Raw genomic sequence first — 57671 nt, forward strand, 5'->3', positions numbered from 1 at the left:
CCACCAGGGCCACGCAGATCCAGCCCCGCCCGTTGATCATATTAAAGAAGAACGCATTAAAGGCGGACAGCGTCAGGAATGCACCCCCCACCGCCATCAACGCCGAACCGGCCATGATCGCACCGATGCGCATGGCGCCTACCCGAATCCCCTGCCCCTCCGCCGCAGCGGGATTCTCGCCGACCATGCGCACGGCCAGGCCGAGCGGCGTGCGATAAAGCACCCAGGCCACCACGGGCACCAGGCCCAGCGCCAGCAGCGTCAACGCGCTTTCCTGGCCGAAGACGGGGCCCAGCACGCGGCCGAGCAGCGGCACGTCCTCGATCCAGCGCATCGGCGCGAAGGGCGTGATGGTGGGTGGCGTGGACACCGAGGCGAAGCCGATCCGGTAGGCATAGTAGGACAGGCTGGTGGCCAGCATGGTGACGCCCAGGCCTGCCACGTGCTGCGACAGCGCCAGGCTCACCGTCAGCCAGCCATGCAGCAGGCCGAAGGCAAGTCCCACGGCGGCAGCCACAGCGACCCCGCCCCACAGCGGGGCGCCATGATAGACCGCCAGCCAGCCGCCGAACGCGCCGGCCACCATGATGCCTTCGATGCCGAGGTTGAGCACGCCGGCGCGCTCGCACAGCAACACGCCCAACGTGCCGAAGACCAGCGGCGTGGCCACGCGCAGCACCGCGATCCAGAATGGCGCCGAGGCCAGGATATCGAGCAATTCCATCAGGCCGCCTTGCCCCGCGCATCGAAACGGATACGGTAGCGTGTCAGCATGGTGGCCACCAGCATGGCGAGCAGCGCCACCGCCACGATCACGTCGGCAATGCTGTTGGGCACGCCCACCGCGCGGCTCATGCCGTCCGCCCCCACCAGCACCCCCGCCACGAATACCGACGCCGCCACCACGCCTAGCGGATGCAACCCCGCCAGCATGGCGATGACCACACCGGCGTAGCCGTAGCCCGGCGAAATATCGAGCGTGAGATAGCTGGTGCGCCCTGCCACCTCCACCACGCCTGCCAATCCCGCCAGCCCGCCCGACAACAGCGCGGCCCACATCGTCACGCGCCGCACCGGCATGCCGGCGAACGCCGCGGCGCGCGCATTGGCGCCCACCGCGCGCATCTGCAGGCCGAACACCGTGAAGCGGTTGACCGCCCACAGGATCACGGCAAGCGCGCCAGCCAGCAGCAGCCCGCTGTGCACGCGCGAGCGCGCCATCAGTTTCGACAATTCCAGTTCCGGCACCAGCGGCACCGATTGCGGCCACCCCATCGCCGTGGCGTCTTTCATCGGGCCGTCCAGCATCATTGACACAAACAGCAGCACGATAAAGTTGGCCAGCAAGGTCGTAACCACCTCATCCACGCCAAGCCGCGTCTTGAGCCATGCAGCCCCGAGCAGCAGCAAGGCACCGGCCAGCATGCCGGCCGCCACCATCAGCACGAACAGCAAGCCCGTCGGCAACTGCTGCGCCCAGGGCACCGCCGCGCCATCGACCTGCCCGCCAACGGCCACCGCCGCCAGCGCGCCGAGATAGAGCTGCCCTTCGGCGCCGATATTGAACAGGCGAGCGCGAAAGGCTACAGCAACCGACAAGCCGGTCAGGATCAGCGGCGTAGCGCGCGTGAGCGTTTCCGACCAGGCAAAACGCGATCCGAAGCCGCCTTCGAGCAGCAGCATGTAAGCACGTCCCACCGGCGCACCGGCCCAACGCACCAACAAGGCGCAGATCAGCAAGGTAGCAACGATCGCCATGACCGGCGCGGCCAGCATGGCCACGCGCGAGACGCCGCTTCGGGCTTCAAGCCGCATGCAGTACCTCCCCCGTTCCAGCAGCGCCATGCGCGCCTTCGCCGGCACCGGCCATCGCCAGTCCGAGTTCTCCGAGCGTCCATGCTGCCGTCGGACGCGCCTCGGTCAGCCGGCCTGCGTGCATCACGGCAATGCGGTCGGCCAGCGCATGGAGTTCATCGAGGTCTTCCGAGATCAGCAACACGGCCGCGCCCTCTTGCGCTGCATCGAGCAGGCGCGCGCGCACATAGGCCACCGCGCCGATGTCCAGCCCCCAGGTGGGCTGGCTGGCCACGACCAGCAGCGGCACCCTCCCTTCGCCCCGCACCGAGAGCGCCCGGCCCAGGATCAGCTTTTGCATATTGCCGCCCGACATGGTCCGGGCCGGCACGTCGATACCGGCGGTGCGCACGTCGAAACGCGCGACCAGTTCCCGCGCAAACCGCTGCGCCGCCGCGCGCCGGATCACCCCCCCACGAGAAAAACGCGGCTCGCCGAGTTGCTCGCTGGCGGCGTTCTCCCAAACGGTCAGGTCGCCGATCACGCCCACCGCGTGGCGGTCCTCCGGCACGCGCGCCACGCCTGCCTCGATCCATGCGCGCGGCCATGCCGGCATTGGCTTGCCAGCCAACGTGACATGGCCCTCGGCGGCCGCCAGCGTGCCGCTGGTCAGTTCCGCCAGCGCGGCCTGGCCGTTGCCGGACACGCCGGCGATGCCCACGATTTCGCCAGCCCGTACCTGCAGGCTGACTTCGCGCAACAGCGCGCGGCCGTCCGCGCCACACGCGCCAATCTTCTGCAACGCCAGCACGGCGGGCGCCTCACTGGCACCGTCCGCGTCCAGCCGCGCGGCGCGTTCCGGCATGGCCACCACCCGGCCCACCATCAGTTCCGCCAGTTCGGCCTTGCTGGTCTGCGCCGCCGTGCACTGCGCCACCAGCCGCCCGCCGCGTAATACGGCGATGCGATCGGACACCCGCAGCACTTCGTCGAGCTTATGGCTGATAAAGATCACCGACAGCCCCTCGGCAATCAACTGCGCCAGCGTGGCGAACAGCGTTTCGGACTCGTGCGGCGTCAGCACCGCGGTGGGCTCGTCAAGGATCAGCACGCGGGCGCCGCGGTACAGTGCTTTGACGATCTCCACGCGCTGGCGCTCGCCCACCGACAGCTCGCCCACCCTGGCTTGCGGCCGCACGGCCAGGCCAAAGCGCTCGGCCAGCGCCAGCACCCTGTCACGCGCCGCGCGCCGTTCCAGGCGCCAATGCCACAGCGGCTGGGTGCCGAGCATGATGTTGTCCAGTACCGAGAGATTGTCGGCCAGCGTGAAATGCTGGTGCACCATGCCAATGCCGGTGGCAAGCGCCGCGCGTGGCTGGCCGGGCGGCAAAAGCTGGCCGTCGACCTCCACCGTGCCGGCATCGGCCACGTAGTGCCCGAACAGGATACTGACCAGCGTGCTCTTGCCGGCGCCGTTCTCGCCCAGCAGGGCCAGCACTTCGCCGCGCCGCAGTTCCAGCGAGATATCGTCATTGGCGGTCAGCTGGCCGAAGCGCTTGGTGATGTTGCTCAGGCGCAGGATGGGGACTTGCATGGGTGGTTGATCGATGTGGCGGTCAGGTTGCGCTGGCTTGCTCTTCGCTCCCAGGCGGAGGAAAGGGGGCAAGCCAGCGGCGGGGAATAGCGAGGCGAAAGCCGCCCTCACTGCGTCGACTTCGGCTCCGTCTCCACCACCTTGACTGCGAACTTGCCGTCGAGGATGGCCTTCTCCCTGGCCCTCACCTTGGTCATCACATCGGCGGGAACCTTGCCTTCGAACGTGCCCAGCGGCGCCAGTTCGGCCCCCTTGAATTTCATCAGCGAGTAGGGACCGTAGTCCTCGCTCTTGAACTGGCCCGCCTTGACCTTGCCAAGCGCCGCGCCGACCGTGGGCTCCATATTCCACAGCGCCGAGGCCACTACCGTGGCGGGATATTGCGGCTGGGTGTTGATGACATTGCCGATTGCCAGCTTGCCCTTTTCCTTGGCGGCATCGGATACGCCGAAGCGTTCGGCGTAGAGCACGTCGGCACCCTTGTCGATCATGGCGAAAGCCGCCTCCTTGGCCTTGGGCGGATCGAACCAGGAACCGATGAAGCTGACGGTGAACCTGACCTTCGGATTCACCTCGCGCGCGCCTTCCATGAAGGCGTGCATCAGCCGGTTGACCTCGGGGATGGCATAGCCACCCACCATGCCGATGTGGTTGGTCTTGGTCATGCCGCCGGCAATCATGCCGGTGAGGTAGGAAGGCTCCTGGATGTAGTTGTCGAACACCGAGAAATTCGGCGCCTGCGGCTTGCCCGAGGAGCCCATCAGGAAGGCGGTCTTGGGATAGTCTTTGGCCACCTTGCGCGCCGCCGCCTCCACGGCGAAGGACTCACCCAGGATCAGCGCCGACCCCTGCTCGGCATACTGGCGCAGTACGCGCTCGTAGTCGGCATTGGACACGCTCTCCGAGAAYACATAGTCGATCTCGCCGCGYGCCTTGGCCTCGTTSAGCGCCTTGTGRATMCGCGASACCCAYTGCTGYTCSACCGGCACGGTATACACCGCCGCCACCTTCAGCTTGGCTTGCGCCTGCGCGGGCGCGGCGCCGCCAAGGGCGGCCACGCTGGCGGCGGCCGCCGCGAATTTCAACCAGGTCCTGCGCTTACCCTCAAACCTCATGACGTTCTCCCCTTGTTGACGATAACTCCGTGGCCAGGCCGGCCGACTCCAGCCCGCATCCGCGCAGCAAAAGCCGCACAAGATGGTCAGTGGCCTGTTCGTAGTCGCGCTGGCCCAGGTGGCTCACCCCAAGCACGGCGCATACCTGCGACTCGAAATCGGCATAGGTCTGGGTGGCGGCCCAGATGGTGAAAAACAGGTGCTGCGGATCCACGCTGGCCATCTCGCCACGCGCGATCCACTCACGGATCACGCCGGCCTTGCGCGCCACCAGCGCGCGCAGCGCGCCGTTGAGCACATCGCGGATTTCCGGCGCACCGTGCAGCAGTTCATTGGCGAATACGCGCGAGGCGTCGGGATGGCTCGCAGACAACCGCATCTTGGCGCGGATGTACTGTTCAAGAGCTATCTGCGGGCTTTGCCCCGCGTCGATGATGTCGGTCTCGGACAGCCACAGTGCGAGCGTATGGGCCAGCACCGCCCGGTACAGCGCCTGCTTGGTGCGAAAGTAGTAATGCAGGTTGGATTTCGGCACGCCGGCGCGCGTGGCGATCTCGTTCATGGTGGCACCGGCAAACCCGGCCCGCGCGAACACATGCTCGGCCGCGTGCAGGATCAGCGCCTCGTTCTCCTGGCGGATACGGCCGCCCGCCGCCTCCCGCGGCAGCGGAAAGCATGGCGGCGGCGCCGTGGCCGGCGCTTCCATTACTTGGTGCCGTAGAGCCTGTCGCCGGCATCGCCCAGGCCGGGCACGATGTAGCCGTGCTCGTTGAGCTCCTCGTCGATGGCGGCGGTGACGATGGCCACGTCGGGGTGCGCTGCCTGCAGGGCACGCAGCCCCTGCCGCGACGCGATCAGGCACACATATTTGAGCGTGCTCACGCCGGCTTCCTTCAGGCGATTGAGCGCGGCAATGGCGGAGTTGCCGGTGGCCAGCATGGGGTCCACCACGATCACCAGCCGCTCGTGGATATCCTCCGGGATCTTGAAGTAGTACTCGATCGGCTCCAGCGTTTCGGGGTCGCGGTACAAGCCGATGTGCCCTACCCGCGCGGCCGGCAGCAACTCCAGCATGCCATCCAGGAAACCGTTGCCGGCGCGCAGTATCGATACCAGGCACAGCTTCTTGCCCGACAGCACCGGCGACTGCATGGGCGCGATCGGGGTCTTGATGGAGATCGTTTCCATCGCCAGGTCGCGGGTCGCTTCATAGGTCAGCAACTGGCTGATCTCGCGCACCAGCCGGCGGAAGTTATCCGTGGTGGTGTCTTCGCTGCGTACCAGCGTGACCTTGTGCTGCACGAGCGGATGGTCCACCACCAGCACGGACGGAGTGACGGGCGGTACGGCGGAGAGGTCGGTCATGATGCGCTCCTGGAGGGCGGTCGCGAAGAGGTCTTGCTGCGGCTCGGCGCGTGGCTGCGATATCGGTCAGAACACCGTGCCATCGCTATTGATGACGAACGGCGGCGGACCGCCGGGCCTGCGCTTGGCGGCAATGCGCCGTCCCGCGGCCCAGGTGCCGCCTTCCAGCACGCGGGCAAGCGGGAACGCCGCGGCCGACAGGCCAAGCGCCTCGCGCACCGACGCGGCCACAAGGTCCAGCCCCGTCACCGTAAGGGCACGCCACTCCACGATAACCGGCTCGTCGACGGTATGCGCCAAGGCTGCAAATCCGGGATCGCGCGGCACCATCAGTTCGAAATCGAACAGCAGGCCACCATTGCGGTATTCCGGCAAGCCCGTCAGCGCCTCCAGCCCGGTCACGGCCAGGCCGGCATCTTCGAGCGGCTCCAGCAGCGAGTACGTCAGCCACTGCGTCAGCTTGTGGAAAGGCACCAGCCCGTCGGTGCAGGCCGGATGTGGCCAGCAGTCCCCCAACGATATGCCACCGAGGCTGACGCGCCCCGGCCACACGGGCCCGAGCGCTACCAGCAGCGTGGTCAGCACGAAGCCGGCCTCGATCTGGCCGTCGACGGCATGTGCCTTGAGGTAGTCATACAGGTTGCCCAGACGCGCAGGCGTGCCGAACACGGCCGGCGTGGCCTGCGCCACTTCGCCCAACCGGCGCAGCAGGCCGGCACGGCCGTCCAGGCCAACCAGCCGATTGTGCTGTGCCACCTGGAAGGCGGTCGCGATGGAAGGCGCGTCGATCCGCATCAGCCGCTCGGCATCGGAGCGCAGCGGCTGGCCCGGCTGGGCGGAAAAACCACCGCGCGCGAACAAGTCGAAGCTGGCTACGCCAAGCCCCTCGGAACGGGTCAGCAGCAGGTCGCTGGCCGGATCGCGGTAGCGCCAGTCGGGGCCTGCGCCGGCGTCCAGCAATACGCTGGGAATCACCAGATCGATGCCGATGCGGGCGCGCTCCTCGCGGTCAGCCTCGCCGGAAAGCCCGCCGCGTTCGCACAGGATCTGCCAGCGGTCCAGCCTCTCGCCGGGACCGCCGCTTTCAAAGTGGCGCCAGCGGCTGTGGTACGGCACGTTCAGGTCCGGATAACGTTCCCGGATGGTGGTCGCCACATAATCGGCCACCGCCGGAATCCGTTCCGGGTGCCACGTGAACAGCTCTGACGCGCCTGCCGCCACATGGTCCGTCACGGCGGCGCATCGGGTGCGTACCGCCAGGCCGGTCAGCAGCGCCGCGGCCGGATGGCCCGCCGGCACGGGACTGGCCCATCCGCCGCGGCCATCCGCGTCATTCGTGAACGCACTGGGGGAGCCCTGCGGGCCGCCCGCTTCGGGTATCTCGTTCATTCGTCCAGTCCTCTACCCTTGGCCAGCGCGAGTTCCTCGGCACCGGGCGGGGTATAGCTCGTGAAATAGCCAGCCGCCACCTTGGCGTCGATTTCCACTCGGGCATCGGCCGGGATCAGTGCATCGGGAATCGCTACCTGTTCGACCACCTCGATACCCTGAGCGGTCAGCGCCCCGTGCTTCATATTACTCATCGAAGCCCAGCGATCGATACGCTTGATGCCAAGCCAGTGAAATACATCGGGCATGAGTTCCTGGAAGCGCATGTCCTGCACGCCGGCCACGCACTCCGTACGCGCGAAATACGTCTCGGCCCGGTCGCCGCCGACCTGGCGCTTGCGGGCGTTGTAGACCAGGAACTTCGTCACTTCGCCCAGTGCCCGGCCCTCCTTGCGGTTGTAGACCACCAGGCCCACCCCGCCCTGCTGCGCCATCTCGATGCAAACCTCGATGCCATGCGCCAGGTAGGGCCGGYAGGTACAGATATCGGAGCCGAACACGTCCGAGCCGTTGCACTCGTCGTGCACGCGGCAGGCCACCTTGGTCTCGGGCTTGCCCAGCTTGGCCACATCGCCGAAAAAGTACAGGGTCATGCCACCGATCGGCGGCAGGAACACCTTCAGGTCGGGCCGCGTCACCAGTTCGGGGAACATGCCGCCGGTCTGCTCGAACAGGCTGCGGCGCAGCATGCTCTCCTTGATCTCGAAGCGGCGCGCGAGCGCCGGCAGGTACCAGACCGGGTCGATCGCTGCCTTGGTGACACGTACGTCGCCATTGGCGTGCAGGATCTGGCCGTCAGGCGTGAGGCGGCYGGCTGCAATGGCTCCCGTCAGTTCCGGCATATTGATGTGTGCCCGCGTAATGGCGATCGTCGGCCGGATATCGATACCCGCCGCGATGCGGTCTGCAAAGGCAGTCGAGACCAGATGGCCCCAAGGATCCAGGGAGACGATCTTGTCCGGGTCGCTCCATTGCGGATGGGGCCCGACGATTTCCGCCGGAGAGGTATCGGTGAGATCGGCGCGATGATCCCGCTGCAACTTGCCGGAGGCCACCGCCAGCGCCCGATACACCGCATAGGCGCCGGAGTGGGTGCCAATGACATTGCGTTGGGCCGGATTGGTCACGCTGGCGATCACGGGTCCGCGCTCCGCCGCCGTGGCGGCCCCCCAGTGGATGGGTTCGGCCGGCTTGTCGCGGCGCGCGTGCGAAGTCAGGACAATATGGTCGGACATGGCAGCCTCGGAACAGGAATCCTGACCAAACGGTCAGGTTTGCAATTCCATAGTAGGCAACCTTCGTGCCATATCCCAATGCTAGTTTCTACCCTGTGTTGCATGCCGCACGATGGCGTGCCGCACCATCCGCGTGCGCGCGCCGCCCCGCTGGCCAGTTCATGGTGCACAGGCACCATGCAAAAGAAAAGCGGCACCCAGCCGCTGGGGCGGGGTGCCGCTAGGCTGTGATCGCGAGGGGTCAGGTCGACCGATGCTGCCCGCCCTGCTGCCGCTGGGCCGGTTCCGCGCGCGCCGGCCACAAGGCCATGCGCAATGCGCGTAGCGGGTCGGTACTCTCCACGTAACGGTGGAACACGGTGCCGGCAACGTTGCTCAACAGCCATGCCAGTATCATGCCCAGCGCATTGAGCAGCGGCCGATTCGGTGCAACGTGGAATACCACCGCGTTCACGACCAGGCACACCGGGAAATGCACCAGGAAGACCGAGTAGGAAATGCGCCCGAAAAATGCCAGGCTCGGGGCCTGCGGCCAGCGATCCAGCCACCCTCCGCGCCGCGCAACGGCCAGCAGCAGGGCGATGGATAGCGCCACGGCAATGCGCAGGCGGAAGTCCACGATCAGTGCCGCCAGCACCACTGCGCCCAGCACCAGCAACGCAACCGGCGAACGCTCCGGTGCGGAGGCCCAGAACGCCAGCGTGCCCATGCCATAGGCGCCGAAGAAGTAAATCGCCCAGATATCCCAGGCCGCATCCCGGTTAAACCAGAACAGCGAAGCCACGACCAGCCCCGCCACCACCAGCGGCCCGAGCGGGCTGCCGCCGACATCGAACCATTGCGCGCAGCGGCGCGCCGCCCACAGCGCAACAATCAGCAAGACGAACAGTTGCAGATCGATGGCCACGTACCAGACGCCGGCCGACAACGCGTCGAAGTCGAGCACGTTGTGCAACAGCAGCACATGCGCCAGGAACTGATGCAGGCCGGGGGCCGACGGAATGGAATCGTGATGCATCCAGGTGCGCGCAATGGCGGCACCGGCAATCGCAATCAGGATGGCCACGCTATAGGGCACCACCAGCTTCTGGTAGCGGCGCCAGATCGCCTGCAAGGGATGCGGCACCACCAGATGCCCGCCCGGCGCCAGGCTACGCGCCGCCAGGAAGCCGCTGATGACGAGAAAAGCCTGAACGGCGATACGCGCGTACTGCGAAAACCAGTCAAGGAGGTCGGGAGCCAGCACGTGCGCCGCATCGGACATGGGGCCGTAGAAGGCAAGATGGTGCAGCACGATCAGTTGGGAACTGATCGCCTTGAGAGCGTCAATGCACGCCATGCGCGAAGGACGGGGGCTCATTTGTTATAAGAATGCTACAAAGTACACAAGGGCCGGATTTTACTCCCAAGAAACACGATCGGTACCGAAACGGGCCAGGATGGAGCGTGACGATTTGTTTCAATGAGGCACAATCACCACATCTTTTCAACAAATAGATATCTTAACGTCACATTAATATGGTTTCGGCTTAGAAACCGTGGCCGATGCCTGCCGTCGCTCGCTCCTGCCAGCCTGTCCCGGCCAGGGCGTTCGGTGGACACGCCGCCTTGGCGGAATTTACGCTGCAACGCGGAAGCGGCTTCGGCCTGATTCAATTCGCGCTGCGCCGGCTAGCGGCGCGCCACCCGGCACGACAGCCAGAAAAGCACCGCCGCCGCCGCTAGCGAAACCCAGTAATCCGTCGGCGCGCCGGCCCACCAGTGAATATGCCAGGGCACGAAATCCGGTGAGAAGCGCGCCAGCCCGAACGCCGGGTTCAGCACGAACCACAGGAAGTCCTCGGCGATCCAGAACAGCATGATGCAGGCGATCACGCGCGCTTCGGCTCGCCAGTTCCAGCGTCCACCGTAGACCAGCGGGAAATGGAAGAACAGTGCCACGCAAGGGAACACCCACGCGTGATAACCGGTCATCGGGCGGCCGCCCCAGAAGATCTCCAGCAGCCAGTGATGTTCGACGCGCCAGGTGGGCAGGTTTGCCGCCCAGCCCGCGGCGCCTTCGATCTGGATCTCCACATTGGCGAAGAAATACGCCAATAGCAGCGTCCAGGCAACGGTAAGCATCAGCACCAGTGGATGCCGCGACGGACAGGACTGCGCGCGCTGGTGCGAAGCCGAGAGATTTAGGGCGCGCATCTCAGCGTCCCGCCTGCGCCACACCCGCAGCCTGCCCGGTCAGTTGGCCGCACCGTTCCAGGTGCCCCAGCACGGTTCCCAGCACGCGGCGCGCCGCCGCCGGTTGCCCCAGCGCGCGGGCGCGCACGCGCATCTGATCGAGCCGCGCCGGCTCCGCCAGCAATAGCCGGACACGATATTCGAGCGACACGAGATCGACTGCCTTGAGCGCAGCGCCCTGCTCCAGCAGGTAATCGGCGTTGCGCTCCTCCTGGCCGGGGATGGGCGCATTGACCACCATCGGCACACCCATCGTCAGGCATTCGGATGTGGTCAGGCCACCGGGCTTGGTGATGACCAGGTCGGAGCACGCCATCAGGCGCTCCACTTCGTTGGTGAAGCCAAAGGGGAAGAGCCGGGAGGTATGCGCGCAAGCCAGTGTCTTGAGCCGCGCCAGCGCCGTCTCATTGCGCCCGGCGAGCACGATCAGCTGGAAATCGTGATCGAGCCGTATCAGTGCATCGGCCACTTCGTCAAGGCCTCCCAGCCCTGCCCCGCCCCCCATCAGCATGATCGTGCGCCGGGCCGCATCGAGCCCGAAGTGCCGCGCGCAAGCCTGGCGATCCTGCGGGTGGGAAAAAGCCGGCACCACCGGGATGCCGGTGGTATGGATGCGGCCGGCCTCGATGCGATTGGCCCGCATGCGAAAGGCGATTTCCTCGCTGGCGGCGAAATAGCCCGTCATATTGGGAATCACCCACATGCCGTGCAGATCGAAATCGGTCACCTGCACCCACACCGGCACCGCCAGCCGCAGCCGGCGTACCTCATGCATCAGGATCTCCGCGGGCAGGAAATGCGTGCAGACGATGGCATCCGGCGCAAATTCATCGATCGCGCGGCGAAGCGCGCGCGTGCTCAGTCGCTCGGCGGCGCGCCGCAGCTTCTGCATCGGCGCGGCCGGGTCGGCCTCGGAGGTTCTCTGGTACAGCATGCCCCACAAGGCCGGATAGCTATTGACCAGCTTGATGTAGAAATCGGTGTAGAGCTTGCGGAAGGTCGCCGGGACGTACTCCATGACATCGAGGTGCAACGTCTGCACGCCCGGAAATTYGGCTTCGGCGGTGAGGCGAAGCGCTTCGGCGGCGCGCATGTGGCCGGCGCCGGCGGAAACGCTGAGGAACAGGATCTTCTGCTGCGACATGGCGATTGGGGTTTCCAGGAAATATCCGGGCTGGCCGGGAATGCCAGGCTTGCGCCCGCAGTGGGATCACTTCATGACAAAGGACTTGATCAGGGTCAGTTCGCCGGCCTTGCGCATTGGCACGAGGAACACCTGCTGCTTTTCGTTGGGGGTGTTCTCATCGGTGATCAACGCGACTTGCGCCACGRTGATGGCCTCCGGGCCGGCGCCGCTGCCGTAGTAGTTGACGTAGACCAGATAGGTGCCGGGCGGCGGCGCGGCGATGGAATAGATCTCGGGCCCGTAACCTGTGGTGACATCGACGTCGAGCGCGCCGCCATTGGTGGCCACGCGATTTGCATAGAACGTGTGCTGGCCATCAGGCGCCACCACGTGCAGGTCCAGGTCGGTCTGATCGCTATCCCAGGACAGCACCACGCGCAGACGCGGGCGTGTCTTGCCCTGGTAGCCGTCGTAGAACTGCACGCGCTTGCTGGCGCCCTGCGCGCTGCGGATTTCCACGCTGTTGCTGCCACCGGAGAAGGCATACGGCCGCGAAAAGCGGCCATCTTCCTCGACCCGTTGCGGCATGGCCACGCCGTTGACCACCAGGGTAGCAACCGGCGCGCCGGTGCGGCGCTCGCGCCCGCCCGGCGACGGGCTCGTGGCCTCGCCCTCAGGCTTCGGCGCTGAACGGATACGCCCGGCGATCATCGCGCTGGCGGCCTGTCCCGCCCGCGTGGAAACCGCCACCGCGGGGTAGTGGACTTCCTGCGTATAGGCCGAGGCCGCGGTGTCTCCGGCGGAGTTGCGCCAGCCGTTGCGCGGCGTGGTGAACTCGATGGCATCGTCCGCGCGCGCGGCCCCCGCCAGCAGCAGCGCCGGCAGGGTCAGGCTGAAAATGGCTAACTTCGGCAAACGCTGCATATCCATGCTTCCTTACTGACGTTCTTTGCGGCTGTTTTTCCGCATTTACTGACCGCGTGCCCGCTACTGCTCAGAACCGCACCGATTTCATCAGCGCCAGCTCGCCCAGCTTGCGCAGCGGCACCACGAGCGTCTCACGCTTTTCGTTGAGCGTGTTCTCGTTGTAGATCAGCGTGAGCTTGGCGGTGATCAGGTCGCGCTCGTTCGCGCCTTTCTCGAAGTTGTAGCCGGCGGCGTTGAAATTGCCCCAGTAGTTCACATAGAACAACCACACGCCAGGACGCGGCGCCGCGCTCGAAAATATCTCCGGTCCCGCGCCGTCCACACTGTCCACGTCCAGCCCGCCCCCCTCCGGCAACAGCGGGCTGGCAAAGAATGCATGGCCGCCATCCGGCGAAATCACATGCAGGTCGACCTCGGCCTTGGGATCGTCCCAGGTCAGCACGGCGCGCAGCTTGGCCTGGGTCTTGGTGGCATCGGCCTCGTAGAACTGCAAGCGCTGGCGCGAAGCGCCGTCGGCGGACACGATTTCCACGCTGTTGGAGCCGCGGCCGAAGGCCCAGGGCCGCGCGAAGCGCCCCTGCTCGTCGGTATATAGCGGCATGGCGGTCCCGTTGACGACCAGGGTGGGCGGCTTGCGGTCGGCCTTGCCGACTTTGCGCAGGCGCCCCTCGATCAGGGTGCGGTACTTTTGCGCGCCCCGGTCCACCGGCGGCTTGGGATAGGCGGCGGTGTAGCGTTCGAGTTCGCTGGACAGGCCACCGTGGCGCCAGCCGCCGACCGGACCTTCGAGATCGGCGACCGGCTCGGCCGCCACGGCCAGCGGTGCTGCGGCACAGGCCAGGGCCAGCGCGCCACAGCGCCAGTTGCGGATGCGTTTGCGGGTGGGTTTCATCATGGATTCTGCGTACGTACCAACTTGCGCGCCAGGGCTTCGACAAAGCCTTCGTCCTGCCCGCGAGGGTGGCGGGCGAACGCAAGGTGGAGATATTCGTGGGCCAGCGCAACACGATCGTCCTCACTGGCAAGCCGGTGGACATAGAGACGGTTACGGCGGGCATCGGCATAAGGGCGCCCTTCGCGGACTTCGCACACGGCAGGCAGCGGCGGGGTTTCGTAGCCCGGCTCCGCCGCGAGCCGGCGCTCCCACTGGGGCGCGCGCTGGGCCAACCATTGCCGCGCATTGGCCACCGCCAGGCAATCTCCGGCCACCGGGCTCTGGAACGAGGTCAGCGTGGCCTGTGGCCACCAGCGTGCCAGGATGGCGTCGAATGCCTGGCCCTGCCCGGCAGCGCGCCGGGCCTCCAGCCAGGCCATGCGCCCCGGGCCGCCCGCATCATGGTGGTAGCGCACCGCGACGCCGGACAGCACCAGCGCATCGGTCAGGTCGGCGGCGGCGCGCGCCGCCGCGGTGGGCGCGCGCGGCAGCACGCGCTGGGTGCGGCTGCTGTCGGCGATATGGAAGCAGCCTTGCTCGCGCGTGGCCTGCTGGATCAGGTAGCTGCGCGCGGCCACCGCCAGCGCGCGGGCGGCCTCGGGCTCGGTGGTGTCGCCCTCGCGCTCGACCACCCGCGCCACATAGTCGTTGAGCCCGAAGCGGCCCAGCACGCGCGGTGCGGCACCAGGCGTGCGCATCAGCGTCAGCTCGCCCCGGCTTTCGACGCGCAGGCTGTTGCCGTTGGTGAATTCGGCGCGGAAGGTGCCGTTGAGCGGGCCATCCGGCGGGGCCTGCCGCTTTGCCCCGGCGCCAACGGCTTGCAGATCGCGCAGCGGATAACGCTCGAACATGTCGACCAGCACGCAAGCGCCRTCATCGGGCACCGGCACGGATGCCAGCAGCGGCTGCAGGCGAGGCGCGGCACGGCGCAGCACGTTGGCGCTGGCGCCGGAGCCGCCCAGCCAGACCGGGCTGCCATCGGCCAGCCAGCCAGCGGCACCGCCGATGGACGCGCCCGGCCGCGCGGGATCGGGCATGGTCCAGGTCTTGGCGCGCAGCAGGCTGCCATAGGTGGCCAGCGTGCCTTCCCCGCGTCCCACGGTCAGCACGGAGACCAGGGTGGCGGCGGCGGCCTGCTGCGCGGCCGGCGGGACCGCATGCAGCCCGGCCAGCAGATCGGCCACGGTCACCTTGCGCTCGGGCTGCATCGCCTGCATGTCCTGCAGCCATGCCGGCGCACCGGCCTCCTTCCAGAAACGGCGCCAGTCAGTACCGGACAAACCCAGCCGGCGTGGTTCGAAATAGCGTCCGCAGGACTGGATCAGCGCGCGTTCGCGATCGATGCTCTGCCCGGGCGTGCAGCAGTAAGCCTCCTCCGGATCGCCGCCGCGGCAGATGTAATCGTCCGAAGGCTTGTCGCGGCCCACCAGGTAGCTGTAAACGAACAGCTTCCACACGCTGCCCAGCGGCGCCTGCAAGCTCGCGGACAGCGGCGCGGGCGCTGCTGCGGCGTTGCCGTCGAGATGGAACAACTGGGCCTCGGCGCCGGCGAGGCGCGCGAAACGCAGGGGCTCGCCCGCGCCGGGGCGGGCGGATGCCAGCGCTGCGGCCAGCGCTGTCCCGGCGCACGCCGCGCCCAGCGCGACGAGTGCCGCCACGCGCCACCCCCGGCGGCACGCCGCATAAGCAGCCCGGGCCATCGCCTTGCGCACCGCCCCGCTCATGCCGGCCTCACTCCACCGTCAGGGGGAAGCCGGCCGTCTTGCCGTCGCCTTGCAGGGCCTTGGCATCCGGCTGGTACATGCGGAAATAGCGCACCGGCGGCAGGTTGAACTTGCCCGGCAGCGAGAAGCGCACCAACTGGCGCAGCACCACCGGGCGCTCGAGCGAGACCACCGGCTGGTGATAGGACAGCATGCCCATCTCGTAGGTGACCGCGCGCTGGAACGGCTGCAGGCCCGTGGCCTTGTTGTCCGGATCCGGCAGCCCCTCGATGCGCAGGCCCCAGGTCGTGCCTTCGACCTCGCCGCCCGGCGGCAGCGGCGCCTCTACCAGGCCGTAGCGGAACGTGCCCTGGCGCGGGCTCAGCACGATCTCATCGACATAGAGCGTATTGCTGTCGAGTTTGTAGCCCGGCTTGACCGGCTTGGCCGAGAACGCCAGGCCAGCCGTACCCGCGGCGGCTGCCTCGGCTTGCTTGCCCTCTTTCGCGGCGCCATCGCTGGTGGGTACCAGGCGATAGAGCTTGCGTTCGATGCCGACAGGCAAGCGCGAGKCCTCCTGGGCACGGCTGCGGTAGGACAGCACCGCATTCGTATTGAACGATTGCGACGCCGCTTCCATGTTCTGCGGCACGGTGAGGGCCAGCGTCTCGGGCAGTTGCGGCCCGTTCCAGCGCCATTCCGGCAGGCCTAGCTGGCTACGCGCGGCCTTCCAGTTGCCCTGCGGCACGCGCAGCGCGGGATCGCCTTCGCCGGCCAGGCCACGGCCCAGGCCGCCGCCAAGGGCCTTGTTGAGCCAGACCAGCGTCACCGCCCGGTCGATGGTGGGCGAGGCGGCGCCCGCGCGCGCCAGCAGCGCCTGCACGTCGGAGGTGGCTGCGCCCTTGCCGGCCATCAGAAGCAGGCTCTGCACCAGCGGCGACGGGTCGTTAGCCAGTGCCTGGCGCGCGGCGTCCGCGGCGCCGGCGAGGCCTTCCGGCATCGGCTGGCCGATCTGCCTGTAAAGCTGCGCCGCCAGCACCGCCGCCACACGGCGGCCTTGCAGCGAATCCGGCGCGGCGAACACCAGGCTTTCGCCCGCCGCGGCACCGGGCACATCGGCACCGGGACGCGCCAGCTCACCGGCCAAACCGCCGAGCTGCGTGGCGACCGGCAGGCCCATCTCGTTGATGAACCAGAGGGCTAGCGTGCGATGCAGCAGCGGCTCCTTCATGGCCTGCTTGTAGGCTTCCAGCGTGCGCTTCCAGTGATCGGGCGGCAGGCTGATGCCCACGGCACGCGTTGCCAGCCAGTCGGCGTAGTAGGCATAGGCCGTCAGCAGCCCGCTATTGCCCACCGTATCGCCCCACCAGCCAAACTGGCCATTGACGCCGGCCAGCAGCGCCAGGCGCTGGCGCTGGGTGCGCAGCAGCGCGTCGATGCCCTGCGTGCCGCCGCCGGTGTCGGCACCAGTGGCCGCAAGGCTGCGCTGCGCCAAAGCCAGCGGGATCAGCCGGCTGGCCGTCTGCTCGGTGCAGCCGTAGGGATAGGCCAGCAGATCGTCGGCCACGCGGGCGAACTGGCTGGCGGCGCCATCCACGAAGCGCAGGCGCACATCCTGCGCATCCGCCGGCAGCTTGAACGCGGCGTTGGCGCCGGCCAGCGGCAACGTCAGCTCTCGCTGCGAGAGCCAGCCAGTGGGCTCGACCGTGAGCGTCGTCTGCAAGCGATCCACCGTCTTGCCCTGCACCTTGATCTCGGCATTGACCACGCCGCTCTGCAAGGCGCTTTGCGAGACCGGCAGGCGCACGTAGTTGGCGCCACGCTTGAGCGCCACGCTCTGGTTGACGTTCAGGCCGGCGCCGATCACCACGAGATCCGCCGCCACTTCCTGCTCGCCCTGGTTGAAGGCCACCATGTCGATGCGCGGGGCGTCCTCGGCACGGTAGCGCTGCGGCCCGGTCCACTTCAGATACAGGCCCTTGTCGGAACGGATGCTGGCGGTGCGCTGCCCGACCATGCCATCGCCCGACATGGCACGCACCGTGACGCGCCAGCGGGTCAGCGAATCGGGCATGGTGAAGCTCATGCGCGTCCGCCCGTCGGCGCCGGTACGCAGGTTGGCCTCCCACGCAGCAGTGTCCTTCTCATCGCGGCGCGGGCGTTCCAGCACCTTCACGCCGCGCTCGTTGTAGCGGCCCCGCTCCGGCCCGCCAGCACCCGGCTGGGCCGAGACGGCAAGGTCGTAGCCGATGAAATTCAGGCTGGACGTGGTGCGCACGCTGTTGCGGCGTGGATGGTAGAAAAAGTCGACAATGCTCGGCGCGATCTCCGGCTGCAGCACATAGACCATCTCGTCGACCACGCTGACGGTGAGATTGGCCGGCACGGGCTTGCCGTTAAAGGCGCTCGTCAGGTCCAGCGTGACTGTGTCGCCAGGGGCATAGACAGGCTTTTCGCTCCTGACCGTCAGTTCGATGGTCGGCTGCACCACGGCAATGCCGGCGTTCTGGAACACATAATCGCCGTCCTTCACGTACAGCACCGAGAACGTCATGTTGGGGCTGAAATCGTTGCCCACCTTGATGCGTGCGCGCCACTGCCTGTCGGTGACCTTCTCCAGCGAGAGCCAGTCGCCGCCCATGGAAAGCAGGCCGCGCCGCTCCACCCGGTCGCGCTCCAGCGTCAGCAAGGCGTCATCCACGGCGAGCGGGAACGTCACCAGCGCCTCGGCGGTGTCGCCGATGCGGTAGCGGTCGCGATCGAACACGATCTCGATATTGCCCGGCACGGTCTGCAGGCCCTCGCCCGCCACCCAGTGGCTGGCGGCGGCCAGCAGATTGCCGGCGCCATCCTTGACGGAGAGCGTGTACGACCCCGGCTGCTCGAACTTGACCGGGAACGCCAGTGCACCGTTTGCGGCGGCGCCGAGCGCGCCTTCGCTGCGGGTGCGCGACTCGAGCCGCACCAGCTCCCATTTGGCGGGGGCCTGCGCCGGTGCCTGACCGGTAGCCGCGAGCGCCTGCAACTGGAAGGTCACGCTCTGGCCGGGGTTGGTGAAATTGGCGGGCGCGGTCAGCTTGTACGGCGTGGCGCCGCGCGCGATCAGCAGTTCGCGCGTGACCTTGACCCGATAGGCCGCACCGTCGTTGGCAAACACCGTGACCACATAACGGCTCGGATCCTTGGCCGCGGGCAGGGTCAGCGCGGCATTGCCGCTGCCGTCGGTGGTCAGTTCCTGTTGCTCCAGCTTGACCGGGAACAGGCCGGCATACTGCAGCTCGCCCTCCACCATCGTCACCTGCTGCGCGCGCAGGCTGACAGACAGCCTGGCATCCTTGACGGGCTTGCCGTCCGGATAGCGCAACTGGATCTTGCCCTTGACCGCCTCGCCAGTTGCGTAGTCGGCCTTGTCCAGTGCGAGATTGACGTCGAAATGCGGCTTGATGTATTCCGCCACGCGGAAAGCGCCGCCGTAGGTATTGCCGCCGTAGTCGAAGCGCAGCGTATAGCCGCCGGCTAGTGCATTGGCCGGCAGCGTGAAGCGCGCATCGGCGCCATTGTCGGCCGCCAGCGCGGTACCGACCGAAGCCAGTGGCGCGCCATTGGGGTCCAGGACCTCCAGCTTGATATCACCCGCCGCGGCCGGCCCCGATTCGGTGGCGTTGCGGAAATTGCGGCCGATGAACTTGACCCGGACCTCGTCGCCGGGGCGGTATAGCGGCCGGTCGGTGAAGGCGTACAGCTTGGTGTTGAAGATCTCGCTGTCGTAGTAGAAGTTTTCCGAGATAAAGGCACCGCCGGCCGGGTCCACGCCCAGCAGGTAGCTGCGTTCCGGGCTGGTATGGGCCAGTTCCGCCGCACCGTCGGCGCCGGTGGTCGCGCTCTGCAGCACGCCCAGGCCATCGGTCCAGGACAGGCTGGCGCCGGCAACGGGACGCCCGCTCTTGCGGTGCGCGGCCCAGACCAGCATGCCGTTGCCCGTGCTCTTGGTAATGGCCACGGTGTCGGAGACGAACAGCAGCGTATGGRCACGGTAAGTGCCGATAATGGCTTCGACGATATACAGGCCCGGTTTGAGTTTGCCCAGCGGCACCATGACATTGCCGACGTCGCGCGGCAGGAATTCGCTGCTGCTGCCTTCGAGCTTGACGTCCTTCGGCGGCTGGATCTCCCTGGCATCCCAGATCGGGTAGCGGAAACGCTCGACCACGTCATAGCCCTTGAGCGGCTCATACTGCGGATTGTTCTCGAAGCGGGTGGGCTGGGAGATCTGGTCGCCCATGCTGAACTGCGGGGATTCCTCCACCGCCTTGCTGCGGGTGGCGAACGACAGCACGCGCTGCCATGCGCGGCGCGCCTGCTTGTACCAGCTATCCCAGAGGTAGGACAGGGTATTGGCCAGCCCTTCTCCACGGTAATTCGCCTTGACGTCGATGCGGTGGAGGTTCTTTTGCGCCTTCAGGAAGGCAATCGGGTCCGCGACCCGGTACACCAGGACATCGGCGCCACCGTAGCGTTGCAGCTCACTCTTGTATTCGCGCCCCGGCGCTTCCAGCCGTACCTGCGCGGTCTGGTCACTGCCGAAACTGGCGTCCGACAGCAGGAAGAACGGCTGCCCCTGGAAGGCACTGTAGCCGCTGGACGGCACCGTATCGAGCGTGACGCCGGGCTGCCCGGCGGCGGCGGCCGCGTGGGCGCAGGCCAGCAGGGCAAGCGCCAGCAGCATGCGGGCAATCACGGAATTCAGGAACGCGCTCGCGCGCATCATGACGACAGGCATCGTCTTTACCTCGACAAAAAGGCGAAACGGAATACGCCGATGAAATTGGGATTGCCGTCCTGCGGCTGCCAGCGCGAATCGTTCCATTGCATCAGACGGGAAAGGGTGACGGCACGCAGGCCGTTATCGGTACTGGTCACGGTGCCGGTGTGGTAGGCCAGGTACTGGCCCATCCAGATCATCAGGTGCTGTTCGTCGCCCTGGTCGTAGAAAAGCAGGTCGCCGGGCTGGGCCAGGTTGACGTTCCGGGCAACGAAGCGGCTATTGCCCTGCACCAGCGCAAGGGCCGAGGCATAAGCCCCTGTACTGCCGTCGGCGCGGGTCCAGCGCTGGCCAAGCGTTCGCTGGCCCGGGCTCAGGCTCAGCTCAGGCGGCAGCTGGCGTGCCGAAGCACCGCCTTGCATGCCGTTGGCACGCAGCCAGCGTGCGTCATGCACCTTGAGCGCCTCGCCCACGGCAAAGCGCACCAGACCCGCGCAATCGCGCTGGTACCAGCGCGGGGTCGGGCCCTGGCGCAATTGCTCGCCGACGATGCGTACGAACCATGCGCGAAACGCCGCCGACTGCGTGACATCGAGCGAGTCCGCCCCGGGCGTGCCGGCATCCAGACCCGACAAGGCCCAGGCGCGGCCGCTGCCAGCCAGCGGCAAGCCAGCCACCAGCGCCGCCAGCATTGCGCGGCGGCCTCGGCTTACAGCCATCACTGCGCGGCCTCTTGCGCCGACGGGGTCGCCAACGGTGCCGCAGCCAGCACGCCGCGCGGCGGCAAGCCTGCCTGTTGCCAGTTCACCTGCACCCACCCACGTCCGGACGGCAGGCTGTCGGCCAGCACCAATGACACCGCCGGGTAGGTCGCCAGCGCCTTCAGCTTGGGGAACAGGTGCGCGCGCGCCGCGTTCAGGAACAAGGCCTCCTGGTCCGCGGGCAATGCCTTCGTGGCCTCGCGCCGCACCAGGGGCGCCAGCGCCGAAGGGGTGAAGCTCAGCACGGTGCGAGCCTGCTGGCCACGCTGCATGGTGTCGGCCGCCGCCGGAAAGCGCTTGCCCTGCACCGCCAGCGYATCGTCGACCAGCGCGCCATCAGGCGAGAACAGCACGATATTGCCAGCCAGCGCCAGCGTCACGGGGAAATAGGCGCCCGCCGACAACTGGGCCGCGAACGGCGCACCCTTGGCCTCGCGCGTGCCGTAGGGCGAGCTGACCGCGCGCGACCAGAGCACGGCCCCGCCAGCGCCCTCGCGGTTCTGCACCGGCAGCCGCGCGTACGCGCCCTTCTCGCCACCGGCATTGGGCTCGTAGGCGCCGATCACCTGCCCGAACAGACTCGCCAGTACCGGGCGCAACGTGGCGGCGGCGTCAGCCGACTTGATCCGCGCGACGAACAGAGGCGCCACCAGCGCCGACTTGCTGTACCAGCACACCGCGGCCGGGCCGTCGAAGGCCTGCCCCACCTGCGTTGCCAGTTCCTCCTTGCCGTCACTGACCTTTTGCAACATCTTGCCGGCGGCCTGCCAGTCGACCGGCAGCGTGGCGCAAGCGGCGGGGTCGGCCGGCAAGGCCTTCCAGAGTTCGGCCGTGTTCCACTGGCCGGGCAGGCGCGCGCCATCTACCAGCACCGCGCTGCGCCAGACGACATCGTCGGCTCCAGCCTTGGGGTCGGCGCCGGCAAGATCGAAGCGCAGCGCTTCGATGCCTGGAAAGAAGGCCTGGTAGCCAAACGAGAGGTAGTTCGCCCCCACCACCACACGGTGGCCCTTGGACGGACCCTTGGCGGCATCCAGTGCGAACGATTGCAGCGGGGCCTCGCGGGCGCCGGCGTCGTCGGACAGCCAGGCGGCCACTGCCTTGGCGCGGGCCGCAATCGGTTTGCTCTCGGCGTCGAGCAACATGCCTGCTTCGGACAGGATCACCAGCCGGTCGCCCTTGCCCGCCAGCAGCAGGCTGCGCGCCGGCCCGACCCGCAGCGCGTACAGCGGCGTGCCGTCGATTTCGCCGGCGCGGCTCAGTTGCGTGTCGGCCGGGGCGATGGTGCCCAGAGTCTGCAGCACCTTGGCCAGCCCGTTGCGCTCCATCGACAGCGCCCAATAGCGCAAGGTGCCATCGGCGCCGCGCCACGCCATGAGCCGGCCCGGTTCGTCGAACACGCGCTTGAGCAATGCGTCGCTCCAGTCCAGCTCGTGTTCGAAGGCTATGCGGCGCAAGGCGCCGGCAGCGGACAGACGGCCTTCATTGTCTTCGTAGTAATTGACGAAATCTTCGGTGAGCACGTCCCGCAACAGCGGCACGCGCAGCATGTCGCGCGGCAGGCTGGACAGGCTTTCGCTGTCGGCCAGCGCGTCCGGGCGGTTGAAATCAAGCTCAAGCTGGCGCGGCTGCCCCTTCCAGGCGCGGCCGAACGGGTGCCAGACCAGTTGCACCGCGACACCCGCGGCTACTGCCAGCGCAACAGCACCCAGCGCGATCTTCTTGCGCGAAATAGTCATGATTCCCTTCGCTATCGTGATCACTGCACGTCACAGACGCAGCGAACCCGGTAGCGTACCGCGCACATCCAGTCCGCCGCAACCCGACGAACGTGAAATTTTGTGAAACCGCGCCGGGCGCTGCGCGCGCCGGGAAACCGCTCATCCGCGGCATCGCATTGCCTCTGGCTAATCCCCGGCGGATATTTGCTAATGACGAAGATGTACTTTGCCTAGCAAGGCCTCGGGCGTAGCCTTGCGGTTTTTGAAATATTCGACATATGTTTCCGTTTTCCACTTTGACCAGCGCCGGCGCATCGCGCGCCTCGCACCTGCTGGTCAAGCTAGTCTTCGCCGCGGCGGCCGCGCTGTCGTTCTCCGCCCCTCAGGCAGCCCAGGCGCAAAGCCCGGTACTGGACAAGATTCGCAATACCGGCACGATCGTGCTTGGCTACCGGGAATCGGCCCTGCCGTTCTCCTTCGCCGACGACAAGGGCGAGCCTGCGGGCTACGCGGTGGACTTGTGCCTGCGCGCCGCCGAAGCCGCGCGCGTGAAGCTTGGGCTGAAGACGATCAAGGTGCGATGGATGCCGCTCACGCCGCAGAACCGCATCCCGGCCGTGGTCAACGGGCTGGTGGATCTGGATTGCGCGCCCAATACAAATTCGCTGGAGCGCCAGAAGCAGGTAGCTTTCAGCGTCTCCCATTACATCTCCACGGTACGCATGCTGGTGCGCGCGGACTCCGGCATCCAGTCATTCGATGACCTGCGCGGCAAGAACGTGGTAACGAGCGCCGGCTCCACCGGCGACCGCCACGTGCGCCGCCTGAAGAGCCAGTATGGTTACCACGACATCTACGCCAAGGATCATGGCGAGTCCTTCCTGCTGCTGGAATCCGGCCGCGCCCAGGCGTTTGTGATGGACGACGTGTTGCTGTCGGGGCTGCGCGCCCGCGCCAAGGACCCGTCGCAGTTCGTAATCGTGGGTCCCGCCCTGTCGGTCGAGCAGAATGCGTTGATGATGTCCAGGGCGGACCCGGAATGGAAGCAACTCGTCGACCAGACCCTCGCGTCGGTATTCGCGGGCCCGCAGGTCGTCGCCTTGCAGAAGCAATGGTTCCAGCAGCCGATCGGCGCGCGCAATATCAATCTTGCACTGGCGCCGAGCACGCAGGTGCGGGATGCATGGAAACACCCTTCGGACGTCGCCACGGAATAAATCCTGACGACGCATCGGAAGCCTCCGCGGCCGCCAGGCTCCCGGGGGCTTTTTTTTCGCAAGCGTCAGCGTGCGCCGGGCGCCCAACGGAGCCGAACTCGCAGCACTGCGCGCCGACAGCCGCCAAAGTGCTCAACAATTCATATTCAGCATTAACCGTCAAGCAAGTCTTGCCGACAAAGGCAATAGCGGCTTTCCATAAGTCAGCACAAAGCTGTGCATTTCACAATACAGCACGTGTTGACAGCCGGGCGAAATGTTGGCGACACTGGGACCAGGCGGACAAACCCGGCATGGTGCCTGGCCCTTGGCAAGGCCACCTTCCCCCGTCAGTTTCCGCGTATTCGAACCGCCGGAAGGCGGCATTTTCCAGGAGAAAACATGAATAAGTTCGTCGCGACAGCCATCGCGCTGTGCATTGGCGCCGTCTCCGTGGCTGCCCAGGCGCAATCCACCGGCAAGAAACAATTCGACCCGTATAGCCAGGGCGCCAAGTCGGGCGAGAAGTTCGACCCGTACAGCCAGGGTGCCAAGTCCGGTGACAAGTTCGACCCGTATTCCCAGGGCGCGAACAAGAGCACCCGCACGGACCTGACCGACGCCTCGGCGCCGGAGGCCAAGAAGCCGGCCAAGAAGACCAAGAGCAATAGCAAGAGCAAGAAGCCCGCTGCATCGGCCGCAGCCGCCAGCTGACCGGCAAGGCGCGCCGGAACCCGGCGCTCGCCAGCAAAAAGCCCGCCGATCCTGGCGGGCTTTTTGTCTTGCGCGTCCGTGCGCTATCGCGTGGGGGGAACGTCAGGTGCTGTCGTGTCCAACTCCATCGCCGTGACGTCGATACGCTGTACCTTATCCTGCTGGCGGATCTCCGTACGCAGCACGAATGCCTCGGCAGGGCAATACCAGTCCGTTACGTGCATGACGGTGGGCTCGACCTGCACCACCTCCTCTCCCACCATCAGCGGCCCCAGCGAGGTCCGCTTTTCGTAGGTGATGGGCATGCACTCCTTGCGCCCCAGCACGGTATCGATCATCTGGCGCTTGCCCACATGGCGGGAGCTGACACTGATCGAGGCGTACAGCGCGCGCATGCTTCCCACGACCTCATCCGCGCCCAGCGGAAATATCTGCAGCGATACGCTGGACTCGAACGCCTCGCCCTCGATGGTGCTGCCCTCGTGGATATCCATGCCCGCATAGCTGAACACACCCTGGCCCCTGAAGGCGGCCTCGCCATACATGCGCGCATAGCGCCCCTGCGCGTTGATGACGGCATGCTCGCTCTCAATGCTGCTCCTGGCGGTAGCGGAACGGCGGTCGATATTGACCATGTGGACCTGGTTCATGATGACCGGCGGCCCCATCAGCGCGGACAATGCCGACTTGGAACGCACCTCGAGTTGCGCCCGGCATCCTGTCGGGCTCTTGGTGGTGCGCCGCAATGTCATGGTGACCGACATGGGCATGGCGCCATCGCCCTCCATCTGCACCCGTGAACCGGAACGGAACCAGGGCGCATCGCAAAGCACGGCAAGGGGTCGCAACGGCGCACTATCGGCCGGGGCCGCGGCGGCCACTGAGGTGGTCTGCGCCTGCGCAGGATTACCCGCTGCCAGCCACACRACTCCGGCAACCGCCGCAGCCTTTGCCCTTTGCGCCTTTGTCCTCACATGATTCCTGTCTAGAATGATTTCACGCCCCCGTCCGTTCCGCCGAAGGATCGCTGGCTAGAAATTAGCGCTTTTTTGCACGCCTGTCTTGCCGATCTTCGACGGTCTTCATCACTGCTGGCCCGGTGCCGGCAGCTTGCAAGGGAGTTCCTATGCTTCAGTATTACGCCAAGCTTTGGTGGGTCGTGGCACTACGCGGCATTTTCGCCATTGTTTTCGGGTTTTGTGCCTTTTTCGCCCCCATTGCCACGCTGGCCGCGCTCGTGCTGCTGTTCGGCGCCTTTGCCGCCGCCGACGGCATCACCGCGCTGCTGATGGCAATCTCAGGCAGCCAGCGGGAAGCCAGTGATCGCGGCATCCTCGCACTTCAGGGCCTGCTTGGGCTTGGCGTGGGCCTGCTGACCTGGTTCAGCCCCGTTGTGACCGCGTTTTCCCTGCTGTTATATATCGCCGCCTGGACGCTCGCCACGGGCGTCTTGCAGATCGTCGCCGCCATACGCCTGCGTAAGGACATTCCTAATGAATGGTGGCTGGTGCTGGCCGGACTGGTCAGCATCGTGTTCGCCTTTTTGCTGCTTTGGCAACCGCTTGCCGGCGCGCTGGCGCTCCTATGGCTGATCGGTGCCTGGGCGGTGGTGTGCGGCATCCTGCTTATCGGCGTCTCGCTGCGTTTACGGGGCGCCAGAAACACGCCCAATACATCACTTTTAACCTGAGAGGCGCAACCTGCCTGGATCGGCCTGGGAGCGCTGGCCCAGCGAGCGGCGGCGGGTCCCGGCGGTCGTGCTAACATTGCGCGCCTTTGTCACATAGTAACTACGGTTAGTCATGCGGCAAGGGCATGGAAGGCCAAGCGCTTGGAAGGCATAAAAGCAAAGGCGGCCGGCAGGATCGATTGCCCTTACTTTGTGTCTACCGAAGCTACGGTTGCCGCGTTGTGATGTTTTCTCCGGGCTCCCCGTACCGTCTAGGGTGTGGCGCCAGCCGGAGTGATTTCCGGGACCTCAGGGCGGCAGCGGCATGCTAAGCGTGCTGGGGGCGGTCGCGCCATGGCGAACCGGTGCGCTTGCCTGCAATGGCCGCAGGCGGGGCAAACCAACGGGCCTGAAGCCGCAGGTTGTGGCGACTGGCCTACCCGGCGGCGGCAGGCGCCACGACCGTTACATTCCGTCAGGCCCGAGAATCGGCCGTTCCGGGCGCAAGCCCAACGGCCACCCGATCAGTTTCCAGGAGACGTATGCGTAGTTCCGTGACCTCGCGAGATACCTCGCGAAGCACCGCACAAGGTGTTTCGCAATCCGCCGGCCTGCCGATTGGCGCGATTGCACTGGTTTGCCTGTTTATTCTCCTGGTCTGGTTCGGCACGCTCGACGCACGCCACCTGCTGCGCTCCGATGAAGGGCGCTATGCCGAGATCGCCCGCGAGATGTTTGCCAGCGGTGACTGGGTCACGATTCGCTACAACGCGCTCAAATACTTCGAAAAGCCGCCCTTCCATATGTGGGTGACGGCCCTGTCCTACACCCTGTTCGGCGTAGGTGACTGGCAGGCCCGCCTCTGCGTGGCGCTGTCGGGCATGATCGGCCTGCTGGCTTCCGTGCTGGCGGCACATCGCTGGTATGGCGCGCGCGTCGCCCTGCTGACCGGCCTGGTCCTGGTGGCCGCGCCCATGTGGAGCGTGGCCGCGCACTTCAACTCGCTGGACATGACCCTGTCCGGCGCCATGGCCTGCGTGCTGGCCTTCATGCTGCTGGCCCAGCATCCCTCCGCCACGCCGGCCGCGCGCCGCTACTGGATGTGGGCTTGCTGGGTGGCCATGGGCGTGGCGATCCTGACCAAGGGCCTGGTGGGCATCGCCCTGCCGGGGCTGGTACTGGTGATCTACACCCTGGTTTCGCGCGATTTTGGCCTGTGGCGCCGCCTGCACCTGATCACCGGCATCGCGCTGATGCTGATCGTCACGGTGCCCTGGTTCTGGCTGGTGTCGGAGCGCAATCCGGAGTTCCTCAATTTCTTCTTTATCCATGAGCACTGGCAGCGCTATACCTCGACGGTGCACTCCCGCAAGGGCCCGCTATGGTATTTCGTGCCGCTGCTGGTGGCCGGCTTCATCCCCTGGCTGGGCCTGATGCCGCGCATGTGGCAGGCGATGCGCGGCGGCGCCGCCGCGGCCCGCACGGCCACCGTCAAACCATTCCAGCCGGCGTTGCTGGCAGGGATCTGGGCCATTGCCATCTTTGTCTTCTTCAGCCTGTCCAGCTCCAAGCTGCCCGGYTACATCGTGCCGATCTTCCCGGCTCTGGCTATCCTGGCGGCGGTCGCGCTCAAGGAGATTGACGAGAAGGCCTGGAAGCGCCAGCTCAATGGCATGCTGGTAGTGGCTGCGCTCGGCTTGCTGGCCAGCCCCGTGGTGGCCACCCTGAACTCCGACAATACGCCCAATGAACTGTACCGCCTGTTCGCGGTGTGGGTTGGCGCGGCCTTCGTGCTGATGCTCGGCGGCATCTTCCTGGCGCGCAAGCTGCTGGCCAGCAAAGGCCTGATGGTCAGCATCACGTTCTATGCGCTGGGCATGTTCAGCAGCTTTACCGTAGCGCTGCTCGGCCATGAAGTGATGGGGCGGCCGACTTCGGGCGTGGACATGGTCCCGGCCATCAAGGCGGTCCTTACCGATGACATGCCGATCTACGGCGTGCGCATGCTGGACCACACCTTGCCTTATTACCTGCGCCGCACCACCATCATGGTGGAATGGCCCGACGAACTCGAGTTCGGCACCAAGCAGGAGCCCGGGAAATGGCTGCCCACGCTGGAAGCCTTTATTGCAAAATGGCAGGATGGCCAGCACGCCGTAGGTATCATGTCGGCCTCCACCTACAAGCTGCTTGAAGAGCGCAAGGTGCCGATGTACAAGATCGGGCAAGACAAGCGCCGCGTGGCGGTCACCAATTTCCCGCCCCCCGGCCAGGCGCCGGCAGCAACACCGCAAGAACCGAACCGCGCGCCATGACGCTTTCCACCTTCGCATTTATCTTTACTGGCGTGCTGCTTAATGCGTGCGCCCAGTTGCTGCTCAAGGCCGGCACCAATGCGGTGGGCGCCATCACGCTCGACCGCGCCACGCTGTTCACCACCGCCCTGCGCGTGTTGACGCAGTGGCCGGTGCTGGCCGGGCTGACCCTGTATGTGGTCAGTGTCGGCGTATGGATCGTCGGCTTGTCGCGCGTCGATGTGTCRATCGCCTACCCGATGCTTTCGCTCGGTTATGTAGTGAATGCCCTGGCTGCCTGGTACCTGTTCGGCGAAATGATCGGCCCGATGCGCGTGGCCGGCATGCTGCTGATCCTCGCAGGCGTGTTCCTTGTTGCCCGTTCCTGATTACCGTCACCCCGTACCAAGAGCCTGATCGCCATGACCGCTACCGCTGCGCAAGCCTTCCTGCCCTTCGTCAAGCCGAATATTGACGCCGATGCCATCGCCGAGGTCGGCAAGGTGCTKGCCTCSGGCTGGATCACCTCCGGCCCCAAGATGCACGCTTTCGAAGCCGCCCTGTCCGAGCTGTTCGGCGGCCGCCCCGTGCGCACCTTCGCCAATGGCTCGGCGACGATGGAAATCGCGCTGCGCGTGGCCAATATCGGCCCCGGCGACGAAGTCATCACCACCCCGATTACCTGGGTGGCCACGGCCAATGTCGTGATCACGGTGGGTGCCAGGCCCGTCTTCGTCGACATCGACCCGCGCACGCGCAATATCGATCTTGACGCGGTGGAAGCCGCCATCACGCCGCGCACGCGCGCCATCATGCCGGTCTACCTGTCGGGCCTGCCGGTGGACATGGACCGTCTCTACGCAATCGCCCGCAAGCATGATCTGCGCGTGATCGAAGACGCCGCGCAGGCCATCGACTCGCGCTGGCGCGGCCAGCGCATCGGCGCCTTCGGCGACCTCGTCAGCTTCAGCTTCCAGGCCAACAAAAACATCACCAGCGTCGAAGGCGGCTGCCTGGTGATGAACTCGCCCGAGGAAGCCCAGCGCGCCGAGCGCCTTCGCCTGCAAGGCGTGATCCGCACCGGCATGGACGGCATGGACGTGGAGGAGCCCGGCGGCAAATTCAACCTGACCGATGTCAACGCCGCCATCGGCCTGTCGCAGCTCGCCCACCTGGACGCCATCACCGCGCGCCGCGCCGAACTGGCGGAGACCTATTTCCGCTGTGCGGCCGACAGCGGCCTGGCCGAACTCGGCATCGAACTGCCACTGCCGCGCGACGGCGACCTGGCCACCACCAACTGGCATATGTTCCAGGTGGTGCTGCCAGCCGAACGTATCGAAGGCGGGCGCAACGCCGTGATGGAAGCCATGCGCGAGCGTGGCATCGGCACCGGCGTGCACTACCCCGCCCTGCACCTGTTTTCTTATTACCGCTCCCTGGGCTGGCGCGAAGGCATGCTGCCGCATGCCGAACGCATCGGTCGGGGCATCGTCACGCTGCCGMTGTTCCCYGCCATGCAWGCCRCCGATGTGGAGCGGGTATGCGCAACTCTTAGCGAAACATGCAAACGCCTCTTCAAATGAGCCCAGTCGAAGTCTCGGTCGTCATCCCTGTCTACAACGAGGAAGACGGCCTGCAAGCCCTGTTCGACCGGCTCTACCCGGCAATGGACGGACTCGGCTGCAGCTACGAGGTCATCTTCGTCAACGACGGCAGTCGCGACCGTTCGGCGCAGATCCTGGCCAGCCAGTTCCATCAGCGCCCTGACGTCACGCGCGTGGTCCTGTTCAACGGCAACTTTGGCCAGCACATGGCCATCCTGGCCGGCTTCGAGCACACCCGCGGCAAGATCGTGATCACCCTTGACGCCGACTTGCAAAACCCGCCGGAAGAAATCCCGCGGCTGGTGGCAACCATGCGCGAAGGCCACGACTACGTCGGCACCATCCGCCGCGAGCGCAACGACACCGCCTTCCGCCGCATTGCCTCCCGCGCCATGAACCGGCTGCGCGAACGCATCACGCGCATCAAGATGACCGATCAGGGCTGCATGCTGCGCGCCTACGACCGCAACGTCATCGACACCATCAACGCCTGCCGCGAGGTGAACACCTTCATTCCCGCGCTGGCTTATACCTTCTCCTCCAACCCGGTCGAGATCGTGGTGGAGCACGAGGAGCGCCACGCCGGCGAATCCAAGTACTCGCTGTTCCAGCTGATCCGGCTGAACTTCGACCTGGTGACCGGCTTCTCGATCGTGCCGCTGCAGTGGTTCTCCGCCATCGGCACGTTGCTTTCGCTGGCATCCGCCGGCCTGGTGGCCGTGCTGCTGGTACGGCGCTTTGTTCTCGGCGCGGAAGTGCAGGGTGTGTTCACCCTGCTCGCCTTCAACTTCTTCCTGGTGGGCATCATGCTGTTCGGCATCGGCCTGCTGGGCGAATACATCGGGCGCATCTACCAGGAGGTGCGCAACCGTCCGCGCTACCGCATCCAGGCCGTGCTCGAAGGCAGCCCGGAGCAGCAAAAGAAACCGGAGCCCTCGTGCGCGCAGTAGTCTTTGCTTATCACAACGTCGGCGACCGCTGCCTGCGCACGCTACGCGCGCGCGGCGTGGAGGTGGCGCTGGTGATCACCCACCGCGACCGCCCCGATGAAAACATCTGGTTCCGCCGCGTTGCCGATACCGCCGCCGAACTCGGCCTGCCCGTCTTGTACGGCGAAGACCCGGCCGACCCGGCGCTGGCCGCCGCGGTGGCCGCCGCGCGCCCGGACGTGATCTTCTCCTTCTACTACCGCGCGATGATTCCTGCGGCAGTGCTGGCGCTGGCGCCGCAAGGCGCGTTCAATATGCACGGCTCTCTGCTGCCCAGGTATCGTGGCCGCGTGCCGGTGAACTGGGCGGTGCTGCACGGCGAGACCGAAACCGGCGCCACGCTGCACGCCATGGAAGCCAAGCCGGATGCCGGCTATATCGTCGACCAGACCTCCGTGCCGATCCTGCCCGACGACACCGCCGGCGAAGTCTTCGAGAAGGTGACCGTCGCCGCCGAGCAAACGTTGTGGCGCGCCCTGCCCGCCATAATGTCCGGCAACACGCCGCAACTGCCCAACCGGCTGGCCGAAGGCAGCTACTTCTCGGGCCGCAAGCCCGAGGACGGCCGCATCGACTGGCAGCAACCCGCCGCGCAGGTGTATAACCTCATCCGCGCGGTAGCGCCGCCCTATCCCGGCGCCTTCACCGAGATCGGCGGACGCCGCTTCGTGGTGGCCCAGGCTCGCCGCCCGCAGGCGGCCCTGTTCCAGTCCGCCAGCGCCGCCCGCCCGGGCTTRCACGTGATCGACGGGCAGATCGTCGGCGTGTGCGGCGACGGCGGCGTGATCCTTGTACGCGAACTGCTGGACGATGGCGGCACCGCCGCCCCGGTCCCGGCAGACGCGCTTTCCGTATTTCTTACCGCATTGTCCAAAGAGGAAAACCGATGAAAAAGGTCCTGATTCTTGGCGTCAACGGCTTCATCGGCCACCACCTGACGCGCCGCATTCTCGAAACCACGTCGTGGGAAGTCTACGGCATGGACATGTCCAGCGACCGCCTTGGCGACCTGATCGACCATCCGCGCATGCACTTCTTTGAAGGTGACATCACCATCAACAAGGAGTGGATCGAGTACAACATCCGCAAGTGCGACGTGGTGCTGCCGCTGGTGGCCATCGCCACCCCCGCCACCTACGTGCGCCAGCCGCTGCGCGTGTTCGAACTGGACTTCGAAGCCAACCTGCCGATCGTGCGCGCCGCCGTGAAGTACGGCAAGCACCTGGTGTTCCCGTCCACCTCCGAGGTGTACGGCATGTGCCACGACGACGAATTCGACCCGGAATCCTCCGAGCTGATCTGTGGCCCGATCAACAAGCCGCGCTGGATCTATGCCTGCTCCAAGCAGTTGATGGACCGCGTGATCCACGCCTACGGCATGGAGCAAGGCCTGAACTACACGCTGTTCCGTCCGTTCAACTGGATCGGCGCCGGCCTGGATTCGATCTTCGAATCGAAGGAAGGCTCCTCGCGCGTGGTGACCCAGTTCCTGGGCCACATCGTGCGCGGCGAGCCGATCAAGCTGGTGGATGGCGGCGCGCAGAAGCGTGCCTTTGCCGACGTCACCGACGGCATCAGCGCCCTGATGCGCATCATCGAGAATCCGGACGGCGTTGCCACCGGCAAGATCTACAACATCGGCAACCCCCGCAATATCCACTCCGTGCGCGAACTGGCCGAGATGATGCTGAAGATGGCCGGCGACTACCCCGAGTACGCGGAAGAAGCCAAGAAGACCCAGATCGTGGAAACGTCCTCCGGCGATTTCTACGGCAAGGGCTACCAGGACGTGCAGAACCGCGTGCCGAAGATCGACAACACCGTGGAAGAACTCGGCTGGAAGCCGGAGGTCAGCATGGAAGACGCGCTGCGCGCCATCTTCGAAGCCTACCGCGGCAAGGTCGTGGAAGCGCGCACCCTGGTCGATTCGGCCAACTGAGCGCAAGCACCCGATGGCCCGTATCGCCCTCAAGGTCGACGTCGACACGCTGCGCGGCACCCGCGAAGGCGTGCCGGCGCTGCTCTCCATGCTGGCCCGCGTGCGGGCCGAGGCTACGTTTCTCTATAGCCTTGGCCCCGACCACACCGGATGGGCGCTGCGGCGCGTGTTTCGTCCCGGTTTCCTGAAGAAAGTCTCGCGCACCTCGGTGGTGTCGAACTACGGACTGCGCACGCTGATGTACGGCGTGCTGCTGCCCGGCCCCGACATCGGCCGCAAAGGCGCGGCCGAGATGCGCGCGGCGCGTGCGGCGGGACACGAATGCGGCATCCACACCTGGGACCATGTCTACTGGCAGGACAACGTGCGCGAGCGCGATGCCGCCTGGACCCGGCGCCAGATGCAAAGCGCATTCGACCGCTACGTCGAGATTTTCGGCGAAGCGCCGCCCACGCATGGCGCCGCCGGCTGGCAGATGAACGATGATGCCTTCCGCCAGATCGACGACTGGGGCATGGCGTATGCCTCCGACGGCCGCGGCACCGCGCCGTACATCCCCACCGTCGATGGCGTCGCATGCCGCCATGTGCAGATGCCCACCACGCTGCCAACGCTGGACGAGCTCATCGGCGTGGACGACCTGACCGAGGATAACGTCCACAAGGCCGTGCTGCGCCTGAGCGAAGGCGAGCGCGACCATGTCTTCACGCTGCACACGGAACTGGAAGGCGGGAAACTTGCGCCGGTGTTCAACCGGCTGCTGGATGGCTGGCGCGCGCAAGGGCATGAACTGGTATCGATGGGCACGTTCTACCGCCATCTCGATCCAGCCAGCCTGCCAACGGCGCCTGTTACCTGGGGCGCTATCGAAGGCCGCAGCGGCGAATTGATCATCCAGCCCTGACACCACGGCAAAAGGATTCTCGCGCCCCCTTCCCAGGGGGCGCGTCCGTTTTCAGGCGCGCCCTGCCTTCGCCAGGCGCAAGCCGTTGAACACTACCAGCAAGCTCGCCCCCATGTCGGCGAACACCGCCATCCACATGGTGCCCACGCCCATTACCGTCAGCGCGAGGAACACCGCCTTGATGCCAAGCGCCAGGATGATGTTCTGCTTCAATATGGCCGACGTCTGACGTGACAACCGGATAAATGCCGGGATCTTGCGCAGGTCGTCATCCATCAGCGCCACATCGGCGGTCTCGATCGCCGTGTCGGTTCCGGCGGCGCCCATGGCAAAGCCGATATCGGCGCGGGCCAGCGCGGGCGCGTCGTTGACGCCGTCACCCACCATGCCCACGACCACGCGCTTGCCGCCGCCCGCGCCACCCTCGGCCCCCTTCACGCTCAGCGCCGCAATGGCATCCGCCTTGTCCTGCGGCAGCTGATTGCCGCGCGCCTCGTCGATCTGTACCTGGGCGGCGATGGCCTGGGCCGTATGCGGGTTGTCGCCGGAGAGCATCAGCGTCTTGACGCCCAGCGCATGCAACTCCGCCACCGCCTGGCGGCTGCTGTCCTTGACCGTGTCCGCCACGCCGAACAGCGCCTCGACGCCGTGGTCGGCGCCCAGCAGCACGACTGTCTTTCCTTGCCGCTCCAGCGCTTCCAGCGTGGCTTCCAGTTCCGGCGAGCACAGCCCGCGGTCGTGGATCAGACGATGATTGCCCAGGTAGTAGGCGCGGCCGCTCACGCTGCCGCTGACGCCGTAACCCGGCAGCGCCGCGAAATCCTGCACTTCCAGCACCGCAAGGCCCTCGGCGCGCGCGGCGTTCGCCACGGCCATGGAGACCGGATGGTCGGAGCGGGCCGCGAGGCTGGCCGCGATGACGCGCGCCCTCTCGCTGGCCGCCGCGCCGCCCGCCACGATCTCGCCCAGTGGCTGGAAATCGGTCTGGACCGGCTTGCCGTGCGTGATGGTGCCGGTCTTGTCCAGCGCCAGCCATTTGAGATCCTTGCCCTGCTCCAGATAGACGCCACCCTTGATCAGGATGCCGCGCCGCGCGGCCGCGGCCAGCCCGCTGACAATGGTCACCGGCGTGGAGATCACCAGCGCGCATGGGCAGGCAATCACCAGCAGCACCAGCGCCTTATAGATCCAGGCGCTCCAGTCGCCATCCAGTACCAGCGGCGGCACCACGGCCACCATCACGGCGCCGAGGAACACCAGCGGCGTGTAGATGCGGGCAAAGCGATCGACAAAGCGCTGCGTGGGCGCGCGGCTGCCTTGCGCCGCCTCCACCGCGTGGATGATGCGCGCCAGCGTGGACCCGCTGGCCGGCGCCGTGACTTCGTACTCCAGTTCGCCCGCCTGGTTGATGGTGCCGGCAAACAGCGCATCGCCCACTGCCTTGTCGACCGGCACGCTCTCGCCGGTGATCGGTGCCTGGTCCAGCGTGGACTGGCCGCGCAGCACGCGGCCGTCGAGCGCCACACGCTCGCCGGGACGCAGCCGCACCAGCGCGCCGATGGGCACCGCGCAGGCATCCACCGGCAGCCAGTTGCCGTCCAGCTGCCGCACCGTGGCCTGCTCCGGCGCCATCGCCATCAAGCCGCGCACGGCATTGCGGGCGCGGTCCAGCGATGCCGCCTCGATGCGCTCGGCCAGCGCAAACAGCACCATGACCATGGCGGCCTCCGGCCATTGCCGGATCAGCATGGCGCCGGTGACGGCGATACTCATCAGCGCATTGATATTCAGGTTACCGTTGGACAGTGCAATCCAACCCTTCTTGTAGACGCCAAGCCCGGCCATGGCCACGGCCGCCAGTGCCAACAGGGGGGCCAGCCAATCCTGGGCAGGCACTTGCAGCCATCCCACCACCTCCGCACCGAGCGCGGCCACGCCGGCCAGCGCCAGCGGCCACCACGGCTTGGCGGCCTGCAGTGGCAACGCCGCCGCCTGCTCCGACAGCGGTTCGGCCTTCATGCCGAGGCTCTCGATGGCGCGCACCACCGGATCCAGAGAATCCAGCGTATGGTGCACCGTCAGTACGCGCTGCATCAGGTTGAACTGGAGCGCCGCCACGCCGGCCATGCTGCCCAGCTTGTTCCGGATCAGGGTCTCTTCCGTGGGGCAGTCCATCGCGTCGATGCGATAGCTGGCCGCGGCGGCGCCTGCCGGGACCGAAACGGGAGCCGCGGGCGCCGCACTGGCGCAGCCGCAGCACGCCGGGCTGGCAGCTTGGGCGCGGTGATCGTGAACATGATCATGGCCATGCTTGTGGTCCTCGCCATGGTCATGCTGGTGCACATGCTCGTGCTTGTGCGCGTGGTCATGTGCGTGTGAATGCCCGTGATCGGCACCCTTCTGGTCACGAAGCGAGGCTTGGTCTGGCGTGGCGCTAGGCATGGCGGTTTTTCCTGCTTGTTATTGCTTACCGTCCATTTAAGACCCTGGAGCGACTACAGGGTCAAGCGCATTGTGAATCATTCTCAAAGTGCAACATCCGGCGCCTCCGCGGGGAACCTCGCTGGTGGCCCGCACTCGAACCCGGCTTGAATGCAAGCGGCTGACCCGATACGGCACCTGCCGCCGCCTTTTGCGCCAGTGTTAAGCCACAGTCGCACAAGGGTCATGCTTCCTGCCTATATAATCCGCCGCATGCGACGTTTCCTGATCCTGCTTTTCGCCATCATGCTGCCGCTCCAGTTCGCCTGGGCCGGTGCGGCGGCGTATTGCCATCACGAAAGCGCACCGCAGGACAACACGATCGCGGCGGCCAGCGACAACTGGCATTTCGGCCACCATAGCCACGCCCACCAGGGCAAGGTCAGCCAGCACGGCAGTACCGACAGCAAGGACGGCAAGGGCAATATCAAGCTGCCCGATCTCGACTGCGCCGTCTGCCACTTTGCCAGCGCCCAGCTGGTTCTGCCGGACCTCGGCGCGACCGCCTTGCATCACGGCGTGGCCATCAGCTACCGGGCGCTTGCCGCGTCCTACCTGTCGGCGCCCGGCGCCCCCCCCGACCGCCCGCAGTGGTCTCTCGCCGTCTGACCGGCGAGACGACTCCCTTTACCTCCAGACTCTCGTCTCGCCGAACTTCCCTGGCTTTTTTCCCCGGTGAAATTCGATGAGAACACTTGTGATGCCGCTCGGGCTGGCGGCAGCTTTGCTCAGCCCTGCCGCGTTCGCCCAGAACGCGGCGACCACGCCATTCCCCGCTGCACAGGCAGCCCGGCAAATCGCGGAGCCTGCCGGCAGGCTAACGCTGGAAGATGCGCTCGCCCTCGCGGCCGGACGCAATTTCACGCTTTCGGCAGCCGGCCATGAACTTGATGCTGCCGAGGGCGGCATCATGCAGGCGCGCACCATCCCCAACCCGGAAGTCGCGGTGCTGTTCGAGGACAACCGCCGCGACACCCGCACCACAACGGCCCAGGTCAACCTGCCGGTCGAACTTGGCGGCAAGCGCTCCGCGCGGATCGGCGCGGCGCAGAAAGCGCGCGAACTCGCGCAATCGCAACTGGGCGCGACCCGCACCGACTTGCGCGCCGCCGTTGTAGGCGGCTTCTTTGCGGTGGTTATCGCACAGGAGCGCGTCAGGCTTGCGCGGGGCTCGGCCGATATCGCCGCCAAGGGCGCGCTGGCCGCGGCCCGCCGCGTGGCCGCCGGCAAGATCGCGCCGCTCGAGGAAAGCAAGGCGCGCGTCGAACAGGCCAATGCCGAGCTCGAAGTCGCCGACGCCGAGGCCGCGCTAGCCGTAGCGCGGCAGGCCCTGGCTGGCCTGTGGGGCAGCAGCGAAGCCCGCTTCCTTGAGGCCGCGGGCAATCTGGACACCCTCCCCGCGCGCCCCGACGGCGCCACCCTGATGCAAGCACTGGACAGCGCGCCGGAACTGGCGAACAGCCGGTTGGAGATGGAGCGGCGGCAGGCCGTCATTGGCGTGGAACGCAGCCGCCAGTATCCAGACCTGACCGTCAGCCTGGGCAGCAAGCGCGACAACAGTTCCGATCGCGGCACCATGCCTGTGCTGGGCGTGTCGCTGCCGTTGCCGCTATTCGACCGCAACCAGGGCAATCTGTACGCCGCCATGCGCCAGGCCGACAAGGCCGCCGACGAGTACCGCGCGACGCAGGTGCGGCTCGCCAATGAACTGCAGCAAGCCGCGCGGCAACTGACCGTATCCCGGACTTCGGCCGAAGCCCTCAAAGGCACCGTGCTGCCTGCCGCCCAGCAAGCCTACGAGGCCGCCACGCGAGGCTTCGAAGCCGGCAAGTTCAACTTCCTCGACGTGCTCGATGCGCAGCGCACCTGGTTCCAGGCGCGCATCCGCTATCTCGGCGTGGTCGCCACCGCCTACCAGGCCGCCACCACCATCGACCGCATTCTTGGCCGTTGAGTCAAAGGAACCCATCATGGCAATCAGCAGCAAGCAAAAAACGAGCATCGCCATCATCCTGGCCGGCGGCGCACTGGCCGGCGCGGCATTGATCTTCACCGGCCGCGGCAACAGCGCGGYCGAAGGCGGACACGGCGCGCATACTGAGGCCGCCGCCCACAACGACGGCGAGCATCACGACGGCAAAGCCGGCGCCGCGCACGACGACGACGCCGCACATGGCGACGGCGAGCATCACGAAAGCAGCACAGGCCCCAATGGCGGACAGTTGTTCAGGCAAGGCGATGCCAGCGTGGAAGTGCTGGTGGCCGAAGCCGGCGCCAGTGAAGGCGGCCCGCGCATGCGGATCTGGGTCGCACAAGGCGGCAAGGCCGTGGCGCCGGCGGGCATCAAGGTGTCGGGGCAACTGCAGCGCCTCACCGGCGAGAAGGAACCGCTGGTTTTCCGGCCCGCCGGGTCCTACCTGCAAAGCGAAGCCACGATCGCGGAACCGCACGCGTTCGATGCCAGCCTGAATGTGACGCTGCCGGCCAGCAACGCGCCCATCGCAATCAAGCTCGGCAAGGAAGAAGGCCGCGTCGAGATGACGCCCGGGCAGATCCAGGGCGCCGGGCTCACGCTGCTCGCCGCCGGCCCTGCGCGTATCGAGGCAACAGTCTCCTTCCCCGGCGAGATCCGCTTCAACGAGGACCGCACCGCCCACGTGGTGCCGCGCGTAGCCGGCGTGGTGGAAAGCGTGTCGGCCAACCTTGGGCAGCAAGTGAAAAAAGGCGACTTGCTGGCGGTGCTGGCCAGCACCGCGCTGTCCGACCAGCGCAGCGAACTGCTGGCCGCGCAAAAACGCCTGGAACTGGCCGAATCGACCTTCCAGCGCGAGAAGAAGCTCTGGGAAGACAAGATTTCCGCCGAGCAGGACTACCTGGCTGCGCGCACCGCGCTACAGGAAGCGCGCATCGCCACGCAAAACGCCACGCAGAAGCTGACCGCCATTGGCGCCAGCGGCAATGCGGGCGGCAAGTCGCTCAACCGCTTCGAGCTGCGCGCCCCCTTCGACGGCACCGTGGTGGAGAAGCACCTGGCGCTAGGCGAAGCCGTGGCGGCCGACGCCAACGTGTTCATCATCTCGGACCTGAGCACGGTATGGGCCGAATTCGTGATCGCGCCCAAGGACCTGGACCGCGTGCGCGTCGGCGAGAAGGTGAAGATCGCCTCCACCGCCTTCGACGGCAAGGCCGAGGGAACTGTCTCGTATGTCGGATCCCTGCTGGGCCAGCAAACCCGCACGGCTACGGCCCGCGTTACCCTGCCCAACCCGAAGATGGCCTGGCGTCCCGGCTTGTTCGTTACCGTGGGTGTGACCGATTCCAGCGCCGAGGTGCCGGYGGCCATCGACGCCCAGGCGCTGCAAAGCATTGGCGAACAGCAGGTGGTGTTCGTTGCCGTGCCGGGCGGCTTCCTGGCGCAGCCGGTCAAGACCGGACGCAGCGACGGCAAGCGGGTCGAGATCACGCACGGGATGCAGGCCGGCTGGAAGTACGTGGCCGGCAACAGCTTCGTGATCAAGGCCGAGTTGGGCAAGGCCGGCGCCGAGCATAGCCACTAAGCGGAGACACCATCATGTTTGAACGAATGATCCGCTTTGCCATCGAGCAGCGGTGGCTGGTGCTGCTGGCCGTATTCGCCATGGCGGCGCTCGGCATCTACAACTACAGCCGGCTGCCCATCGACGCGGTGCCCGACATCACCAACGTGCAGGTGCAGGTCAACACGTCCGCGCCAGGCTACTCGCCGCTCGAAACCGAGCAGCGCGTCACCTATCCGATCGAAACCGCCATGTCCGGGCTGCCCGGGCTGGAGCAAACCCGTTCGCTGTCGCGCTACGGCCTGTCCCAGGTGACGGTGATCTTCAAGGACGGCACCGACATCTACTTCGCGCGCCAGCTTGTCAACCAGCGCATCCAGGAAGCCGCGCAGAACCTGCCCACGGGCGTGGCGCCGCAGATGGGCCCGATCTCGACCGGGCTCGGCGAGATCTACCTGTGGACGGTGGAAGCCGAGGACGGCGCAAGGAAGGCCGACGGCACGCCGTACACCCCGACCGATCTGCGCGAGATCCAGGACTGGGTCATCAAGCCACAGCTACGCACCGTGCCCGGCGTGACAGAGATCAACTCCATTGGCGGCTTCGCGAAGGAATACCTCGTGGAGCCAAGCCCGGAACGGCTGGCTTCCTACGGCCTGAGCCTGCAGGACGTGGTAGCGGCGCTGGAGAAGAACAACGCCAACGTGGGCGCCGGCTATATCGAACGGCGCGGAGAGCAATACCTGGTGCGCGCGCCGGGACAGGTCAAGTCCATCGACGATATCCGCGAGATCATCGTCGGCAGCGCGCAAGGCCAGCCCATCCGCATCCGCGACCTCGCCGACGTGGGAATCGGGCGTGAACTGCGTACCGGCGCCGCTACGGACAACGGGCGCGAAGTGGTGCTGGGCACCGTCTTCATGCTGATCGGCGAGAACAGCCGTGCCGTGTCGCAAGCGGTAGACCAGCGCATGGCTGCCATCAAYCGTTCCCTGCCGGCGGGCATCAAGGCCGTCACGGTGTACGACCGCACGGTGCTGGTCGACCGCGCCATCGCCACCGTCAAGAAGAACCTGGTCGAGGGCGCGATCCTGGTGATCGTGATCCTGTTCCTGTTCCTCGGCAACCTGCGCGCCGCCATCATCACCGCGCTGGTGATCCCGCTATCCATGCTGTTTACGTTCACCGGCATGGTGACCTACAAGATCAGCGCCAACCTGATGAGCCTGGGCGCGCTGGACTTCGGCATCATCATCGATGGCGCGGTGGTGATCGTGGAGAACTGCGTGCGGCGGCTGGCGCATGCCCAGCAACAGCACGGCCGCCCGCTCACCCGCAGCGAACGCTTCCACGAAGTCTTTGCCGCCGCCAGGGAGGCACGCCGGCCGCTGATCTTCGGCCAGCTCATCATCATGATCGTCTACATCCCGATCTTTGCGCTGACCGGCGTGGAGGTCAAGATGTTCCACCCGATGGCGATGACGGTGGTGCTGGCGCTGATCGGGGCCATGATCCTGTCGGTGACCTTCGTGCCTGCGGCGGTAGCGCTGTTTATCGGCGACAAGGTGGCCGAGAAGGAAAATCGCCTGATGCTGTGGGCCAAGCGCGCCTATGCGCCGATGCTCGGCAAGACCATCGCCAACACACCGGTGGTGCTGACCCTTGCCGCCGTGGCGGTGCTGCTGAGCGGCCTGGTGGCGACGCGCCTGGGCAGCGAGTTCATCCCCAACCTGAACGAAGGCGATTTCGCCGTGCAGGCGCTGCGCATTCCCGGCACCAGCCTGACGCAGTCGCTCGCGATGCAGCAACAGATCGAGACGCGCCTCAACGAGAAATTCCCCGAGATCGAGCGCGTGTTCGCCCGCACCGGCACCGCCGAGATCGCCTCGGACCCGATGCCGCCCAACGCGTCCGACGGCTACATCATGCTCAAGCCGCGGGCAAAGTGGCCCGATCCGTCCAAGACGCGCGACCAGTTGCTGGCGGAGATGGAGGCCGAACTGGYGACCATCCCCGGCAATAAGTACGAATTCTCGCAGCCGATCCAGTTGCGGTTCAATGAACTGATCTCCGGGGTGCGCAGCGACGTGGCCGTGAAGATTTTCGGCGACGACAACGCCGTGCTTGAGGATACCGCGCAAAAGGTCGCCACCGTGCTGCAATCCATCCCCGGCGCGACCGAAGTCAAGGTCGAGCAGACCAGCGGCCTGCCGGTGCTCACGGTGGAGGTGGACCGTGCCCGCGCGGCCCGCTACGGCCTCAATATGACCGACGTGCAGGACACGGTGGCCATCGCCGTCGGCGGGCGCGATGCCGGCATCTTCTTCCAGGGTGACCGCCGCTTCAATATCGGCGTGCGCTTGCCGGAAGGCATCCGCGCCGATGTGGAAGCGCTGCGGCGCCTGCCGATTCCCCTGCCCAAGGGAACCACGGCAAGCGCCAGCTACATCCCGCTGGGCGAAGTGGCAACGCTCACCCTCGCCCCCGGCCCCAACCAGGTCTCACGCGAGAACGGCAAGCGCCGCATCGTGGTCAGCGCCAATGTACGCGGGCGTGACGTAGGCACCTTCGTGCCGGATGCCATGGCCACGCTCGATCGCCAGGTCAGGATCCCCGCCGGCTACTGGGTCACCTGGGGCGGCACCTTCGAGCAACTGCAATCCGCCACCACGCGGCTGCAGATCGTGGTGCCGGTGGCGTTGCTGATGGTGTTCGTGCTGCTGTTTGCCATGTTCGGCAATATGCGCGATGGCCTGCTGGTCTTTACCGGCATCCCCTTTGCGCTCACCGGCGGCATTCTGGCGCTGTGGCTACGGGACATTCCGCTGTCGATCTCGGCGGCGGTGGGATTTATCGCCCTGTCCGGCGTGGCGGTGCTAAACGGACTGGTCATGCTGTCTTTCATCCGCAGCCTGCGCGAAGAAGGCAAGCCGCTGGATGAAGCCATCCAAACTGGGGCGCTAACCCGGCTGCGCCCGGTATTGATGACGGCGCTGGTGGCATCGCTGGGCTTTATCCCGATGGCGATCGCCACCGGGACCGGAGCTGAAGTGCAGCGCCCGCTCGCCACGGTGGTGATCGGCGGCATCCTGTCATCCACCGCGCTGACCTTGCTGGTGCTGCCGGTGCTCTACCGGCTGGCCCATCGGCGGGATGAGGATGAGGCTGGCCAGGTGCGCGAAGCTGGCAACGAACGCCTGGCCGGTGCGGATCCGGCGCCAGCGTTGCCCAACGGCTAAGACCTGGGGAAGTTCACGCGGGCCTCTTCAAACGGGCCTGCGTGGACGAGGTCCGATGACCCCGCCTTGGGCGCGGCCTGGCCTGCCAGGGAAGAGCCGTCGACATGGCTCCGCACAATCGGCTCCCCTGCGCTTCGTCCCTTAACCTTCAAACCTTGGCCGGCCGCGCGCCGGTCGCCTGAGGCATCAGCGGAAACGTCAGCTCCGCCACCGTCTCGCCAGGCAAGCTGCGCAGGCTGACGCTGCCGCCATGCAGGCGCATGATGGTGTCGACGATGGCCAGCCCGAGCCCGGTGGAGGCCGCCGAATTGCTGCGCGCAGGATCTCCCCGGTAGAAGCGCCCGAATACATGCGGCAGCGCCTCCGGTGCGATCCCGCCACCGCCGTTGCCCACCCGGATCCTGGTGGCATGGGCGTCCGCCACCACCCGGATGTCCACGGCGCTGCCGGCGGGCGCATGGCGCAGGGCGTTGTCGACGAGGTTGGTCACCGCGCGGCGCAGCAAGGTCTGGTCGGCATGCACGCTGCCCTGCCCCGCCAGCTGCACCTTGATATCGCGGTCCGCGGCAACGGCCTCGTAATACTCTGCCACCTTGTCCAGCTCCGCCCTCGCGTCCAGCTCGCGCACCTTCATGGCCACCTGCGCATGGTCGGCACGCGCGAGAAACAGCATGTTCTCGATCATGCGGGCCAGGCGCTCGTATTCCTCCAGGTTGGACTCCAGCAGGTTTTCGTACTCCTGCACCGGCCGGCTCTGGCCGAGCGTGACCTGGGTCTGGCCGATCAGGTTGCTGATGGGGGTGCGGAAATCATGCGCGAGGTCGGCCGAGAATTCGGAGAGCCGGCGAAAGCCATCCTCCAGGCGCGCCAGCATGTCGTTAAGCGCAGCCACCAGCGCGCGCAGTTCGGTGGGCGCCTGCCCGGCATCGAGGCGCGTGGCAAGCCGGCTCATGGTGACGGCCGAGGCATCCTCGGCCATGCGCCTGAGCGGACGCAAGCCGCGCCTGGCCAACAGATAGCCCAACCCGGCCGCCACCGCCGCGCCGCACAGCGTGGCCCAGAGCATCTGGGTCTGGTATGCCTTCATCAGCGCGACGCGGTACCCTGCGTCGCGCAGCACCACGATCTCGACCGCGCGATCGGAATCTCCCAGTTGCCCAAGCGCGGAGATGCCGCGTGAAGCAACGCCGTTGCGCGGGTACCAGGTGTGCAGCCGCGATTTATCGGGGTGCGTCTCGGCAGGCAGCACGGGCAACACCGGCACCGGTTCATGGCGCGGATTGAGGCTCACCAGCGGCGCGCCCTCGCTGCCGCGTACCAGCAGGATCAGGCCTTCATGGCCCAGCGCGAGATCGGCAAAGCGATGTGTGTCGGCCCGGATCTCCTCCTCCGAACTGACTTCGCGCAGCAGGTGCCGCACCAGCAGGACTTCGCTGACCAGTTCGCTCTCGTCGCGATCCTGCAGCTGGGCGGCAAGCGCGCTCGCCAGGTAAGTGCCTACGGCCACCAGGATGGCCACGGTGGCGGCGCCATAGGCCAACGCAAGCCGTGCCGTGAGCGATGCCGGCAGACGCAGTACGGCGCGGATCAAGAGGCGGCCCCTGACATCGCCCGGCTCACAGGGCCTCCTCTTCCAGTACGTAGCCCATGCCCCTGCGGGTGTGGATCAGCTTGCGGGGGAAGGGATCGTCCACCTTGGCGCGCAGCCGGCGGATGGAAACATCGACCACATTGGTATTGCTGTCGAAATTCATGTCCCATACGTGCGAGGCGATCAGCGAACGCGACAGCACTTCGCCGCTGCGGCGCGCCAGCAGTTGCAGCAGCGCGAACTCCTTGGAGGTCAGCTCGAGCTTCTGCCCGTCGCGGGTGACACGCCGCTTGACTGTGTCGATCTGCAGGTCCGCCACTTCGATCAGCTCGCTTTCACGCAAGGGGCCGCGCCGCAGGATGGTACGGATGCGCATGACCAGTTCGGCAAAAGCGAAGGGCTTGACCATATAGTCGTCAGCGCCCAGCTCCAGGCCCTTGAGCCGGTCCGAGAGCTCGTCGCGCGCGGTCAGGAACAAGACCGGCGTATCGCGCTCGCGCCGCAGTTCCTGGAGCACCTGCCAGCCATCCATGCCCGGCAACATCACATCCAGCACGATCAGGTCGTACTCCTGGCCGCGCGCATGGGCAAGCCCGTCCACGCCGTCGCGTGCCAGGTCCACCACGAAACCGGATTCAGTCAGGCCCTTGCGCAGGTAGTCGCCTGCCTTGGGTTCGTCTTCAACAATCAATATGCGCATTTCCATTCACTCCGAGCCATCTRCCGGCCATCCGCCGGTTATTGCGCGGCCCGGCAAGACCGACACGCTATACGAGGAAAACCCCCCGCGGCAAAAGATGACAGGTTTGTCATGTTCGCGTCACGCTTCCGCACCTTTCAATGCAGGTACAATGACGGCTGCCATTCTCCTGCCCCGATGAAACGTTTCCTGAGCTCCTTCCTGCTATGTCTCGCCATGATCGCGCTGCCCGCACAGGGTGTCGCGGCGGCAGTCATGATGGTCTGCAGCGCGGCGCAGTCGGTGCAGGGATCCCACGGGCTGCCGACCGATTCGCCTGCCATGACATCGATGATGTTACGTCATGCGGCAATGAAATCGCAGGCGGAGGATGCGCTTGGCGGCCATGCCAGCGCGCACTGCCATGACGCCGCGGACCCGGCGCATGACCAGGCCGACGTGACAGACATCGCCGACCAATCCAGCCTGCAGGATCACCACGCCAGCCATGGCGCCGGTGGTGCCTGCAGCGCCTGTGCCGCCTGTGCGCTCGGGGCGGTCATGCCCACGATCCTGCCTGAACTCGCCCTGGCCAGCCACGGCCATGCCGCACCGGCAGCCGCCCTGGCCGCCTATACCGGTTTCCTTCCCTCGCCCTCGTACCGCCCGCCCGCCGCACGCTGCTGACACCCGAGGTGCGCCCAGCGCACGCTCATCCCCCGTTCGTTTTGCCCCGCGCCGCTAACCGCGCCACCCACGAACACTGAGGTTGTCATGCATTTCGTCCGCATTTTCGCGGCGGCTTGCCTGCTGCTCGGACCGGCCTTGTCGCCGGCCCAGTCCAGCGCACCTGCCGCCAATCCGCTCGACCCCGGCGCATCCGTGCCGCCCTTGCCGGCACTGAACGTGCTCGCCGGCTACGTGCCGTTCCAGGCCCAGCCGATCGCCCCATGGCGGGAGTCCAATGCCCAGGTCGCGCCCCCGGCAAGCAAGGACGCGCCGAGCGCCGGCGCGCCGATACCCGCTTGCAAGCCTGCCACGCCTGGGCAGGCGAGCGCCAGCCACGGCCACCACCACTAAGGGCGCCGCATGTCTCTCCGATTGCCATTCCGGCCCGGGCTGGCGGCAGCGGCTTGCGCCCTGCTGCTGGCCGGCTGCGCCGGATTTTCCCCTGATGGCGGCTTCGGCACCGCGGCCACCGCCGCGCGCGAACGCCTCGGCAAGGACGCCCTCTGGGTGCGCTCCGATGAGGATCGCGCCGCCGTCTTCGAGCGCACCCAGGCCTTGCTGGCGCAGCCGCTCGATGCCGACAGCGCGGTACAGATCGCGCTACTCAACAACGCCGGCTTGCAGGCGGCCTTTGCCGAACTCGGTATCTCCGAGGCCGAATACGTGCAGGCCACGCGCCTGCCCAACCCTGGTTTTTCCTTCAGCCGCAAGCGCCAGGGCGACGACCTGAAGATCGACCGCGCCATCTCGGTCGGCCTGATGAACCTGCTGGTGCTGCCGCTGGCGGCCCGCATCGAACAGGACCGCTTTGCCCAAACCCGGCTGGCCGTGGCCGACACCTTGCTGCGGCAAGCGCTGGAGACGCGCAAAGCCTTCGTCAATGCGGTCGCCGCGGAACAATCGGCACGCTATGCCGAGCAGGTGAAGAATGCCGCCGAGACGGGCGCGCTGTTCGCTCGCGACCTCGCGCGGGCGGGTAACGTCAGCGCGCTGGATCACGCGCGCGAGCAAGCCTTCTATGCCGACGCCGCCACCCAACTCGCGCGTGCGCGCCAGCAGGCCCTGGCAGCGCGCGAGCAGCTGACGCGCCGCCTCGGCCTGTGGGGTACCGGCGCGCAATACCGGCTTCCCGAGCGCTTGCCCGACCTGCCTAAAGCCAGGCCCGCGCTGGCCGACCTGGAGGGCTATGCCATTGCCAGCCGGCTTGACCTGCAAGCCGGCCGGTTGCAGCTGGACAGCCTGGCACGCTCGCTAGGCCTGACCAGGGCGACGCGCTTTATCAGCGTGCTCGATGTGAGCTACCTGAGCAACTCGGAGACCGCCAAGCCGCGCGAAACGGGTTACAGCATCGATATCGAGATCCCGCTGTTCGACTGGGGCGGCGCCCGCGTGGCCCGCGCCGAAGCGGTCTATATGCAAGCCGCCAGCCGGCTGGCGGAGAGCGCCATCAATGCCCGCTCGGAAGTCCGCGAGAGCTATGCCGGCTACCAGGCGCGCTACGACATCGCGCGGCACTACCGCGACGAAGTGGTGCCGCTGCGCAAGCGCATCTCCGACGAGGGCTTGCTGCGCTACAACGGCATGCTGGTCAGCGTATTCGAACTGCTGGCCGATGCACGCGAGCAGGTGGGCGCGGTGAATGGCTATCTCGACGCGCTGCGCGAGTACTGGGTGGCCGAAACCGAGCTCCAGGGCGCGCTCGGCGGACGGCTGCCGGAAGCCGGCGTCTCGCCGCCGCCCGCATCGCCCTCTTCCTCCAATGCGCCCCCGGCCCCCGCAAGCCCGGCATTTCCGGCCTCGCCCAAAGGACAATGACCATGGTTACCCGTAGACAATTCCTGCATGGCTCCGGCGCCACCATGCTCGGCGCGGCGCTGGTGACGCGCGCCGGCGCCGCGGTGCTGCCCGAAGCCGCGCTGCAAGCCAGCGCCGCCACCCAGCCGCCGCTGGCGCCGGCCACCGGCCGTCCGTACAACCCGGTGGCCACGCTCAATGGCTGGACCCTGCCGTGGCGGATGCGCCAAGGCTGGAAAGAGTTCCACCTGGTAGCGGAACCCGTCGAGCGCGAATTCGCGCCCGGCATGAAAGCCCACCTGTGGGGCTACAACGGCCAGAGCCCCGGCCCCACCATCGAGTGCGTCGAAGGCGACAAGGTGCGCATCTTCGTCACCAACAAGCTGCCTGAACACACGACCGTGCACTGGCACGGGATCATCCTGCCCGCCGGCATGGACGGCGTGGGCGGCTTGTCTCAGCCGCATATCCCACCCGGCAAGACCTTTGTCTACGAGTTCGAGATGAAGCACGCCGGCACCTTCATGTACCACCCGCATTCGGATGAAATGGTGCAGATGGCGATGGGCATGATGGGCTTCCTGGTGGTGCACCCGAAGGATCCCGCGCAGATGCGGGTCGACCGGGACTTCGTCTTCCTGATCTCGGCCTACGACATCGATCCCGGATCCTATACACCGCGCGTGGCCGAGATGACGGACTTCAATATGTGGACCTGGAACARCCGCGTGTTCCCCGGCATCGACAGCCTGCCGGTGCGCCTGGGCGATCGCGTGCGCATCCGCTTTGGCAATCTCACCATGACCAACCACCCGATCCACCTGCACGGGCACCGCTTCGAGGTGAGCGGCACCGACGGCGGCTGGGTGCCGCCGTCCGCGCGCTGGCCGGAAGTCACCACCGACGTGGCGGTGGGGCAGATGCGCGCGATCGAGTTCGTCGCCGACAACCCGGGCGACTGGGCATTCCACTGCCACAAGTCGCACCACACCATGAACGCCATGGGCCACCAGATGCCGACCATGATCGGCGTCAAGCAGAAGGACCTGGCCAAGCGCATGAATGCGCTGGTGCCCGACTACATGGCGATGGGCGAGGCCGGCATGGCGGATATGGGCGGCATGGAAATGCCGCTGCCCGACAACACGCTGCCGATGATGACCGGGCAGGGACCATTCGGGCCGATCGAGATGGGCGGCATGTTCAGCGTGCTCAAGGTGCGCGCCGGCCTTGGCCGCAACGACTACCGGGACCCCGGCTGGTACCGCCACCCGAAAGGCACGGTTGCCTTCGAGTACGCCGGCACGCCCGGCGCAAGCCATTCATCGCACCAATGAGCATGTCAACACGATCAAGGAAAGAAAAGATGCGCAAAATGCAATCCCGTGCCGCGGCCGCCGCCAGCGCCCTGTCCCTCGCGCTTGTGTGCGCCAGCGCCCTCGCCGCGGGCAACCACGGCAGCCATCATGGCGATGGCCCCAGCGCCATCGGCGAGCCTGGCGATCCGGCCAGCGTGAGCCGCACCATCAAGGTCGACATGACCGACAACATGCGCTTCAGCCCGTCGGACATCACCGTGCAGGCCGGCGAAACCATCCGCTTCGTCGTCCGCAACGCCGGCAAGCTACGGCACGAGATGGTGCTCGGCAGCGAGGCCGACCTGCAAGCCCACTATGCCGACATGCTGAAAATGCCCGGGATGGAACACGCCGACCCCAATGCCGTCACGCTGGAAGCCGGACAGAGCGGAGAAATGCTGTGGCGTTTCACGCGCGGCGGCCACGTCGCCTTTGGCTGCCTGCTGCCCGGCCACTATGACGCCGGCATGCGGGGACAGGTCAGCGTGCGCTAAACATCCATGTATCGAATACCAAGCAATGAGGAAGGCATCCCCATGAAAATCCGCAAGATCCTGCTTGCRCTGCTGCCCCTGCTGGCGGCGGCCACCATCCTGCCGGCCCGCGCCGCCGCCGACACTGGCAATAGCGTCAATCCCGCGGACACCGGGAATGCCGCCGGGGCGCCCGGCGCGGTCCAGGCGGAGGCAGCGCCCATGACCGATGGCGAAATCCGCAAGGTGGATGCCGCTGCCGGCAAGCTCACCATCCGGCATGGCCCTATCGCCAACCTGGATATGGGCGCCATGACCATGATCTTCCGTGTGCAAGACCCCGCCCTGCTGGAGCAGGTCAAGGAAGGCGACCGGGTGAAGTTCATCGTGGTCCGCGCCAACGGCGTGCTGACGATAACGACGCTTGCGGTGCAGCCTCCGGCGCAGTGAGGCGCACCCGGCGGGCTTGGCGCCCGGGGGATGCCCGGAAGTGTTATCCGACGCGGAAAAAGTCGATCGTCTGTCCGGCATTGACCGCGCGCTGCAGCCATTCCGGGCGCTCGCCGGTTCCGTCCCAGCTCTGCCCCATGGCATTGCGGTACAGCGGCCGCGCGGGTTTTTCCGCCTCTGCTGCCGGCGCGGGAGCCGGTGCGGGAACGGCAAGTGTCGCCGCCGGCATCACCGGGGCAGGCGCCGGGGGTGCAGCAAAACAGCCCGCTTCAAGTAAATCGTCGAGCGTGAGGCCGTGGAGGTCCATCTGCTCACGGACCCACGTCGCCGCGGCTATTTTGGCTTCATCAGACTCTGACATGACTTTCGTAATTGACTTTCCCGGCGGCGGATGGCCAGCAAAGCGGAGGAAGGGGGATCGCCAGGCGGATCGAGCCGCCTGTATAGGGCACGATTTTACAGGGTCTTGCGCCCATGCTGGCACAGACATTTCCCAAGCGGTATCCCCATCGCCGCCATGCGCCTATGCCAGGCAGGCGGCATTGACGATGCCCGCGGAAAGCGACACTACGCCCATCAGCGCGCCCATGCCGCGGTTGTCCGCAGTAATTTGTTCGCTGACGCCGTGCAGCGCCCGCGCCACAAGCACATAGGCCAGCACCTGCACCACGAAGGCACCGAACCCCCAAAGCACAAACATCGAGAAGGCGGCATTGTGCTGGATGCTGGCCGACAACGTCAGAGAAAACCCCAATACCGCGCCGCCCAGCGATAAGGCGGCCGCCACATTCCCCTGGCGGATCAACTCGAACTCACGGTGCGGCGTAATGCGCGTATACACCAACAGGAATAATCCCAGCATGGCGAAACTGGCGAGAATATAAATCAGGTAGGCGTAAACCGGCTGCAGCGGGAATGTCATTTGGACTCCTGGTTATTTCGTACCGGCCGCCTGGATCGGATACAGCATGCCGGATAGGTCAAATCGTGTGCCAAGCAAGAAATGGAATCGCGCGGTGCGCCGCCTCAACCGCCACCTGAGCGGCCGGACCCGCCAAAGCGGCTGGTAAAGCCGCCGCGCGAGGATACCGGCGCCCGGCTGACCGCGGCCGATCGCATCGAGATACCGCCGGTCACACCGCGCCCGAGGCTGCTCCGGCGCAGCGTGGCCTCCTCCACCATGGTCGCATGCGGCGTGCCAGGCGCCTCGGCGATACGGGAGAGGCTGCCGTTACTGTCGTACACGCCCATCGGACGCGCGGCGCCGCCCGACATATCGCGCCGGGTCTGCGTGCCGTCGGGATGGTAGACCGTACCCGACTGGGTGTAGTACGGCCCGTACCAGCGGGCCACGGTGCCGCCGTAATACCCACCATGATAGCCACCGCCATGGCCGCCGCCGCTGCTCCCGCTGCCATTGCCACTGCCGGCATTGCTGCCGGCTGTATCCGCGAGGCTGGAGGCGTAGATATCGTCAACCGGCACGCTCTCGCAATCCTCGGGTGCATTCCAGTCGGCTTCGCAGTCGGCCTGCGATGCGTAGCTGGCGCGCCGCACGGTCACGGCTTCATCGTCCCCGTCGTCGCTGCATGAGCCGATGGCCGCGACGCCGGCAGCCAGCGCGCAGGCGCCGATCAGCCACAGGGCCGGCGAGCGGGATTTGCGCTGGCCGCGCGGGACGGACGCAGCCTGGCCGGGCCATGCCGACCGGCTGGAGCCGCTTGCCCGCGGCTGGTACGGGCTGCCGTATTTTGACGGCTGGCCGCCCTTCTTGCCTTTCTTCCTGGCCATTGCTCTGTCTTTCTCCGGGCTTACGATTGCTGAAAATAATGCGGGACGAAGAAGCTGGTGTTCTTCGCGATCGGACCCAGTTCCTCACGCACGCACAGGCCGGCGGGCACGTCATCCACAAGCCATACGCCGAGCGTGGTGAACCGTTCGTCAAAGCGCTGCGCGGGCGCGTAGGCCTGGTAGATGAAGCCTTCCTCGCCGTACTCGCCGGGATTCTCGAAGCGGCCCTGCGGCGTCACCAGCGACACGCTTTCGCCCTCACGCGACAGGAAGGGCTTCCTCGCGTATGAGCGCCCCGCAAAGGTGCCCTCGCTGAACGAAGCCTCCAGCAAATTGGGATGGCCGGGGAACAAGTCCCACAGGATCGGCAGGATGGCCTTGTTGGACAGCACGGCCTTCCATGGCGGCTCGACCCAGCGCACCGCGCTGCCCGCCAGTTCGGCACGGTAATCGGAAGTGGCCATCCATTCCCACGGATAAAGCTTGAACACCAGTTCCATCGGCCGGTCGTCGCCGTCGAAGAACCCGCCGCGTCCATCGGAGCCAACCTCCGCCAGTTCGGTCATCTTGACCGACCAGCCCGCCTGCAGCGCCGTATCCATCAGGTACTCCACATTGCAGACATCTTCCTGGCTGTCATACATGCAGGCGAAGTGCAATACCGTGGCGTCGCGGTAATGGCGGCGCAGCCATTGCCAGCGCGACACGAGCGCTTCGTGCAGGCTGTTGAACTGGTCGGCATCCGGCCGCACGGCCTCCTTCCAGAACCACTGCGCCAGGCTCGACTCGATCAGCGAGGTGGGCGTATCGGCGTTGAACTCGTACATCTTGGGCACGCCAAGCGCATCCATGGTCATGTCGAAGCGGCCAAACAGCGTCGGCTCGTCGCGATCCCAGGAGGTGCGGATCAGCTCCGCGAAATCCGGGGCAATGGCGAGCCGCGCAAACAGGTCGTGGTCGATCACGTGCTGCACGGCCTCCAGGCAGCGCTGGTTCAGGTCCAGCGCCGCGGCATACAGCGCCTCGATCTCCTGTGCCTCAAACTCATAGGCAACATCCTCGCGCCAGTAGAAGAAGGTATTGCGGTCTACCTGGCGCGGCAGGTTCTGTTCGTCGAGCGAGTGGAAATGAAAGCCGATGCGCTCAAGCTGCTGCGGCCAGTCGGCGCGCGGGGTCTGTGGAACACGTTTCATGGCAGGGCAATTTCCGCGGCCAGGGGCGCGGGAGCGGCAAGGAGGAATTCGTCGAAGGCCAGCGTGCGGCGGCCCGGCATGGGCGTCCAGTCGGTAAAGCGGGTAACCAGCGGCGCCCACCACCCGGCGGCGTGCTCAAGCACCGCCTGGTGATCCATGGCATCGGACTCGGTGACACCACGCGCCGGATTGGCCTGCGCCCAGCGCATCGCGGCGACGATGCTGGAAGCCACCTGCAGGCTGGTGGCGGAGTTGTGCGGCGCCAGTGCGCGAGCCCGCTGTATGTCGAGTTGCGAACCGTGCCACACCGCGCCGTAACGTCCGCTCATCAGCAGCACGCCGAGTTCGTCCACGCCATCCGTGATCTCTGCCTTGAGGATACGGTGGCTGGCAATACGGCCTGCGTCGCGCTCGCCCAGCCACTGCATCGAAGCCAGCGTGGCCCGGGTGGGCCGATAGGCGTAGTAGGCGGTGGGCCGGTACGGCGGCTGCCCATGCGCGGTACAACTGAGGTACTCGGCAATCGAGATCGACTCGTTGTGCGTGATCAGGTAGGCATCGAACGGCCCATGCAGCGCGGACCAGGAACGCACGCGCGTGCGATGGCCGGGCCGGTCCAGCACGATGGCCGCGCCGCTGCCGTAGCTGTGGCGCCTGCCCTCCGGGGGCAGCGCCGGCTCATGGCTGCCCCACCCGAGTTCGGCGTCCTGCAGGCATTCGGTGATGAAGCCGTCGGCCGACCAGGTGTTGGCGAACTCGCCGTGCGCGGGATAGCCCGGCGCGGACTGGCTGTCGTACTCGGCCACCTGGATCACGCGCACATCGAGCCGGCGCGCGAGCGCGGCCCAGCCGGCCCGATCCGCTGGCTGCGCGTCGGGCAAGCCGGGGATGCCCGCGTGCCGCGCCAGTTTCAGCAAGGCGGCCTTGACCAGCAGGGAAACCAGGCCGGGGTTGGCGCCGTGCGCGACCAGCGCGGTGGACATCCGCTCGCGGCCGTGGGCAAACGCCAGCATTTCGCTGCGCAAGGCGTAATTGCCGAGCGGGGAAGCGTCCGCAGCGTCCTCGTAGTCCCAGGGCTCGATGCCGCTATCGAGGTAAAGCGACTGGTGCGCCTGCGCGAGCGCGATCAGGTCGCGGCTGCATACTGCAGGCGCCAGGTTGAGCAGGAAGGTTTGCGGCCCGAGCAACGGGCCCAGCAGCCGGGTGTGGCTCCCGGGTGTGACGGTGGCATGCACTGGCGCCGCGCGGTATTGCGACGCGAGTGACAGCCGGTGCGCGTCCATCGCCCGGTCCACCACCGTGACGGCGGCCTCCGGGTAGGCATGGGCCAGCAATGGCAGGATGGCCTGGCCGATGCAGCCGAACCCGACAATAACGATTTGCTCGATGCGCTTGCTTGACATGGTGATATGGCTGCCGGCCGGGCACCTCGGGTGCCGTACCGGTAAAGAGTCCGTACGCCTTCAAGACGACTCAAGGTGACAGACTGAATGGCGAAGTGAATGGATGAGACCAATGGGCGAGAACGGGGCGGCGCGCGGACGCTCCGCTCAGGGCACCCACCAGTAACGGGTGATGTGGAAGAAGATCGGCGCGGCGAACACTACGGAATCCAGCCGGTCCAGCATGCCGCCGTGGCCCTGGATCATGTGGCCCCAGTCCTTGATGTTGCGGTCGCGCTTGATGGCCGACATCACCAGTCCGCCAAGGAAACCCATCAAGGCAATCACCAGCGCGATCAGGCCCGCTTTCCAGGGAGAGCCGTAGGGCGTGATCCACCACAGCGAGGCACCCAGCGCGGTGGCGCTGGCCACGCCGCCGATAAAGCCTTCCACCGTCTTCGACGGCGACAGCAGCGGCGCGATCTTGGTCTTGCCGAGCAGCTTGCCCCACACGTACTGCAACACGTCGCTGCCCTGCACCACGATCACCAGGAAGGCGATCAGCAACAGGTTGCGATCCTCGAAGCCGGGAATCGGCAAGGTCAGCAACGCAGGCACGTGCGAGATGCAGAACACGCAGATCATCACTGCCCACTGCACTCCCGCGCAGCGTTCGAGGAAGCGCGTGGTCTCCGCCGACAGCGCCGAGAGGATGGGCAGGATCAGGAAGGCGTAGACCGGGATAAAAATCGAAAACAGCCCATACCAGCCGATATGCACCAGCACATACTGCAGCGGCAGGAAGACGAAGAAGGCGGCGACGATGGCGCGGTGATCGCCGCGCCGGGTGGTGGTGATGGTGATGAACTCGCGCAAGGCGAAGAACGACAACAGATAAAACAGCACGACAATGGCGGTCCGCCCCGCGGCGAACGCCACCCCGAGCACGCCGATCATCCACCACCACGCCGATACCCGCGCGGCCAGATTATCGATCACCGCATGCGGGCCGCCCCGGGCAATGCGCCAGCGCAGCAGCGCGGTCACGATGGAGGCCAGCACAAGCACGCCCAGCACCCCGCCGAACAGCAGCCAGGTCTCGTGCATCATGGTCAGGTGAGGAAGGTTCATAGGTTCTCAGTCCAGCGCAGGCGCCAGCGACAACAGGCCTGCGCGGCAGCGCGCCAGGAAATCGTCCTTGGCTTCTTCCGCGCCAAGGGTCAGCGGCTTGCCGAAGGTAACGGTGCACAGCAGCGGCACCGGCACGAACTCGCCCTTGGGCATCACGCGGTTGAGGTTATCGATCCACACGGGGACGAACTCCACGTCCCGGCAAACGCACGCCAGGTGGTAGATGCCGCTCTTGAAGGGCAGGAGCCGCTCGTCGGTGGTATTGCGCGTGCCTTCGGGAAACAGGATCAGCGAGTCGCCGCGGCGCACGGCATGCTCCATCAGTGCCACCGGGTCGCTGCCCGGGTCGCTGCGTGTGCGGTCGATCAGCAGCGCGTTGAACACATCCTTGCCGATGAAACGGCGCAAGCCCGATTTGTTCCAGTAGTCCGCGCCCGCCACCGGCCGCGTCAGCGGCCGCAGGTCCGGCGGCAGGCAGCCCCAGATCAGCACGAAATCGCCGTGGCTGCTGTGGTTGGCAAAGTAGATGCGCTGCACCGCGGCGGGCAGGCAGCCGTTCCAGCGGGCCTGCATGCCGGTCAGCAGGCCCGCGAACAGGATGATGGCGCGTGCCACCAGTTTGGAAAGCCACATCTTCCGTTATCTCAGCAGCAGTAGCAGCAAGGCCACCAGTAATTGGAGGGCAGCCAGCGCCCCCGCCCAGTGAAGGAAGCGCAATGCGCCGCGAGCGCGTTGCGCCAGGGAGCGCCCGCCGGACCCGGGCCTGGCCCAGCCCAGCCGCACGAGCGCCTGGTCCAGCGAGCCCAGCATCTCGTCCGTGCCGGCGCTTTGCGAAATATCGGCAAGCGCCGCGAACAGCCGGTGATCGATTGCCACCCGCGCCAGCAGCCACAACTGCACGGCGCCGGACAGGGCCGCCACGATGCCCAGCACCAGGTAGACCTGGCCCGCCGGCGACAAGGTGCCGGCCAGCAGCAGGTTGATCAGCGCCAGCACCAGCCCGGCCCAGAGCAGCCGTGCCGCGCCGTCGAGGCCACCCACCGCGGCGTGCGCCACCCAGCGCTGCGCGGCAACGCCGAGGGGCTCGTCATCATGCATCGGGACCGACATAGCCTGCTCCCCCTGAAGACTGTGCAGCCGCCTGCCGGCGGCCGACGAATTGCGATAGCGCGTCCACGCTGTCCGGGCCCAGCACCACGGCCGGCCGGCCCTTGCGCAGCAGCGCCAGCGCCTGTCCGGCATCGTGCGCGCCGGCACGGCCTGCCAGCCAGGCGGCTGCCACCAGCGCGCTGCGCGAGTAGCCAAGCGCGCAGCATACAAGCACTTTGCGGCCGTCGCGATGCCATGTGTCGAGCACGGCCACCGCTTCATCCAGTTGCGCCTGCGTCGGCACGGTCAGGTCCAGCACCGGCACGCAACGATACAGCGTAGCGCTTGCCAGCCGCGGCAGCTCGGCGGTCAGGTCCAGCACGGCATCCGCCCCGAGCCGGCGCAGTTCGCCGCCGCCGGGAAAACGGCCGACCCAAAGCCCGGGCACGATCTCGCTGGCGCCGGACTGGCTGCGGGTCCACCAGCGCGAATTGGCGAGCGCCCCTAGCAGATAAGGCGCCAGCACCCAGTGCGCGGCCATCGGCATCGTGCCGTCGTGTCCCTTCTGGAACAGGCCAGGCACGCCTTGCCGGTATATCGCCGCGACACAAGCCAGGGACAGGGCCAGCCAGCCCAGCAGCAGCGCCGCGAGCGCCGACACCGGCAACAGCGCCAAGGCAACCGCGCCTACGGCCACGGCACCGGCGGCGTAGCGCCCGGCAAGCTGCCGCGTGCGGGCGCGGGCAGCGGGCCCGCCAATCCACCGCCCCTGCCCGAAGGGA

At 66.7% G+C, this 57671-nt stretch carries 50 protein-coding genes (1 of these 50 running past the window's edge); 20 read left to right on the top strand and 30 right to left on the bottom strand.

The window, feature by feature from the left end:
• From AC1DKD_RS01990 to AC1DKD_RS02070, 17 genes are all read right to left on the bottom strand, one after another.
• A partial coding sequence (locus tag AC1DKD_RS01990) for an ABC transporter permease (RefSeq protein WP_477142875.1) occupies positions 1-724 on the bottom strand: 724 nt, incomplete at its 3' end.
• Positions 724-1815 carry an ABC transporter permease gene (locus tag AC1DKD_RS01995; RefSeq protein WP_441634601.1) on the bottom strand — a complete coding sequence of 364 codons (1092 nt, stop codon included), beginning with the start codon at positions 1813-1815 and terminating at the stop codon, positions 724-726. The genes AC1DKD_RS01990 and AC1DKD_RS01995, both read right to left, overlap by 1 nt.
• Positions 1805-3388 (bottom strand): ABC transporter ATP-binding protein, encoded by a 1584-nt coding sequence (locus AC1DKD_RS02000; protein WP_441634599.1) that lies wholly within the window; start codon positions 3386-3388, stop codon positions 1805-1807. Before AC1DKD_RS02000 ends, AC1DKD_RS01995 begins: the two co-directional genes overlap by 11 nt.
• A gap of 107 nt (positions 3389-3495) precedes the next feature.
• Entirely contained in the window at positions 3496-4503 is a 1008-nt protein-coding gene (locus AC1DKD_RS02005) for a BMP family protein (protein WP_441634597.1), read from the bottom strand.
• Positions 4493-5209, bottom strand: coding sequence for a TetR/AcrR family transcriptional regulator (locus tag AC1DKD_RS02010; RefSeq protein WP_441634595.1), 717 nt, complete (start codon positions 5207-5209; stop codon positions 4493-4495). The genes AC1DKD_RS02005 and AC1DKD_RS02010 overlap by 11 nt, the downstream gene beginning before the upstream one ends.
• Entirely contained in the window at positions 5209-5868 is a 660-nt protein-coding gene (gene upp, locus AC1DKD_RS02015) for a uracil phosphoribosyltransferase (RefSeq protein ID WP_035862882.1), read from the bottom strand. Before upp ends, AC1DKD_RS02010 begins: the two co-directional genes overlap by 1 nt.
• A gap of 66 nt (positions 5869-5934) precedes the next feature.
• Complete coding sequence (locus tag AC1DKD_RS02020) at positions 5935-7257, bottom strand: URC4/urg3 family protein (RefSeq protein WP_441634593.1); 1323 nt, start codon at positions 7255-7257, stop codon at positions 5935-5937.
• Positions 7254-8492 carry a GTP cyclohydrolase II gene (locus tag AC1DKD_RS02025; RefSeq protein ID WP_477142876.1) on the bottom strand — a complete coding sequence of 413 codons (1239 nt, stop codon included), beginning with the start codon at positions 8490-8492 and terminating at the stop codon, positions 7254-7256. The genes AC1DKD_RS02020 and AC1DKD_RS02025 overlap by 4 nt, the downstream gene beginning before the upstream one ends.
• 241 nt (positions 8493-8733) lie before the next feature.
• A complete protein-coding gene (locus AC1DKD_RS02030) occupies positions 8734-9852 on the bottom strand; it encodes an acyltransferase family protein (protein WP_441634589.1) in 1119 nt (372 codons plus the stop codon).
• Positions 9853-10163: 311 nt separating this feature from the next.
• Complete coding sequence (locus AC1DKD_RS02035; protein WP_441634587.1) at positions 10164-10688, bottom strand: hypothetical protein; 525 nt, start codon at positions 10686-10688, stop codon at positions 10164-10166.
• 1 nt (position 10689) lies between these two features.
• Positions 10690-11871: an MGDG synthase family glycosyltransferase gene (locus AC1DKD_RS02040; protein WP_477142877.1), complete on the bottom strand. Its 1182-nt coding sequence runs from the start codon at positions 11869-11871 to the stop codon at positions 10690-10692.
• Between the two features lie 66 nt (positions 11872-11937).
• Complete coding sequence (locus AC1DKD_RS02045; protein ID WP_477142884.1) at positions 11938-12777, bottom strand: YfaP family protein; 840 nt, start codon at positions 12775-12777, stop codon at positions 11938-11940.
• Between the two features lie 70 nt (positions 12778-12847).
• Complete coding sequence (locus tag AC1DKD_RS02050; protein WP_430869796.1) at positions 12848-13675, bottom strand: YfaP family protein; 828 nt, start codon at positions 13673-13675, stop codon at positions 12848-12850.
• Positions 13672-15438, bottom strand: coding sequence for a DUF2300 domain-containing protein (locus AC1DKD_RS02055; RefSeq protein WP_477111532.1), 1767 nt, complete (start codon positions 15436-15438; stop codon positions 13672-13674). The genes AC1DKD_RS02050 and AC1DKD_RS02055 overlap by 4 nt, the downstream gene beginning before the upstream one ends.
• A gap of 7 nt (positions 15439-15445) precedes the next feature.
• Positions 15446-20185, bottom strand: a complete 4740-nt coding sequence (locus AC1DKD_RS02060; RefSeq protein ID WP_477142885.1) for an alpha-2-macroglobulin family protein — start codon at positions 20183-20185, stop codon at positions 15446-15448.
• Positions 20186-20202: 17 nt separating this feature from the next.
• Entirely contained in the window at positions 20203-20898 is a 696-nt protein-coding gene (locus AC1DKD_RS02065) for a DUF1175 domain-containing protein (RefSeq protein ID WP_441628432.1), read from the bottom strand.
• Positions 20898-22679, bottom strand: coding sequence for a DUF2138 family protein (locus AC1DKD_RS02070; protein ID WP_477142878.1), 1782 nt, complete (start codon positions 22677-22679; stop codon positions 20898-20900). Before AC1DKD_RS02070 ends, AC1DKD_RS02065 begins: the two co-directional genes overlap by 1 nt.
• A gap of 260 nt (positions 22680-22939) precedes the next feature.
• Here AC1DKD_RS02070 and AC1DKD_RS02075 point away from each other — a divergent pair, with 260 nt between their 5' ends.
• The gene (locus AC1DKD_RS02075) at positions 22940-23878 is read left to right on the top strand and encodes an amino acid ABC transporter substrate-binding protein (protein WP_035862875.1); all 939 of its coding nucleotides are present in this window, start codon (positions 22940-22942) and stop codon (positions 23876-23878) included.
• 381 nt (positions 23879-24259) lie between these two features.
• On the top strand, positions 24260-24571 hold the full coding sequence (locus AC1DKD_RS02080) for an amino acid ABC transporter permease (RefSeq protein ID WP_441628436.1): 312 nt from the start codon (positions 24260-24262) through the stop codon (positions 24569-24571).
• Between the two features lie 83 nt (positions 24572-24654).
• Here the strand turns inward: AC1DKD_RS02080 and AC1DKD_RS02085 are convergent, their stop codons facing one another.
• A complete protein-coding gene (locus AC1DKD_RS02085; protein WP_441628438.1) occupies positions 24655-25545 on the bottom strand; it encodes a hypothetical protein in 891 nt (296 codons plus the stop codon).
• Positions 25546-25697: 152 nt separating this feature from the next.
• Here AC1DKD_RS02085 and AC1DKD_RS02090 point away from each other — a divergent pair, with 152 nt between their 5' ends.
• The 8 genes from AC1DKD_RS02090 to AC1DKD_RS02125 all read left to right on the top strand — a co-directional run bounded on the left by AC1DKD_RS02090 (position 25698) and on the right by AC1DKD_RS02125 (position 33973).
• Positions 25698-26261, top strand: coding sequence for an HdeD family acid-resistance protein (locus AC1DKD_RS02090; RefSeq protein ID WP_441628440.1), 564 nt, complete (start codon positions 25698-25700; stop codon positions 26259-26261).
• A gap of 521 nt (positions 26262-26782) precedes the next feature.
• The gene (locus AC1DKD_RS02095; RefSeq protein WP_441628442.1) at positions 26783-28555 is read left to right on the top strand and encodes a glycosyltransferase family 39 protein; all 1773 of its coding nucleotides are present in this window, start codon (positions 26783-26785) and stop codon (positions 28553-28555) included.
• On the top strand, positions 28552-28923 hold the full coding sequence (locus AC1DKD_RS02100; RefSeq protein WP_035862867.1) for a DMT family transporter: 372 nt from the start codon (positions 28552-28554) through the stop codon (positions 28921-28923). The genes AC1DKD_RS02095 and AC1DKD_RS02100 overlap by 4 nt, the downstream gene beginning before the upstream one ends.
• 33 nt (positions 28924-28956) lie before the next feature.
• Positions 28957-30120 carry a DegT/DnrJ/EryC1/StrS family aminotransferase gene (locus tag AC1DKD_RS02105; RefSeq protein WP_477142879.1) on the top strand — a complete coding sequence of 388 codons (1164 nt, stop codon included), beginning with the start codon at positions 28957-28959 and terminating at the stop codon, positions 30118-30120.
• Positions 30099-31091, top strand: a complete 993-nt coding sequence (locus tag AC1DKD_RS02110; RefSeq protein WP_035862864.1) for a glycosyltransferase — start codon at positions 30099-30101, stop codon at positions 31089-31091. The genes AC1DKD_RS02105 and AC1DKD_RS02110 overlap by 22 nt, the downstream gene beginning before the upstream one ends.
• Positions 31079-32020 carry a formyltransferase gene (locus AC1DKD_RS02115; protein ID WP_441628447.1) on the top strand — a complete coding sequence of 314 codons (942 nt, stop codon included), beginning with the start codon at positions 31079-31081 and terminating at the stop codon, positions 32018-32020. The genes AC1DKD_RS02110 and AC1DKD_RS02115 overlap by 13 nt, the downstream gene beginning before the upstream one ends.
• Complete coding sequence (locus AC1DKD_RS02120; protein WP_441628449.1) at positions 32017-33069, top strand: bifunctional UDP-4-keto-pentose/UDP-xylose synthase; 1053 nt, start codon at positions 32017-32019, stop codon at positions 33067-33069. Before AC1DKD_RS02115 ends, AC1DKD_RS02120 begins: the two co-directional genes overlap by 4 nt.
• A 13-nt stretch (positions 33070-33082) precedes the next feature.
• On the top strand, positions 33083-33973 hold the full coding sequence (locus AC1DKD_RS02125) for a polysaccharide deacetylase family protein (protein ID WP_441628451.1): 891 nt from the start codon (positions 33083-33085) through the stop codon (positions 33971-33973).
• Positions 33974-34024: 51 nt separating this feature from the next.
• Here AC1DKD_RS02125 and AC1DKD_RS02130 read toward each other — a convergent pair whose 3' ends face one another.
• Positions 34025-36415, bottom strand: a complete 2391-nt coding sequence (locus tag AC1DKD_RS02130; protein ID WP_477111531.1) for a heavy metal translocating P-type ATPase — start codon at positions 36413-36415, stop codon at positions 34025-34027.
• Positions 36416-36667: 252 nt separating this feature from the next.
• Here AC1DKD_RS02130 and czcI point away from each other — a divergent pair, with 252 nt between their 5' ends.
• The 4 genes from czcI to AC1DKD_RS02150 all read left to right on the top strand — a co-directional run bounded on the left by czcI (position 36668) and on the right by AC1DKD_RS02150 (position 43229).
• Positions 36668-37063 carry a cation efflux protein, CzcI family gene (gene czcI / locus AC1DKD_RS02135; RefSeq protein ID WP_441628455.1) on the top strand — a complete coding sequence of 132 codons (396 nt, stop codon included), beginning with the start codon at positions 36668-36670 and terminating at the stop codon, positions 37061-37063.
• A 76-nt stretch (positions 37064-37139) separates the two neighbouring features.
• Positions 37140-38408, top strand: a complete 1269-nt coding sequence (locus AC1DKD_RS02140; RefSeq protein WP_477111530.1) for a TolC family protein — start codon at positions 37140-37142, stop codon at positions 38406-38408.
• 16 nt (positions 38409-38424) lie between these two features.
• A complete protein-coding gene (locus tag AC1DKD_RS02145) occupies positions 38425-40011 on the top strand; it encodes an efflux RND transporter periplasmic adaptor subunit (RefSeq protein ID WP_477142880.1) in 1587 nt (528 codons plus the stop codon).
• Between the two features lie 14 nt (positions 40012-40025).
• Positions 40026-43229, top strand: a complete 3204-nt coding sequence (locus AC1DKD_RS02150; protein WP_477142881.1) for a CusA/CzcA family heavy metal efflux RND transporter — start codon at positions 40026-40028, stop codon at positions 43227-43229.
• Between the two features lie 148 nt (positions 43230-43377).
• On the opposite strand, the gene AC1DKD_RS02155 is transcribed toward AC1DKD_RS02150, so the two are convergent.
• Together AC1DKD_RS02155 and AC1DKD_RS02160 are read right to left on the bottom strand one after the other, a co-directional pair.
• Positions 43378-44820 carry a heavy metal sensor histidine kinase gene (locus AC1DKD_RS02155; protein ID WP_441628463.1) on the bottom strand — a complete coding sequence of 481 codons (1443 nt, stop codon included), beginning with the start codon at positions 44818-44820 and terminating at the stop codon, positions 43378-43380.
• A gap of 25 nt (positions 44821-44845) precedes the next feature.
• Positions 44846-45520: a heavy metal response regulator transcription factor gene (locus tag AC1DKD_RS02160; RefSeq protein ID WP_035862957.1), complete on the bottom strand. Its 675-nt coding sequence runs from the start codon at positions 45518-45520 to the stop codon at positions 44846-44848.
• 177 nt (positions 45521-45697) lie between these two features.
• Here AC1DKD_RS02160 and AC1DKD_RS02165 point away from each other — a divergent pair, with 177 nt between their 5' ends.
• The 6 genes from AC1DKD_RS02165 to AC1DKD_RS02190 all read left to right on the top strand — a co-directional run bounded on the left by AC1DKD_RS02165 (position 45698) and on the right by AC1DKD_RS02190 (position 50303).
• Positions 45698-46186 carry a hypothetical protein gene (locus tag AC1DKD_RS02165; RefSeq protein ID WP_477102538.1) on the top strand — a complete coding sequence of 163 codons (489 nt, stop codon included), beginning with the start codon at positions 45698-45700 and terminating at the stop codon, positions 46184-46186.
• An 87-nt stretch (positions 46187-46273) separates the two neighbouring features.
• Positions 46274-46579 carry a hypothetical protein gene (locus tag AC1DKD_RS02170; RefSeq protein WP_441628469.1) on the top strand — a complete coding sequence of 102 codons (306 nt, stop codon included), beginning with the start codon at positions 46274-46276 and terminating at the stop codon, positions 46577-46579.
• A gap of 9 nt (positions 46580-46588) precedes the next feature.
• Positions 46589-48043, top strand: a complete 1455-nt coding sequence (locus AC1DKD_RS02175; protein ID WP_441628471.1) for a TolC family protein — start codon at positions 46589-46591, stop codon at positions 48041-48043.
• A 2-nt stretch (positions 48044-48045) separates the two neighbouring features.
• Entirely contained in the window at positions 48046-49359 is a 1314-nt protein-coding gene (locus AC1DKD_RS02180; protein ID WP_477142882.1) for a multicopper oxidase family protein, read from the top strand.
• A gap of 29 nt (positions 49360-49388) precedes the next feature.
• Positions 49389-49874 (top strand): cupredoxin domain-containing protein, encoded by a 486-nt coding sequence (locus AC1DKD_RS02185; protein WP_441628475.1) that lies wholly within the window; start codon positions 49389-49391, stop codon positions 49872-49874.
• A 42-nt stretch (positions 49875-49916) separates the two neighbouring features.
• Positions 49917-50303 carry a copper-binding protein gene (locus AC1DKD_RS02190; protein ID WP_441628477.1) on the top strand — a complete coding sequence of 129 codons (387 nt, stop codon included), beginning with the start codon at positions 49917-49919 and terminating at the stop codon, positions 50301-50303.
• 43 nt (positions 50304-50346) lie between these two features.
• On the opposite strand, the gene AC1DKD_RS02195 is transcribed toward AC1DKD_RS02190, so the two are convergent.
• The 9 genes from AC1DKD_RS02195 to AC1DKD_RS02235 form a co-directional block, all read right to left on the bottom strand.
• Positions 50347-50664 carry an H-NS family nucleoid-associated regulatory protein gene (locus AC1DKD_RS02195; RefSeq protein ID WP_441628479.1) on the bottom strand — a complete coding sequence of 106 codons (318 nt, stop codon included), beginning with the start codon at positions 50662-50664 and terminating at the stop codon, positions 50347-50349.
• A 162-nt stretch (positions 50665-50826) separates the two neighbouring features.
• Positions 50827-51225, bottom strand: coding sequence for a DUF350 domain-containing protein (locus AC1DKD_RS02200; RefSeq protein WP_045241058.1), 399 nt, complete (start codon positions 51223-51225; stop codon positions 50827-50829).
• A 104-nt stretch (positions 51226-51329) separates the two neighbouring features.
• Complete coding sequence (locus AC1DKD_RS02205; protein WP_441628481.1) at positions 51330-52094, bottom strand: hypothetical protein; 765 nt, start codon at positions 52092-52094, stop codon at positions 51330-51332.
• Between the two features lie 20 nt (positions 52095-52114).
• Entirely contained in the window at positions 52115-53287 is a 1173-nt protein-coding gene (locus AC1DKD_RS02210) for a glutathionylspermidine synthase family protein (RefSeq protein WP_441628483.1), read from the bottom strand.
• Positions 53284-54690, bottom strand: coding sequence for a saccharopine dehydrogenase C-terminal domain-containing protein (locus tag AC1DKD_RS02215; protein WP_441628485.1), 1407 nt, complete (start codon positions 54688-54690; stop codon positions 53284-53286). The genes AC1DKD_RS02210 and AC1DKD_RS02215 overlap by 4 nt, the downstream gene beginning before the upstream one ends.
• A 147-nt stretch (positions 54691-54837) precedes the next feature.
• Positions 54838-55800, bottom strand: coding sequence for a phosphatidate cytidylyltransferase (locus tag AC1DKD_RS02220; protein WP_441628487.1), 963 nt, complete (start codon positions 55798-55800; stop codon positions 54838-54840).
• A 6-nt stretch (positions 55801-55806) separates the two neighbouring features.
• The gene (locus tag AC1DKD_RS02225) at positions 55807-56433 is read right to left on the bottom strand and encodes a lysophospholipid acyltransferase family protein (RefSeq protein WP_441628489.1); all 627 of its coding nucleotides are present in this window, start codon (positions 56431-56433) and stop codon (positions 55807-55809) included.
• 6 nt (positions 56434-56439) lie between these two features.
• Positions 56440-56910 carry a hypothetical protein gene (locus AC1DKD_RS02230; protein WP_441628491.1) on the bottom strand — a complete coding sequence of 157 codons (471 nt, stop codon included), beginning with the start codon at positions 56908-56910 and terminating at the stop codon, positions 56440-56442.
• Positions 56891-57671, bottom strand: partial view of a phosphatase PAP2/dual specificity phosphatase family protein gene (locus AC1DKD_RS02235; RefSeq protein WP_441628562.1) — the 3' portion only. The gene runs 635 nt beyond the window's last position; only the last 781 of its 1416 coding nucleotides appear in the window; its start codon lies beyond the right edge, outside the window; the stop codon is at positions 56891-56893. The genes AC1DKD_RS02230 and AC1DKD_RS02235 overlap by 20 nt, the downstream gene beginning before the upstream one ends.

The organism is Cupriavidus sp. 05T313 (assembly GCF_056396665.1).

Bases quoted from the DNA above. Each gene is read 5' to 3' on its own strand.
- AC1DKD_RS01995 (WP_441634601.1), bottom strand. From the start codon at position 1,815: ATGCGGCTTGAAGCCCGAAGCGGCGTCTCGCGCGTGGCCATGCTGGCC.
- AC1DKD_RS02000 (WP_441634599.1), bottom strand. From the start codon at position 3,388: ATGCAAGTCCCCATCCTGCGCCTGAGCAACATCACCAAGCGCTTCGGC.
- AC1DKD_RS02010 (WP_441634595.1), bottom strand. From the start codon at position 5,209: ATGGAAGCGCCGGCCACGGCGCCGCCGCCATGCTTTCCGCTGCCGCGG.
- upp (WP_035862882.1), bottom strand. From the start codon at position 5,868: ATGACCGACCTCTCCGCCGTACCGCCCGTCACTCCGTCCGTGCTGGTG.
- AC1DKD_RS02020 (WP_441634593.1), bottom strand. From the start codon at position 7,257: ATGAACGAGATACCCGAAGCGGGCGGCCCGCAGGGCTCCCCCAGTGCG.
- AC1DKD_RS02030 (WP_441634589.1), bottom strand. From the start codon at position 9,852: ATGAGCCCCCGTCCTTCGCGCATGGCGTGCATTGACGCTCTCAAGGCG.
- AC1DKD_RS02035 (WP_441634587.1), bottom strand. From the start codon at position 10,688: ATGCGCGCCCTAAATCTCTCGGCTTCGCACCAGCGCGCGCAGTCCTGT.
- AC1DKD_RS02050 (WP_430869796.1), bottom strand. From the start codon at position 13,675: ATGATGAAACCCACCCGCAAACGCATCCGCAACTGGCGCTGTGGCGCG.
- AC1DKD_RS02065 (WP_441628432.1), bottom strand. From the start codon at position 20,898: ATGGCTGTAAGCCGAGGCCGCCGCGCAATGCTGGCGGCGCTGGTGGCT.
- AC1DKD_RS02075 (WP_035862875.1), top strand. From the start codon at position 22,940: ATGTTTCCGTTTTCCACTTTGACCAGCGCCGGCGCATCGCGCGCCTCG.
- AC1DKD_RS02080 (WP_441628436.1), top strand. From the start codon at position 24,260: ATGAATAAGTTCGTCGCGACAGCCATCGCGCTGTGCATTGGCGCCGTC.
- AC1DKD_RS02090 (WP_441628440.1), top strand. From the start codon at position 25,698: ATGCTTCAGTATTACGCCAAGCTTTGGTGGGTCGTGGCACTACGCGGC.
- AC1DKD_RS02110 (WP_035862864.1), top strand. From the start codon at position 30,099: ATGCAAACGCCTCTTCAAATGAGCCCAGTCGAAGTCTCGGTCGTCATC.
- AC1DKD_RS02120 (WP_441628449.1), top strand. From the start codon at position 32,017: ATGAAAAAGGTCCTGATTCTTGGCGTCAACGGCTTCATCGGCCACCAC.
- AC1DKD_RS02125 (WP_441628451.1), top strand. From the start codon at position 33,083: ATGGCCCGTATCGCCCTCAAGGTCGACGTCGACACGCTGCGCGGCACC.
- AC1DKD_RS02130 (WP_477111531.1), bottom strand. From the start codon at position 36,415: ATGCCTAGCGCCACGCCAGACCAAGCCTCGCTTCGTGACCAGAAGGGT.
- czcI (WP_441628455.1), top strand. From the start codon at position 36,668: ATGCGACGTTTCCTGATCCTGCTTTTCGCCATCATGCTGCCGCTCCAG.
- AC1DKD_RS02140 (WP_477111530.1), top strand. From the start codon at position 37,140: ATGAGAACACTTGTGATGCCGCTCGGGCTGGCGGCAGCTTTGCTCAGC.
- AC1DKD_RS02160 (WP_035862957.1), bottom strand. From the start codon at position 45,520: ATGCGCATATTGATTGTTGAAGACGAACCCAAGGCAGGCGACTACCTG.
- AC1DKD_RS02165 (WP_477102538.1), top strand. From the start codon at position 45,698: ATGAAACGTTTCCTGAGCTCCTTCCTGCTATGTCTCGCCATGATCGCG.
- AC1DKD_RS02170 (WP_441628469.1), top strand. From the start codon at position 46,274: ATGCATTTCGTCCGCATTTTCGCGGCGGCTTGCCTGCTGCTCGGACCG.
- AC1DKD_RS02175 (WP_441628471.1), top strand. From the start codon at position 46,589: ATGTCTCTCCGATTGCCATTCCGGCCCGGGCTGGCGGCAGCGGCTTGC.
- AC1DKD_RS02185 (WP_441628475.1), top strand. From the start codon at position 49,389: ATGCGCAAAATGCAATCCCGTGCCGCGGCCGCCGCCAGCGCCCTGTCC.
- AC1DKD_RS02195 (WP_441628479.1), bottom strand. From the start codon at position 50,664: ATGTCAGAGTCTGATGAAGCCAAAATAGCCGCGGCGACGTGGGTCCGT.
- AC1DKD_RS02200 (WP_045241058.1), bottom strand. From the start codon at position 51,225: ATGACATTCCCGCTGCAGCCGGTTTACGCCTACCTGATTTATATTCTC.
- AC1DKD_RS02205 (WP_441628481.1), bottom strand. From the start codon at position 52,094: ATGGCCAGGAAGAAAGGCAAGAAGGGCGGCCAGCCGTCAAAATACGGC.
- AC1DKD_RS02210 (WP_441628483.1), bottom strand. From the start codon at position 53,287: ATGAAACGTGTTCCACAGACCCCGCGCGCCGACTGGCCGCAGCAGCTT.
- AC1DKD_RS02215 (WP_441628485.1), bottom strand. From the start codon at position 54,690: ATGTCAAGCAAGCGCATCGAGCAAATCGTTATTGTCGGGTTCGGCTGC.
- AC1DKD_RS02220 (WP_441628487.1), bottom strand. From the start codon at position 55,800: ATGAACCTTCCTCACCTGACCATGATGCACGAGACCTGGCTGCTGTTC.
- AC1DKD_RS02225 (WP_441628489.1), bottom strand. From the start codon at position 56,433: ATGTGGCTTTCCAAACTGGTGGCACGCGCCATCATCCTGTTCGCGGGC.
- AC1DKD_RS02230 (WP_441628491.1), bottom strand. From the start codon at position 56,910: ATGTCGGTCCCGATGCATGATGACGAGCCCCTCGGCGTTGCCGCGCAG.